Consider the following 57,671-nt stretch of genomic DNA (forward strand, 5'->3'; position numbering starts at 1 on the left):
GAAGAAGAACGACGGGTATAGGGTTTGGTCATGGGTTGGACTCCGTTATCGGTGATGAGATGAAAACGGAGTCCAGTTTAGAGTGCGAAAAGATGGGATGAAATAACGGCGTAGAATGAACGCTTACATTGAAAAGGCGTTAGCGGTATTAATCCTAGGAAAAGGAATAGCGATAGGTTCTATATTAAAGGAGAGAGGTAATTCAAATGCTAGGCAAATGGGATGGACTCGTTGGTATGTACTGCAGCTTCATTGACTGTAAGGCTTGTTGTCCAGAATCCAGTAGAGATTAAACCATAGCGCAAATTTTTCCGTTGAGCCTTGCCCTTGACTGCTTTTAGCGAGGGCTCTTACATTTGGAATTAGCTTTTGGTGTCATCTTTTTAATTGATGACCTGTATGTTTTTCTTTGAAATGAACGTTTTCTTGATCTGTATTAATCGCGCGAATTGGGTAAGGAATAACGATTCCTTCTACTTTAAAGCGTTTATGCAGTGCTTTGATAAATGCTGAACGAATAAAAAACTGATGAAAATATTCGTGGGCTCTGAGCATCACAGTAAAATTGATGCTAGAGCTGTCGAAGGTGTGGAATACTACAAAGGTGTTGTAATTGTTTACTCCGTATTCATGAGATTTTAGTATTTCTCTGGCCACCTCTAGGGTAATTTCTTCTACTTTTTCTAGGTCAGAGTCATAGTGTACATTGACTTCTACCGGAACGGACAACTCTCTTTGCGGATAGAAATAGTTAATAACTTTAGATTCAGACAATAAACTATTGGGCATAATAATGGTGTTATTGGGTAACATTTTGATCCAAGTTGAGCGCCAGCCAATTTTTTCTACAAAACCTTGTTCCCCAGAATCCAGCTCAATGAAGTCTCCCACTCGAATCGGTCTGTCCATGAGCAACTGTACACCAGAGAAGAAATTTTCTAATGTTGGTTGAAGTGCGAGAGCCACTGCCAATGAACCAATGCCTAAAGAGGCAATAAGGGGGGTGATGGAAACACCTAGAGTACTCAGTAGTATCAATATGCCAATGCCGTAAAGAAAAGAGCGACTAACACCTTTCATAATTGATTGGCTGTTGTGAAGTAGTCTGGACTTTTTACTGTAGTGAGAGATCATTCCAGTGATCATAGAATCAACAAACATGACGATGGCGAGAACCAATAAAGTTGGCAATATGTAAGTAGTCATCTTTTCTAGGCGAGAACTCATCGCAGAATTCGCGTTGAGTAATTCTTCCAATAGTAAAATGCCAAACAATAGGGCAATCAAGCTTAAAGGCCATTTAATGGCGCGTAATAATAAGCTATCGAAATAGTAGCGGGTTTTATCACTTAGGCGAATAAGGCGAGAGAGAATAAGGTGCTTAATCGATAGTAATATACCGACAGTGACTAATACGATGAAAACCGATATAGCCCAGTCGGGAAGAGGAAGATCTAAAGAATCAAGCTTAGCCATACAACGCATCCTGCTTAGGAAAGTTAACAGGATGCTCTGCAAGATTTGTTCCTAAGTCCCTTAGAGAGGCTGTAAATGAATTTTGTTAGAAGTACATATTACAAAACGGGGCCAATAAAAAGCGCTTACCTTTCGATAAGCGGTTTTTTCATTTCTGTACCAACTAATTCTATTAGATAGAATTACGCGTCGATACGTTTGTATTTAATACGTGTTGGTGTTGCGTCTTTACCGGTACGAGACTTGTAGTCGGCTTCGTATTCTTGGTAGTTCCCTTCGAAGAAGACCGCTTTCGAGTCGCCTTCGTAAGCCAAGATATGGGTTGCTACACGGTCTAGGAACCAACGGTCGTGGGAAATCACAATGGCAGAGCCTGGGAAGGCGAGAAGCGCGTCTTCCAGTGCACGTAAGGTTTCGACATCAAGGTCGTTGGTCGGTTCGTCCAATAGCAAAACGTTGCCGCCTTCTTTCAAAAGTTTGGCAAGGTGCAAACGGTTACGCTCACCACCGGATAGGTGTTTGACCAGTTTTTGTTGGTCAGAGCCTTTGAAGTTAAAACGGCCGATATAAGCACGGGAAGGTACTTTCCAGCCATTTACTGTGATCATGTCTTGGCCATCGGAAATTTCTTCGAAAACCGTTTTTTCGCCGTCTAGTTCACGCATTTGATCAACGTAAGCGAGTTGAACGGTTTCACCAATGGTCACGGTACCTGAGTCGGGTTGCTCAAGACCAGCAATCATTTTGAAGAGTGTGGATTTACCCGCACCGTTACCACCGATCACACCGACGATCGCCCCTGGTGGTACAACCATATTAAAGTCTTCCACCAAAACGCGGCCATCGAACCCTTTGGAAACGTTCTCGATTTCGATAACTTTGTTACCTAGGCGTGGGCCAGGTGGAATGTACAATTCGTTGGTTTCGTTGCGTTCTTGGAACTCTTTTGAGTTCATTTCTTCGAAACGGGCCAAACGGGCTTTGGATTTGGACTGACGACCTTTGGCGTTTTGTCGAACCCACTCAAGCTCAGATTTGATGGCTTTTTGGTGAGACGCTTGTTGTTTTGCTTCGGTTTGTAGTCGAGCGTCTTTTTGTTCCAACCAAGAAGAGTAGTTGCCTTCGTATGGAATACCGTGGCCACGGTCAAGCTCAAGAATCCAGCCTGCTGCGTTATCAAGGAAGTAGCGGTCGTGGGTAATGGCGACCACGGTACCTGGGTAATCTTTCAAGAAACGCTCTAGCCAAGCAACGGACTCGGCATCCAAATGGTTGGTCGGCTCGTCGAGCAAGATCATGTCCGGTTTGTCTAGAAGCAGACGACATAGGGCGACACGGCGACGTTCACCCCCGGATAAATGTTCAACGCTGGCATCCCAAGGTGGCAGACGCAGCGCATCGGCAGCGACTTCTAGCGCACGGTCTAGATTGTGGCCATCTTTTGCTGTGATCAGGTTTTCAAGCTCGGCTTGTTCAGCGGCCAGCGCGTCAAAGTCCGCATCCGGATCCGCATACGCCGCGTACACCTCATCGAGACGAACAAGGGCATTTTTCACGTCGGCAACGGATTCTTCCACAATGCCACGTACATCTTTCGATGGGTCCAGTTCAGGTTCTTGTGGCAAGTAGCCCACTTTTAACCCAGGCATTGGACGGGCTTCACCGTTGTATTCCTGATCAACCCCCGCCATGATGCGCAGAAGCGTCGATTTACCCGAGCCGTTAAGCCCTAAAACACCGATTTTCGCGCCGGGGAAGAAAGAGAGGGAAATGTCTTTGAGAATTTCGCGTTTGGGGGGAACAACTTTCCCTACGCGGTTCATGCTGTAAACAAACTGAGCCATAAGCGAGTAGTTTCCTGATAAATGGTTTGATAGCTAGTGTAATAAACTGATTGTCTGAATAAAATGCCCACAGAGCGATTTCGTTACGCTCGGTTTGTGAGGAGTCTCAAGGCAATAAAGTTCGCTAAGAATAACATACTTCCGGTTAGTTCAGAATAACGCCCCGTTCTACCTTATTGGCCGCTGAGCACAATTAAAGCAGCACCAATCACGACCAAAATCGCCCCTATCCAAGCGCCGAACGCTGGACGTTGTTTGGTGGTGATCCAAAGCCCAGGCAAAATCAACACGGGGACAATGGCGGATAATGTTGTGACGATGCCAACATTGGCGTGACCAACGCCCCATACTAAGACGCTCATACCGACGACCATGCCGATGGTTGCCAAGGCGGTAATGCCGATAAAGTCTGAGCGAGTTAATTCGGAAAAAGGTAGGCTACTGGCAGGCCTTCTATGACGATAATAAAGCCCATAAGCGAGTAGTAAAGCGATGGCGCCAGCGCTGACTCGTACCGTCGATACAGCGATTGGGTCGGCACCATCCAGCAAGGCGGGTTTGCTTAATAGAGCCCCACAGGCTTGGCCTAGGGCACCACCGAGAGCGAAGAGGACGCCAGTACTGAGTTTGCCTTTGGTTTGCTCCCATTCGTGCAGTTGTTCACGCCTTTTGCCGAATAGAATCGCGATAATGACGCCGCTGAATACTAGACCACAGGCCAACAGTTGAGTCAGTGAGAGGGCTTCGTTGAGAAAAAGCCAGCTGAGGAAAATCGACATTGGGGCATTGGTGGCAAATAATACACCCGTTCGACGCGGCCCCAGACGGTGAACGGCCGTAAATAGCATGGTATCCCCAAGGAAAATACCCAGCAGCCCAGAGAGAATCACTAATGGTGAGTGTTGCCATAAAGACGCATCAAAACGCTGGCCGAGTAGGCTAATCAGGATCAGAAGACAACTGGCAATGGTAATACGTATTGTGTTGAAACGCATGGTACCGAAACGATGTATGAGTCTTGGAGCCATCAAACTTGAAATGGTCCAGCATAGGGCGGCAACAAGACCAGATAATTCTGCAAAAGGCATGATAATTCCTTATGAGCGACTGGATGTTCGTTATTTAGAACAAAAGCCGATCTTTGTTAATGGCTTACAATAAAACCGACTTCCTGTTAATAAGGCTGACATTATGGCGAACGTTGTCACGGCCTATGCCATGATATAAATCACCGTCTGCTACGATGGCCAAGTGTTGATTGGTAGCTATATTAAGGTGAGATTGGTATGATTCCGAGTATAAAATAGAGCCGTTTAATTGGTTTGTAAACTTCATTTTTTACTCATTTTGGAACCGTCATGCGATGCCCGTTTTGTGGAATGCAAGATACCAAAGTTCTTGACTCCCGCCTAGTATCTGAAGGAGCGCAAGTGCGTCGTCGTCGCACCTGTAGTCATTGTCAGGAGCGTTTCACCACGTTTGAAGTCGCCGAGCTCCAAATGCCTAAACTCATCAAAAGTGATGGCAGTCGTGAGCCTTTTGATGAGGATAAGCTGCGCAGTGGCATTCTTAAAGCAATAGAGAAGCGCCCCGTGAGCAGTGAATCGATTGAAACGGCGATCGCACGGATTAAAGAAAAAATGCAAGCAACGGGTGAGCGTGAATTGCCGTCTCGTTGGACGGGGGAGGCGGTTATGGAAGAACTGCAGCGTCTGGATCAAGTAGCGTATGTGCGGTTTGCTTCTGTCTATCGGAGCTTTAAAGACATTAGTGAGTTTCGTGATGCCATTGATCATCTTGAAAATCGTCGAGACAGTGGGTCACTGTCTGACGTCAAACAAGAAGGGAAATAAGTTATGATTCAGAATCATGAATACTGGATGGCGAAAGCCATTAAACAGGCTCAAAAAGGTCTTTATTCTACCCATCCTAACCCTCGTGTTGGCTGTGTAATAGTGAAAGACGGGGAGTTACTCGGTCAGGGCTATCATGTTCGTGCGGGAGAAGGTCATGCTGAGGTGAATGCCTTAGCCGATGCGAAGAGCCGAGGGAATCAAGATATCACGGGTGCCACCGCCTATGTGACACTTGAGCCTTGCAGTCATCACGGAAAAACACCACCTTGTGCCGACGCACTAATTAAAGCGGGCATCTCCTGTTTGGTTTATGGGATGCAGGACCCAAACCCAGAAGTGTCGGGCAATGGTTTGAAGCGTATCGCCAAAGCCGGTATTGAAGTGGTTGGCCCAATTTTAAAAGCACAATGTGAAGCCTTGAATCCTGGTTTTATCAAGCGGATGCGCGAAGGGTTGCCTTTTATTCGGGTGAAGCTTGCCATGAGTGTGGATGGTCGGACTGCGATGGAGTCCGGTGAAAGTCAATGGATTACGGGACCAAATGCGCGTCAAGATGTACAGCGTTTACGGGCTCAAAGCGATGCGGTTGTGACTGGGATAGGCTCTGTTTTGGCGGATAATCCAAGTATGACAGTGCGCATTGACCATAACGATCAACCTGTAGACGCTAAAACGGTGCGTCAACCATTGCGTGTGGTAATGGATACGGCTTTATCTATTTTACCGGACGCCAAGATTCTTTTTCCCACACAGCAAGCCTGTGTATTTTGCGTGGAAGAAGAAGTGGAATCCGAGCACTTGGATCTCTTACAAGAGCGGGGCGTGAGGGTACGCTTTGCGAATCGTGGCGAGGATGGTCGATTGGATTTGTTGACCACCATGGAACAATTGGCTGATGATGGCATTAACGAAGTACTCGTTGAAACCGGAGCGGAACTTGCTGGGGGCTTTTTACAGGCAGGCTTGGTGGATGAAATTGTCGTGTATATGGCTCCTAAGTTACTCGGTTCAAGCGCACGTCCAATGTTCCAATTGCCTTTGGATACCATGGCGGAAGCTTTGGATCTGGAACTTAAATCGGTACGCCAAGTTGGCCAAGATGTGCGCTTGGTCTATGTGCCACAATACCTTGAATACGATGATGGGCTGTTGGACATTGATGAATGGGGCGTGGCGCAAGACGCTTAACCTGCGAACAAACGATAGCTTGTCCTAACAATAAGAAGTGAGATTACGATGGCGTTAAACAGTGTAGAAGAAATTTTAGCCGATATCCGTCAAGGTAAAATGGTCATCTTGATGGATGACGAGGATCGAGAAAACGAAGGGGACATAATCGTCGCTGCCGAGTGCATTACGCCAGAGATTATCAACTTTATGGCAGTCCATGCCCGTGGCTTGATTTGCCTAACGTTAACGCCTGAGCGTTGTAAGCAATTAAATCTCCCTTTGATGGTCAACGACAATGGTACGGTGTATTCCACCAATTTCACGCTGTCTATCGAAGCGGCTGAAGGGGTAACCACTGGTATTTCGGCAGCCGATCGTGCACTGACGGTAAAACGTGCCGTAATGGCGAATGCCAAACCTTCCGATATCGTTCAGCCAGGTCATGTTTTCCCATTGATGGCTCGTGCGGGCGGGGTATTAAGTCGAGCGGGTCATACAGAAGCCGGATGTGATTTAGCGCGTATGGCAGGCTACGAAGGGGCCTCTGTGATCGTGGAAATCATTAATGACGATGGCACTATGGCAAGAAGACCAGATTTAGAGAAGTTTGCCGAGAAACATGGCTTAAAAATTGGTACAATCGCTGACCTGATCCATTATCGCACGTTAAATGAGACCACCGTAGAACGTGAAAGCGAGAGCGTGGTACAAACGGAAGCGGGCGAGTTCAACTTAATTACTTATCGCGATACCGTTCAAGGGCTTTCTCACCTTGCGTTTGTGAAGGGTGAGATTGCTGCGGATGAACCGACGTTAGTGCGTGTGCATGTGGCGGATCCAGCACGTGATTTTGCTGGCATTATTGGTGAATCGGATGAGCCGCGTTGGTCCATGAGTAAGGCATTGGATTATATCGGGCACGCTGGCAAAGGTGTGGTTGTCTTAGTGGACACCCATGACAAACCGATGGATTTAGCGAGTAGCTTTGCCACATCGATTCATCCACCCGCGGGTAAAGGACCGGATCAAAGTGGTTCCGGTACGTATTTGACGGTTGGGACTGGATCACAAATTTTGCGCGACCTTGGTATTCGTAAAATGCGCTTACTAAGCTCGCCTAAAAAGTTCTCCGTGACAGGGTTTGACCTTGAAGCAGTAGAGTTTATTCCTTACGCGGGGGCGCCTGACGCAACCGTTAAGCAAGATTAGAAGAGAGGTTGTCATGAAGGATATTACGACTTACGAAGGGCATTTTTCAGCGCCTGGTGCGAAATTTGCGCTCGTAGTTGGCCGTTTTAACAGCTATGTTGTTGAAAGCTTGTTAGATGGTGCGGTTGATACTTTGATTCGTCATGGTATTCGAAAAGAAGATTTGACGATTGTTCGTGCCCCTGGTGCCTTTGAAATTCCGGTGATCGTTAAGAAAGTAGCGGATCAAGGTAAGTATGATGGCATCATTGCATTAGGTGCGGTCATTCGAGGTGGTACGCCGCATTTTGAGTATGTGGCAGGTGAATGTGTGAGTGGCCTTAGCCACGTTGCATTACAATATGGTATTCCGGTGTCGTTTGGCGTGTTAACCGTCGACACCATTGAGCAGGCGATTGAGCGTGCGGGCACGAAAGCGGGCAACAAGGGGGCAGAGGCGGCAATCTCTGCTCTTGAGACCGTGGCTGTCCTACGCAGTCTGGATAACTGAGGCAAAAAATGAGCGAAGTGGAAACAACCAACGACCAAAACCCAGCACCGAAACGTAAGGATAAAAAACCTTCACGTTCTCAGATGCGCAGTGCGTCTCGTGGTTTGGCATTACAAGCGGTCTACCAATGGCAGATGAATCAATCCTCTGTTAGTGAGATCGAAACGCAATTCACCTTGGATCAAGACATGAGTGCTTGTGACAAATTGTATTTTCGTGAATTGCTGCAGGGCGTCACCAGCCGTGCAAAAAAACTGGATGGCTTGTTCGAAGAGTTACTGGATCGTCCTTTGAGCGAACTTGATCCCATTGAATTGGCCGTGTTACGCCTTGGTGCGTTTGAATTGTCTGAGCGTTTGGATGTTCCCTATCGCGTCGCGATCAACGAAGGCGTGGAATTGGCAAAAGGTTTTGGCGCAACTGAGAGCCACAAATACGTCAATGGCATTCTGGATAAGCTGGCACAGCGTCTCCGCCGTGAAGAAATCGCTGCTCGTCGACAAGCCAATAAGTAGTTGCTAAACAATGATCTAACGCTCACCGAAAGCGTTATTAACGGATCGCTAAAAAACCATTATTCGTTAACGAATAATGGTTTTTTTATGTCAGCTGTTCGTCCTTTCTCTAACCCAGTCAAGTTAAACAAAATATTACGTATCAACACCAAAACCCCATAAGCATTCCGCCAGCTTTTGACTAACCTGAAAGAAAGTAGGTAACCACAGTGAGAAAGCGTATGAGAGGAAGTGTTTTTACCAACTTCCAAGAAATGGTGGAAGCGCAATTTGGAATGGCATGCTGGGAAACCTTGCTGGCAAATTGTGACTTGCCCAGCGGCGGTATTTATACCGCATCTGAAAACTATGATGACCAAGAGATTCTGTCTCTGGTGGTGGCTTTGTCCGATGAAACCAATATTCCGGTGAATCAACTCGTCGAAGCATTTGGTCGTTATTTGTATAAAGGTTTAATGCACAGCTTGCCACCTTCAATGAGAGATTATCCGGATCTTTGGACGCTGTTAGAGGCGGTGGATTCTGTGATTCACGTGGAAGTACATAAGCTCTACCCTGATGCGGTGACACCTAAATTAATTGTTCAAGAGAAGTTTGATACAGGCGTGAAGCTATATTATCAGTCGCCTCGTAAAATGTGTTTATTAGCCATTGGCTTGGTGCATCAGGCGGCGGAAAGTTTTGGAATGTCTGTTTCCATAACACATGAATGTTGTATGCATGAAGGGGCAGATCACTGTCTATTGCTGGTCGAGCAAGAACAGGTCAAGCAAGACTAAATTTTCAGGGGGGCGATCATGGATTATGAAGCGGCTTTTTTACGTGAACGCACCGCTCGCAAAAGAGCTGAGAGTATCCTCGAGGACAAAAGTCGAGAACTCCATTTGGCCAATCAATCTTTGAATGACAATGTGGAATCCCTGGAACTGGCTCTGCGAGAAAATAAGTTTCTTATTCACATTGGCCGTTATGGCCTTGAAAAACCGCGATTACGGGACTTTTTGCCAACGATAGTGAAGGATATGTTGCGCTTGAGTGAAGTGACATTTGCTGTGTACTTTCATTTTCCCTTTGATCCTAGTCAAGCGGATTTTCGTTCTGATTTACTGCGTAATGAAGAAAATTTAAGTATGGGAAATGCTTCTATTGCTCGCTCCGACTTAGATTTGTTGGCCTGTGAGATTGAGGAGAAGGTTAGAGAGTCAAGAAGAACGCATTTTCAAACGGTAGCGGTGACGATTGATAACGTCGCCATCGATACGGCAGTGGCTCTGCCCATTATCAGCTTGGACTATCTTAGTGGCATCATCATTTTGTTTAGCCAAGGGTTAACATCAAGACAGCAAAAAGAAATCGAAATGTTCCGCGTTGGTATAAAGCAGCTGGCGATTATGATGGAACACCGTTATCAAGAAGATAAATTGTTGGCGAGCTATGAAAACGTCAAAGTTGCCAATGAAGCGCTGAAAGAGACCCAAAAAAAGTTAGTGCAATCGGAAAAAATGGCTACCGTTGGTCAGTTATCAGCAGGTATTGCACACGAAATTAATAATCCGATGGGATTTATTAAAAGCAATATGGGGGCCTTGAGTGGGTATGTTGATGATTTTGTTGAGTATGTGACAGCGGTAAAGTCATTGGTGGATCAGGCCTTGTTAAGAGGTGACTCGCTAAGTGAATCGGCTAAAGTGTTGGATACCCTGTGGCGGGATATTGATATGGAGTTTTTGTTGGAGGATAGTAAGAGCTTACTCGAAGAGTCCCAACACGGTGTGAAAAGAATTCTGGATATTGTGGGTGGGTTAAAGCGTTTTTCGCGGCAATCGGATCATCAAAAAGAGCAGTGCGATATTGTTAGCATCATTGATGAAGCCTTAAACATGGCCCATAACGAGCTTAAATATAAGGGAAAAGTCATCAAAAAAATGGAAACTGTTCAACCTGTGATGGGGAAAAGTGGCGAATTGTTACAGGTATTTTTAAACCTGTTCGTGAACGCTTCTCATGCGATGGATGAACAGGGTAAGTTGACGGTGAGTGTTGAGGATAAGGAGAACGGTGTACAGATCAACGTCGCCGATAATGGCAGTGGCATTGACCCCAAACACTTGGACTCTATTTTTAACCCTTTCTTTACAACGAAAGAAGTGGGGGTAGGGACAGGGTTGGGCTTGTCTATTTCTTATGGAATTGTTGAAGCGCATAACGGCACAATCGATGTGACGAGCGAACTAGGTGTGGGGACAGTGTTTAGTATTTGGCTGCCTTACCTGAATAGCGGCGCAGCGACCTCTGAAGAGGGAGAGTGAAGATGACAAATACAATGATTGATCAGACTCATGTGGTAGAGGCTCCTGGTATATTACTTGTCGATGACGAGGCAAATGTGTTGTCATCCTTGCGTCGCCTCTTTCGTAAATTGAATTGCACCATATACATTGCCAATAGTGGTCAAGAAGGGCTGGATATTCTCAAAGAGAGCGCTATTGATGTGATCATTAGTGACGCACGTATGCCTGATATGGCTGGTCCTGAATTTCTGGCGATTGCCGCCGAAACTTACCCAGAAACAACTCGTATTCTTCTTACCGGTTATGCTGATATGGATGCGATTGTGGATGCGGTGAATCGAGGAAAAGTATCCCACTATGTTGAAAAGCCTTGGGATGACGAGCGCTTAATTGCTTTGGTAGAAAGTGCGCTGACAAACACCCAACTAAAGAAACAAAATGCACAATTACAATGTGTCGTGCAAGAGCAAAATAAAAAACTTAAAGCGCTGAATGACTCTTTAGAAGCGACCGTGAAGGAACGCTCCTCCAAAATTATTCAAATTAATGAAAACTTAAAAGAAAACTACCGTAATGTCATTGATTTGTTCGCTGGGTTGCTGGACATGCGTCAGCCTAAATCTGAGATACATGTGCCTGATATTGTATCATTGGTAAGAGATATGGGCACTCGTTTGCAGATGACTGAGAAAGAAGTGGATGTTCTACAAGGCGCGGCCAAAATGCGCTATATCGGTCAAGTGTGTTTGTCTGATGAGATTCTGAAAATTCCATACGAGGAATTAACACCCGAGCAAAAGGAAGAATACGAACAGTATCCTATGATGGGCAGTACCTTATTAACCTGTGTTCGGCAACTATGGCCGATGGCTGAAGTTATTCTTCAGCATAAAGAATACTTAAATGGTAAAGGCTTTCCTAATGGGGACTGGGAAAAGTTTATATCGAGGAGTGCGCAAATATTAACAGTAGCGAACGACTACATAGAATTGATGAATGGTCGGATGCTAGCAGAGCCTTTAACTCATGTTGAAGCATTGCGTTATTTAAGTGCTCGAGTGGGTGAAAATTACGCAACAGATATTGTCGAAACCCTGAAAGTAGTGTTGTCGACTTATCAATTAGAAGAACCCATCAATGACCAGCGAATCTGGTCGCAACAGTTGGTTCCTGGCATGGTGTTATCGAGAAACCTAGAAAACCATAAAGGGGCTTTTTTGCTGTCTAAAGGACATGTGCTGACTGCACACATCATTGAAAAACTGGTTGAATTGGAGCAACAATCTAAGGCTGAATTTAAGTTTTTTGTGATTGTTCCAGAGGGAGTGACCATTCCAGAAAAGTAGGGGCTGCGCCCCTTCTTTCTTTCGGACAGCCACATGGATAGTTATCAAGTATATTAGGTTTTATTCCATTACCCTTCTAGTAGTAGGCACCATTAAAAATATTTTTGTAGCCAAATAAAGTGTTTAATTTTATCTGCTAATCTTTTTTCTATCTTATTGATTCCTCTATAAAAAATATCAAAACAATTTTTTATATAACCTATTTCGCTTTTTAACTTCTCTTTTTAATTATGGTGTAATTTTTTTGTCGTTTTTTTGTCATTATAAAAAACTAGTATGACCAAGCAGTCAGGATTGATAAGTGTTTTTTATTTTTTTGCAGTCTAAATTTTTAGTGCTGTATAGATTTTTATTGTCATTTTAATGGTGTTTTAAATTATGCGAAGTTGGAACGAGCCCACTAAGAAGCGTCTTCATATTGAAATTATTCCAATGATTGATGTGATGATGTTTTTATTGGTTTTTTTTATTTTGATTAGCTTGAACGTTATACCTGCATTGGGAATTAAAACATCTCTTCCTGAATCAGGCCACGCTCAAGTATTAAAGCCTCAAAATAACGCTATTATCACCTTAGGCAAAAATGACAGATTGCAGTTAGATGGGAAAGATATATCGAAAATCAAAATTCTTGATAGTTTAAAACAGCTAAAAGAGAAAAATAAAAATTTAGTGATTATTATTCGATGCGATAAAGGAATCGACGTCCAGCGCTTAGTGTCGATAATGGATTTGCTAAAAGGCAGTGGCTTTAAATCCATTTCTATCGCAACAAAAAATAAAAACTAATAAGAACGACAATATGTTTTTTATATATAAAAATCGTTATTTTCTGGCATGTTTGCCAGTTTTTATAGTGTTAGGTTTTTGTCTATATTTGATACAGCAACCTTCATTAGACATAAAACAAAAATATGACCTATCAACTGTTAATGTCGCCCTTGTGAATGCTGCTTATGCTAATACTTCAAGCTCAGCTCCTAACCCTGTTGAAACTCCTCAGCCAAAGGTAATAGAAACGCCACCACCTCAGCCTGTTGAGCCGCCAGAAAAGAAGATAGAAGAAACGCCAAAGCCGGTTGAGAAGCCAAAACCAAAACCGGTTGAGAAGCCAAAACCAAAACCGGTTGAGAAGCCAAAACCAAAACCGGTTGAGAAGCCAAAACCAAAACCGGTTGAGAAACCAAAGCCAAAGCCGGTTGAGAAACCAAAGCCAAAGCCGGTTGAGAAGCCAAAACCAAAACCGGTTGAGAAACCAAAGCCAAAACCGGTTGAGAAACCAAAGCCAAAACCGGTTGAGAAACTAAAGCCAAAGCCGGTTAAGAAGCCAAAACCAAAACCGGTTAAAGCATCTCCAAAAATTAAAAATATAAAAACAGATAAAAATAAAGTGGCTAATAATGAAAAATCGTTAATGAAAACTCGATCTGATAAAAAAATATCAGGGAAAGTAGGCTCTGAAGTGATTTCTAAAGAAAAAGGCATGCATGCCTCTTCAAATCAATCACCTTCGTTAGAGGCTGAATATATACAAAACATACGTTCAGAATTGGAAAACTATAAGCAATATCCAAGAGGGAGAGCGGCCTCATTACAACGACCACAAGGAAGTGTTGTTGTATGGCTTAAAGTAGATAGAGCGGGAAATATTATAGATCGAGGGATAGAAAAAAAATCTCGTAGTATGTTGCTTAATAGAGCAGCTTATCAAAGTCTAAGACGGATAGAACATGTGGCGCCTTTTCCAAAAGGTAGTTTTGATGGACATAACTATTATCGATTTACAGCGACATTTGTATATACGGTTGGTCAATAAGGTATCAATGAGTTGACGATCCGTTCATAAATTATTAAGAGGAGTTAATTAATGAACAATGGTAGGTTTTTCCTAGGACTAATGGGCGTTGGCTTAATTGGTAGCGTATCCAGCTATGTATTCGCTAGTGACTCAGTCGATGTCGGCACAGTGAGTGTGGAAGGACAAGCGAAGGACAGCGGACAAATGGTCCAGGAAGACGCTGCCAAAGCTCGTTCTACCGTCACAAAGGAAGCATTGAATAAACAGGCGTCGACAGAAAATGGCATTGATAAATTAAAATATACACCTGGTATGTCTGTTATCAGTAATGATGATACGGGTCTTAGTGGTTTTCAATTCACTATGCGAGGCATGGATGCAAGCCAAATAGGAGTGACAATGGATGGTATTCCTATTAATGACTCAGGCAATTATAAGGTATATCCTAACTTGTTAGGTGACCCTGAAAATCTGGAGGAAGTTTTTGTTACTCAAGGTACGTCAGACAGCGATGCTCCCCATATAGGATCTAGTGGTGGCAATATAGGATTGGTTTCTGTAAGACCAACGAAAGATTCAGGGGCTTTTGTTAAACAGATTTTCGGCAGTCATAACTTAAAGAAAACATTTGTACGTTTCAATACTGGTAATATTGGTGGTTTTGAAAACTATTTATCTCTGTCTCACGCCACCTCGGAAAAATGGAAAGGTCCTGGTGATATAAAAGCAGATAAAATAGAGCTTAACTCTCTTTGGAGAGGAGATGATGGAAATAGCGTTAATGCTATTATTAAATGGCATAGGCAAGAAGGTATTGAATATGGAACACCAACATTATCTCAATATCATGCCAACCACAAAGTCGACCTTCCTGATAGAATAGAAACTAAAACTAAAAATGGCTCTCGATATATTTCAGGTAGCTATTATAAGCAAGCTCAGAACCCGTTTGAAAATATCACCTCTTCCGTTACTGGACGGTTTCATATTAGTGACTCTTTGCTTTTTACCGTTTCTCCCTATTTCTATGTGGCAAATGGTGGAGGGGCGTCAGCATTTATTCAGAATCTAAACAGTGGTTCTAATAAAGGTGGCATATATGATCTTAGTAATCTAAAAACTTCAAATCAATATAAAGAAGATGGCGTATTGACATCAGGTAGCTACTATCGCCCCTCTTGGACTGAAACCTGGCGCCCAGGTATTACGACAAAATTCGATTGGGCTTCCAGTATGGTCAATAATATTGAAGTGGGCTACTGGTATGAACGAGCAAGACAACGTCAAAGTAAGCCTTATATTCCTCTGAATAGTGATGGTAGTCCATCAGATATATGGGCTAATTTCGATAACCCTAATCAAGTGAAAGATGCGAATGGTAGAACCGTTCAAGGGCGCCAGTATATTACGATTACGCCAGCGCAAAAGATTTTCTTAAATGATACTTGGAATGCCACCGATAATTTGACTTTATTTGGAGGCGTAAATTATACCCATGTTAAGCGCGAAGGTAATAATAAAGGAAGCTTGTTTGATCAACCTAAAAAAGTGTCGGCCACCTATTCCCATGTGTTACCGAATGCAAGTGTTAAATATCAAGTGAATAATAATAATTCGGTTTTTTATAATGTATCTGAAAATATGCGTACACCACAAAATTATGCTCTTTATAATGCTGGTGATTCTATTAGTACAAAACCAGAGCTAAGTTGGAATAATGAGTTAGGCTGGCGTTATCAATCAGATGCTATCAACTACAGTGCTACACTCTATCATTTAGCCTTTACGAATAGACAACTTTCTACTAAAAACAGTGATAACCAATATGTTATGAAAAATATTGGTAAAGTGGTCAACTCGGGAATAGAACTTGAGCTTAGTGGGCTGCTTCCTCAGAACTTTAATTATTATGCTTCTTATACTTATACAAAGTCTGAGCAAAAAAATGATATATCCTCTAATGGCGTGACTTTGCCAACAAAAGGTAATCAAGTTGCTGGGGTACCAAAGCACATACTTAACCTTATGTTAGGATATGATAATGGTGTCTATTATGGGTCACTAGCTGAGCATATTGTAGGGAAACAATACGGCGATATGACAAACGAACAGTCTATTCCTGGTTACGGTATTCTTGATCTTTCGCTAGGCTATCGTATTCCATATGTATCTACGACAATAAAAAAACCAACAGTGCGTTTATCTGTCAATAACTTGCTCAATAAAGACTACCTTTCTGGTGTTGATTCGAACTCTTTCTCTTCAAAAAAACATACAAGTAATGGTAATACCTATAAAGCAAAAAGTCCTCAGTATTTAGTGGGGGAGGAGCGTTTTTTTGAGGTTTCACTAGAAGCTAGTTTTTAATTTAGTCTAAGAGAAATTGTTTTCAAATCAAATTTTTATTGTTAATAGGGTTTTTCATGAATATAGATATGAATTTTATACATGACGCAACATTTTACATCATGTATTTTGCTTCCATTGTTGGTGTTTTTGTTATTGTTGAGAGAAGTATTTATTTTTCGTTTACCTTGCGTCAGTCTCGTAAGCTTGAAAAAGTATTAAAACAGCGGATTCGCCAATTTGATGATATTCCGGAGACAGTTCGAAGTAAGAATTGTTTACCTCTTGCTCTACTGAAAGAGTTTTTTGAAGGGGTTGGCGAAGTCAGTTCCCATAATGAATTGGAAGATTTAAGCCAAGCAATCTATATCTCAATGAGAGGGCTGCTCGTCAAACGTCTGTGGATTTTAGAAGCTATCGTTGCCGGGGCTCCATTGCTTGGTTTGTTGGGCACTATTTTTGGTATTATTGATACATTCAAAGCGTTGGCGGAGTCTGGAGTATCTGACCCTAGTTTGGTGTCTAAGAGTATTGGTTCGGCTTTATATGCGACGGCGTTAGGTATTGGTATTGCCGTTGTGGGCCTTACTTTTAACCATCGTCTTCAGGATCGCCTTGAGCTGATTAATGATCACTTAAAAATACTGTTACTTCGTGCTGGTTTAGATATTAAGGAGCAAAAATAGCCTCAAAAGGGGTGATAAATTATTCACAATTTATTTTACTATGATTTCTCTGGTTTCTATAAGGTTTTATATTTTTATAAAATATCACTGTCATGGATGACTATTAGACTTTCTATTGCGGGTACAAAACTTATCTACGTTTAGGAGGAACTTAGTTCATGTTATTAAATAATCATTCTCAAATTTTACCTCTCTCAAATGACGAAATAAATGCAGTTTCTGGTGCTGGTGCTGGTGAATCAACTTCTCAGGGTGCTGCTGCGGGTGCTGTTGCGGGCTTTGTCGAAGGTGGGCCAGTTGGAGCTGCAATTGGAGCCGTTGTGGGAGGAGGTATAGGCTATGCGGGTTATGAGATTGGCGAATGGTTGGATTCATAAATAATTAGCCAAGAAAGTGCAGAGCTATTTATGGAAAATATAATGAGGTTTTGTGTGATGTTAAAGTTTTTCGAGAGGTTTTTGGTTTTTCTAGGCGAGAACCGTATAGTTATTTATACAGGGCTTATACTTCCATCTCTATTTTTTATTATCTTTTCAGTGAAAATCCCCGAGTTTTTTTTATTAATATGGTATGTTTTTTTAGGAATGGTTGCAGCTGCTAGGTATCGCAATAAAAAAGATAATATAGGATGGTCAATCTATCCTATTTTTATAATATCAATAATTATATTATACAAAGTAAGTTATTTTTTGGGAGAGTGGGCGGATAAATTAATTCATCATTAAATTTTTTTGTTTTTTTTACCTGAACTAAAACAGGAAAATAATTCGCTATTTTGGAGTTTTCTATAGTAGTGGGGAACTTTATTTTTGCTCATCATAGATCTCTAAAGAAAAGGTAAATTTTTGATTTTTAGGAGAGGGGTTATTGCAAGAAATAATATTTTTCCAATAGAGTATGTTTTTCTATTTGGCTCCTTCGTTAATGCTAGCTTCAAACCTTATTCTGATATTGATGTTGTCAATTAGGTGTCACACGAGTGGTGATTGCTCATAGACAAGAGCCTATTCAGTTAGCAGAAAAAATATTTGATGTGGCTAATGCTAATATCCATCAAGTGGTGACTCAGCCAATAACAATTTAAAAGTACCATTCTTAGAAGTCTGACTCCACTCTGTTTTTTTCTGAAAGCCAACAATATAGATTACTGCTCAATATGTAATCTGGACATAGGGTGAAGAGTAATTGAAAAGGTGTTTCTTATTAGACGATACCTTCTTTATTTTTATAAAAATCCCTGGTCGATGCCCTGTGTTGTTCACTTAAGAAGAGAGTGTTGATATCTACAGCTTAGCGGCTTTTTGAGATTTTAACCGTTTGAGGTGTTGCTGTCTTCTCGAGCGTCTTTCCAAAAAACACCATTCTCTGGGAGTGTACTTTGGTGATAAATTTCTTCAATAAACGTTAACGTCACAAATCAGGGACGATCCGTTATCATGTGATTGGTCCTGTTTTGTCTCTGACATCCATCCCACAATCTAGTATCCTTCTGCTTTCAAATTACACTTGCCAAACATCAGGATGATGATCTGGTCGGTTATGTCAGTAGTAAGGATAGGTTTTTGAAAGAATTCGAGTTGATCAAACATATCTTCCAAGCCTCGATGATGGCGAATACGCGTGGTCGTGAGGATATTTTGCTGGGGATTGGGGACGATTGTGCTCAGGTACAGGTGCCAGCAGGGCAAAGTCTAGTGTTTTCCATGGATACCTTGGTGGAAGGGCGACATTTTCCTTTTGATGCGGATCCTGTGGATATTGGTTATCGAGCGGTGGCAACCTGTGTGAGCGACTTGGCTGCTATGGGGGCAAAGCCCGCTTTTTTTACCTTGGGACTGACGATTCCAGAGTCGGATCCCCAGTGGTTAGCAGGGTTAGCCCAAGGGATGGCGGAGTTGGCCGAACCAATAGGGCTGATTCTAGTGGGCGGAGATACCACTAAAGGGCCGTTAACCCTCACCTTGCAAGTACATGGATACGTGGAGGCTGATCAAGTACCATTACGAGCTAATGCCAAAGTCGGTGACGATATCTACATCACTGGTTTATTGGGCGATGCCGCTGCCGCTGTTCCAATCGTGACTGGAGAGCTGCATGTGACCAGTGAACGATTTGATTATTTTTATGAGCGCTTTTGGCGGCCTCAACCTCGCTTAATTGCTGGTATGGCGCTTAAACGTGTTGTGCATTCCATGATGGATATTTCCGATGGCTTAGCACAAGATATTCAGCATATTTTAACGGCTTCCAACGTGGGAGCGCATTTGGAAGCAAACGCTTTGCCAATTTCGTCAGAGTTAGTGGCGTGGCAACCCGAGTCGGCGTTATCATTAGCCTTAACAGGTGGTGATGATTATGAGTTGTGTTTTACTGCCCCATCAAGCGCTGCCCAAGACATTCAACTGATCATTCAAACGTTGCATCTACCCTGTGTGAAAGTTGGGACTATTGTTGAGTCTGGCTTTACCATTAACGGATACGATGGCGATCTTGGTGGTTGGCAGCATTTTTAATAGGGCATTGGCGCGTGTAAAAGCTGTGCAAAGCTCTCGACGATAATTAACGGACATTATTCATGACACATCCTGTTCCTGCGTCGATTTGGCGTAATCCTATTCATTTTCTTGCCTTTGGCTTAGGATCGGGGGCTGCCCCTAAAGCTCCGGGTACGTTTGGTACTTTAGCGGCGATTATTCCTTTCTTTTTTATCTGGCAGTATTTGTCTGATATTCAGTATTTTTTTATGTTGGTTGCGGCTTCTTTATTGGGTATTTTTCTGTGCCATAAAACGGCCAAAGACCTAGGAGTACACGATCATTCTGGTATTGTATGGGATGAGTTTGTTGGCTTTTGGATTACCATGTGGTTAGCGCCAACGGGCTGGCTGTATATTGCCGTGGGGTTTGTGTTATTCCGCTTATTTGATATTTTGAAACCTTGGCCGATTTCTTGGTTTGATAAAAATGTTCATGGCGGTTTTGGTATTATGATTGACGATATTCTCGCCGGTGTTGCTGCGTTTGCGGTGATGCAGCTATTAGCGCACTTTGTTTGGTAAATGCTCTTTGGTTGTCGGCTGTTTGGCAAAAGTACATAGATGTTTTTATAAGCATGTCGATTTAATAAGAGCATCCTTGTTTTTGTGGTGTGATCATTGTCTTTTTCGTTGAAATAAAGGGTGTTATGACGCAGGAATTGGATCATCAACAGGCTTTTCAGGTGCATTGCTTAGCCCAAATGGGGGTGATGACTTGGCTGCCAGACAATCAGGTGGCACCGGGAACGGTTTTTTATCCCGCTAATCCTTGGCCGATGGATCAAGCGTTTGAGCCGGTTGCTAAGGCTCCGATTCTTGAAGGGCAGACGCAAGGCTTTGGCGTGGTTGAAACGCCGCCGAAGGTAGTGGCACCTGAAGCGAAAGAGCAATCTGTTGCCAATTTGCGTGAGCAGCTTAATGCTGGCCCCGATATTATTGTCGAAGATCTGCAGCCAATCGAAGAATATGCCGTCGACATTGATGTCCCCGTAGAAGACGTTGAGCCGACTAAGCGTAAGATCATGCGTCTTGAACTGCGTGCGTTTGCTCTGGCTAATCAGTTGCTAATTTTGACAGAGGTGCCAACGGCGTTCACTCAGCAGGAAGACATTGAGCGCTTAGCATTGAAAATGGGCCAAGCACTTTTAAAACAGCCGATTGAAGAGTGGTCAAGCAGTGCCTTATCGTGGCCTGGTGGTCTTAGAAATCCATACTTTGTAACGCGTCAAGATTGGTTGCTGGGTGCGTTAGAAGGCTTTGTACAGCGTGTTAGTAAGTCCTTCCTATCACCGCCTAAAATAGTATTGGCTGGTGCTAGTATTAGCGAGCTATTTAATGAACTACCAAGTGAGAGTCCATTAAACGCCTTCCCAGTTGCTCGTATTGTCAGCCTACCTGAGCTATTTCGTATTCCTGAGTTGCGCAAAGAAGCATGGCAAATCATGCAAACAGCCCTTTTCTAATAATTTATCCATGCGCCATGATTTGGAGTGTGTAAATGACCCATCTAGTTAACTTACAGCAGCATCGTATTCGTTCCGCCTCAATAAACGACCTAGAGGCGATTGTGTCCCTTGATATGGATTCTAATCCACATCCTTGGGGGGAGAATCTGATCAAAGACGCCTTGGCGACTCGCCAAAACTGGGTCATTGAAAGTTGTGATGAGCAGGGTAGTATAAACATTTCTGCTTGGCTGACGGCGTCCATGTTATTTGAGCAATCTGAACTTGAGCTCATTGTGGTTGATCGTTTTTTTCGTCGACAAGGCTTAGCAAGAAAATTGATGACACATTGGTTCGACGCTATCAAGCGGCAAAATATGGGCAGAGAACAGCCTGTCAGTGAGTGTTTACTTGAGGTGCGGGAATCGAACTTAGGCGCGATTACCCTATATAAATCGCTTGGCTTTGAATTGATGGGACGGCGTAAAAACTACTATCAAAGTGAGCAGGGTAATGAAGCGGCGCTGTTATTTAATCTAACCATTTCATATCAAGGAGAAAGACCATGAGTAACGTATTAGTTCCCATTGCCAATGGCAGTGAAGATATTGAAGCCATTACCATTATTGATGTACTACGCCGTGGTGGTGTCGAGGTGACAGTAGCCAGTATAGAAGAGGCTAAGCAAGTGACAATGGCGTTTGGGAGTAAGCTAGAAGCGGACGTGCTATTGACCGATGTGGCGGACAAACAATACGATGCTATTGTTCTGCCTGGCGGAATGCCTGGGGCAGAGCATCTACGTGACTGTGAGCTTTTGATCGATATGTTGGAAAAACACGATATTCAGGATGCGCTACTCTGCGCCATTTGTGCCTCACCAGCACTAGTATTTGGTACCCATGGTTTTGTGGTTGATAAACAGGCTACTTGCTACCCTAGTTTTGAAAAAGGGTTAACGGGTGCGGAATATGTTTCTGATCAGCCTGTGGTGATGGATGGCAATATTATTACCAGTCAAGGCCCAGCAACAGCTATGGCGTTTGCCCTTGGCGTATTGGCGAATCTTGAAGGCTACGAAGCCACACAAAAGGTTGCCGATGGGTTGTTGTGCTAGTCGTAGGTCGTACCTGAAATTAATCTTGACCAAAAAGTCAAGAGTGAATTTGCTTTAATCGTGAGTTTTTACCTATTTTTGACGCTATTGAGTGGACGCCATGGGTGTATCAGAGTAGAATTGGGCAGATTTTTTGAACGCGAGTTCTATTGATATTTGATCAATAGATGAACGGCAAAAACGCAATTTCTTAAAAGCGAGATGAGCCGCCGGTTTATCTCGCTTTTTTGCAACCTGATAGGCTCTAAATGGGAGGTTCCTTTGGCAACATCAGCGATTCTGGCTCTGGAAGATGGCACAATTTTTAAAGGGGTGTCGATCGGAGCAGATGGCTCCTCAACCGCCGAAGTAGTATTTAACACTTCGATGACTGGTTATCAAGAAATTCTTACTGATCCTTCCTATGCTCGACAAATGGTCACTCTGACCTATCCCCACATTGGCAACACTGGCGTTAACTCTGAAGATGAAGAATCCAAACAAGTATGGTGTGAGGGGTTAATTATCCGTGACTTACCATTACTGGCAAGCAGTTGGCGTAAAGAGGAAGACTTAGATGTTTACCTAAAACGCAAAGGGGTAGTCGGTATCGCCGACATTGATACACGTAAACTCACGCGTATTTTGCGAGAAAAAGGTGCGCAAGCGGGTTGTATCATGGCAGGAGAAGATCTTGATGAAGAGGCGGCGATTGCTGCTGCGCGAGCTTTCCCTGGCCTAAAAGGTATGGACCTTGCGAAAGAGGTGACCTCAGAAGCCTCTTACCAGTGGACAGAGTCTACTTGGGATCTGGTAAACGGTCACACCATTCCAGCGTCTTTTGACTTCCATGTTGTTGCTTATGATTTTGGCGTGAAGACAAACATTTTGCGCATGTTGGTCGAACGTGGCTGCCGTTTGACGGTCGTGCCAGCGAAAACGCCAGCAAGTGATGTACTTGCGCTTAATCCAGATGGGGTTTTCCTTTCCAATGGTCCGGGTGATCCAGAACCATGTGATTACGCGATCCAAGCTATCAAAGACATCTTGGAGACTGAAATTCCTGTGTTTGGTATCTGTCTTGGACACCAGTTGTTGGCCCTTGCTAGCGGTGCAACTACTAAGAAAATGAAGTTCGGTCACCATGGGGCTAACCACCCAGTTCAAGACATCAAAAAAGGCACTGTGATGATTACCAGCCAAAACCACGGTTTTGCGGTGGACGAAGACACGCTGCCTGCGAATCTTGAAGCGACTCACAAATCCTTGTTCGACGGTTCTTTGCAAGGTATTGCGCGAACAGATAAAAAGGCGTTTAGCTTCCAAGGTCACCCAGAAGCGAGCCCAGGGCCACACGACGTTGCGCCACTGTTCGATCAGTTTATCGAAAACATCAAAGCCACCAAAGCCTGAGCAGGAACGAATACTATGCCAAAGCGTACTGACATAAAAAGCGTCTTAATTTTAGGTGCAGGCCCTATTGTCATCGGTCAAGCCTGTGAATTTGACTACTCCGGTGCTCAAGCGTGTAAAGCACTTCGTGAAGAAGGCTTCCGCGTTATTCTGGTGAACTCTAACCCAGCGACCATTATGACCGACCCTGTCATGGCCGATGCCACTTACATTGAGCCGATTGAGTGGCAAACTGTTGAGAAGATTATTGAGAAAGAGCGCCCAGATGCGGTGTTACCAACTATGGGTGGGCAAACCGCTCTGAACTGTGCGCTGGATCTTGAACGCCACGGTGTATTAGAAAAATACAACTGCGAAATGATCGGTGCCACAGCGGATGCCATCGACAAAGCCGAAGATCGTCACCGTTTTGACGAAGCAATGAAAGCGATTGGTTTGGAATGTCCTCGTGCTGGCATTGCACACAACATGGAAGAAGCTCTGAAAGTGCAAGCGGAAGTGGGCTTCCCTTGTATTATCCGTCCTTCTTTCACCATGGGCGGAAGCGGTGGCGGTATTGCTTACAACATGGAAGAGTTCGACGAAATTTGTACTCGTGGTTTGGATCTATCCCCAACCAATGAACTATTGATCGATGAATCTTTGATCGGTTGGAAAGAGTACGAGATGGAAGTGGTTCGTGATAAGAACGACAACTGTATCATCGTTTGTGCCATCGAAAACTTCGACGCCATGGGGGTACACACAGGTGACTCGATCACCGTCGCCCCAGCGCAAACCCTGACTGACAAAGAATACCAAATCATGCGTAATGCCTCGTTGGCCGTATTGCGTGAAATCGGTGTCGAAACCGGTGGTTCCAACGTTCAGTTTGGTATGGATCCGAAGACAGGCCGCTTGGTGGTCATCGAAATGAACCCTCGTGTGTCGCGTTCTTCTGCATTGGCGTCAAAAGCGACGGGTTTTCCTATTGCAAAAATCGCGGCGAAATTAGCCATCGGCTACACATTGGATGAATTGAAAAACGACATCACAGGTGGGCAAACACCAGCCAGCTTCGAGCCTGCGATTGACTACGTTGTAACGAAAATTCCGCGTTTCACGTTCGAGAAATTTCCGCAAGCGAATGACCGCCTGACGACGCAAATGAAGTCAGTCGGTGAAGTAATGGCGATTGGCCGTAACTTCCAAGAGTCACTACAAAAAGCGTTGCGTGGCCTAGAAACTGGCTCGGATGGCTTTAATCCCCAGTTGGATTTCAGTGAAGAAAACAGTAAAGAAAAACTGGCGTTTGAACTGCAATCTCCCGGCTCTGAGCGTATTTGGTACATTGGCGATGCGTTCCGTTCAGGCATGTCTGTTGATGATGTCTATCAAGTTACGGGTATCGACCCTTGGTTCTTGGTGCAAATTGAAGATTTGATCAAAGAAGAAGCGGCCTTGGCAGACAAAGGTCTGGCTGACATGACCTACGATGTGTTGCGTCGTCTAAAACGCAAAGGCTTCTCTGACGCACGTCTTGCAAGCTTGCTGAGTGTGACAGAAAAATCCATGCGCGAGCGTCGCTATTTGATGAAGGTTCACCCCGTCTACAAGCGTGTGGATACTTGTGCGGCAGAATTTGCGACCAATACCGCGTATATGTACTCCACTTATGAAGACGAGTGTGAAGCGGCCCCGACTGATCGTGAAAAAGTGATTATCCTAGGGGGCGGTCCAAATCGTATCGGCCAAGGTATTGAGTTTGACTACTGCTGTGTTCACGCGGCACTAGGATTACGTGAAGACGGTTACGAAACCATCATGGTGAACTGTAACCCAGAAACAGTATCGACGGATTATGATACCTCTGATCGTTTGTATTTCGAGCCAGTCACGCTAGAAGATGTGCTAGAAATTGTCCGCACGGAAAAACCCACAGGAGTGATTGTGCAGTTTGGTGGACAAACGCCACTGAAAATTGCCCGCGCGCTGCAGAACGAAGGGGTGCCTATCATCGGTACGACACCTGAGTCGATTGACCGTGCCGAAGACCGTGAGCGTTTCCAAAGCATGATTCAGCGCCTAGGTTACAAACAGCCTCATAATGCGACAGTGCGCAGTGTTGAGCAGGCGGCGGCAAAAGCCGCCGACATCGGTTACCCGCTTGTGGTCCGTCCATCTTATGTACTAGGTGGTCGTGCGATGGAAATCGTCTACAACGAAAAAGAATTGATGCGCTATATGACCAGTGCGGTAAAAGTCTCCAACGACAGCCCTGTGTTACTGGATCACTTCCTAAATGCGGCGATTGAGATCGATATTGACTGCATCTGTGATGGTCATCAAGTGGTAATCGGCGGCATCATGCAGCATATTGAGCAAGCTGGCGTCCACTCTGGTGACTCGGCCTGTTCTTTGCCACCTTACTCACTGCCTAGCGATGTTCAAGATCAAATCCGTGAAATGATCAAAAACATGGCCCTTGAGCTGGGTGTGGTTGGTTTGATGAACACGCAGCTTGCGGTTCAAGATGGCGAAATTTATGTGATCGAAGTGAACCCTCGTGCCTCACGTACCGTGCCTTTCGTTTCTAAGTGTATCGGTCGTTCTTTAGCACAAGTGGCCGCCTTGGTTATGGCTGGTAAGACACTAGCAGAGCTTGGTTTTACTGAAGAAATCATTCCTGCCTACTACAGTGTGAAAGAAGCCGTTTTCCCATTCAATAAGTTCCAAGGTGTCGATCCGATTCTTGGACCTGAAATGAAGTCAACGGGTGAAGTGATGGGCGTGGGTGATACCTTCGCCGAAGCCTTCGGCAAAGCGGCATTAGGCGGTGGTACGGTGTTACCGACGTCTGGTCGTGCCTTTATCAGTGTCCGTGATATGGACAAAGATGGGGCCGTGGAGGTGGCGCGTCGTTTGCTTGAGCAAGGCTTTAATTTAGTGGCAACAGAAGGGACGGCGAAACACTTAACGGCCCATGGTGTGCCCGTTGATAAAGTCAACAAGGTCAACGAGGGTCGTCCGCATATTGTTGATATGCTGAAAAACGGTGAAATTGACTACATCATTAATACCACTGCCGGAACGCAAGCCATTGCGGACTCTTCTGTGATTCGCCGTACAGCATTACTGCGCAAGGTTTGTTACACTACGACATTGGCCGGTGCTGAAGCGACAAGTATGGCGATCAGCTTGAAAGGTGAAACCAAAGTTAGAAGATTGCAAGATTTGCACTTGGGGAAATAATGAAAAAAGTACCAATGACGGTGGAAGGAGAGGCTCGTCTCCGCCAAGAGCTTAACCACCTTAAATCCGTAGTTCGTCCTCGCGTGATTGCTGATATTGCAGAAGCACGTGAACATGGCGATTTAAAAGAAAATGCAGAATATCACGCTGCGCGTGAAGAACAAGGCTTTACAGAAGGTCGTATTAAAGAGATCGAAGGGAAATTAGCGGACTCACAAGTGATTGATGTCAAAGCGATGCCAGCGACTGGTAAAGTGGTTTTTGGCACAACGGTGACCTTGTTCAATGTAGATACCGAAGACACTGTTACCTATCAAATTGTGGGTGACGATGAGGCAGACGTGAAATTGAAGAAAATTTCTTATGCGTCTCCGATCGCAAAAGCCATTATTGGGAAAGAAGAGGGTGACGAAGTCACTGTCAAAATCCCAAGTGGTGAAGCAGTGTATGAAATTGAGAAAGTCGAATACATTTAATCTTCGCTATTCTCTAGAAAATCAAAAAAAGAAATCAAAAAACCACGAGGCTTATGCCTCGTGGTTTTTTTGTTTAAAGGACTTAGATCAGGTTATATAGAATTGTGCTTTTCTCTCATGAACCTTTAGATCTTAATTCATAACACTGTTTTTGGATTGTTGCCTACTGCAATGTGATTTTTCTCGATGGGGAAGGAGGGAATGCGTTGTGATCGTGAGGAGAGGCGTTTGTGTCATAACATCAAAAGCAGAGTGCCTTGTGCCGGCTCCGCTTTTGGTGTGTGATTCGTTTTTTTAGCGTTTTTTTAGCGTTTTTTAGGTGTTATCCGTCTCTTGCTCGTTGTCTAAGTGGGCGCCTTTTTCGATGCGTGCAGTGGCCTGCTGAAGACGTTCAACCACCGCTTCAAAGCGAAATAACTCGAATGCACTGGTGGTACCCACAAAGGCGATGCTGCCGATAATGTCATCGTTTTCAAGATTGAGAATGGGAGCGGCAATCCCTGTTAGGCCAAGATTTAGCTCATCGTGAGTCACGCAAAAGCCGTCTTTGCGGATTTTTTTCGTTTCCGAATTAAACTCTTTCCAGGTGAGATTATAGTCGTCACTTGGCTCAATCTGCTCATCATAGATTTTTTTCAAGCGGTTGGTTTTTTGGAAGGCTACCAGCACTTTAGATTGGGCGCCTTTAAAAATCGGCAAAGGACGACCTCGGCCAAAGGTGAAACCATACTTCTTAATATCGGATTCGATATGGGTGTTGATGATGTGACCATCGTAAAACACACTCATGTAGACGGTGAGTCCGGTGTTTTTCGATAGATCAGCCATCACTTCGCGTCCATGGGAGATGAGCGGATCATGCTGGCGCATCATCCAATCTAGTTCGATGATTCTGGGGCCCAGAGTATAGCTTGTATCAATACGGGTTAATAAGCCGGCATCACACAGCTCTCGTACATAGCGATAGGCGGTAGCACGGGAAAGAGACAGTTTTTTCGCAATGTCGTCCACATTGATGATGAGAGAGCCTGGCCCAAAAATATTGAGGACGTTTAACATTTTATTGAGACTGGACACATAAACCCCTTAGTTATCGATAAGTGTGTAGATTATAGGTTCGAAAGCACTATTTAACCAAGTGTTTGAAGAAAACGGCTTAAATACCTTGTTTTCATTTTATTTTTTTATATGGTGAGACTTTTGTATTTTTTTATGTTGTTAGTATGACACTTAATTTGTGATTAAAAAATGCCTCTATTCTCATATGCAGGACAATGAAGGAAAGTGTATTTTGGAGAAGGATCCATTAAAGTGTATTTTCTCTATTTGAGAAAAAAGTGAAAAATATCGTTTACATTGGTGTTTTTATATGTAATAAATCTTACATTGTGTTTTTTGGTGTCGTGTCTTGGCGGAATTACTTAGAGTGGTTTTAATACGCTGATGGCGCTACTGGGGTAATTTATTGTCCATGCCGTGTTTTAGAACTGTACTAAGCATCGCAAGTAGGTGGAGGTAAGCAATGAGTCGTCATTTTAAATTTCTGATCAATGGGGAATGGGTAGAAGGGAATAATGCTCCTTTCAATGTTATCAACCCCGCCACACTGGATGTTGTGGCAACCTGTGCAAATGGGGATAAATCCCAATTAGAGGAAGCTGTCCAAGCGGCACAAGCCGCCTTTAAAAGCTGGTCGGTGTCCAGTCATGAGGAGCGTAAAAGCGCTTTAAACAAAGCGGGTGACGAATTAGAGGAGCGTGCTCGCGAAGTTGCTGAATTGATTGTTGCTGAGCAAGGTAAACCATTACCGCTTGCTATGGGTGAGGTAGAGGCGGGGGTCGCTTGGTTGCGCTATGCCGCTTCTCAAGACATTCCCGTGGAAGTGGCAGAAGAGACCGACACTAAGCGTATTGAGATACACCGTAAACCCCTTGGTGTGGTGGCTTCTATTACACCTTGGAACTGGCCTTTAATGATTGCTATTTGGCACATCATTCCTGCTATAAGGGCAGGTAATACGGTAGTCAACAAGCCGTCTGGCTTAACACCTCTAAGTACCATTAAACTGGTGGAAATTATCAATAATCATTTGCCAAAAGGGGTGATCAATATCATCACGGGTGAGCGTGGTATTGGTAGTGGTATTACCTCTCACCCACAGATTAATAAAATTGTCTTCACAGGGTCCACAGAAACGGGCCAGTCGGTGATGCGCAATGCGGCCGATAATTTGAAGCGTCTGACCCTTGAGTTAGGCGGTAATGATGCGGCCATCGTATTAAAGGGCACGGATGTAGCGAAAGTCGCTCCCGATATTTTTGCGGCCGCTTTCTTGAACATGGGACAAACCTGTGGGGCGATCAAACGTCTTTATGTGCACGAGTCTATTTATGATGATATGTGTGCTGCTCTGGTTGCCATTGCCAATGAGCAAGTAGTTGGTAATGGTATGGACGAAGGTGTGAACTTTGGTCCCGTACAAAATAAAGATCAACTTCAGATTATTGTGGATTATGTGGAAGATGCCCGTAAAGGTGGGGCGACCATATTAACGGGCGGCCAGCCACTTGAGGGTGCTGGTTATTTCTATCCGCCAACACTGGTCGCTGATATTGCTAATGATGCTTTGTTGGTGAAAGAAGAGCAGTTTGGTCCAGCGTTGCCTATCGTCAAGTACTCTGATGTGAATGATGCGATAGATATGGCCAATGGTGTAGATGTGGGTCTGGATGGTTCGGTTTGGGGGCCTGATACAGCAGAGGCGACGGCGCTGGCTTCTCGTTTAGAGTGTGGTACGACGTTCGTCAATACTCACGCTAAAATTCAGCCAAATATTCCCATGGGCGGCTGTAAAATGTCGGGTTTTGGGGTGGAGTTTGGTGAAGAGGGGCTACTGGAGTTCACTTCGCTTCAGGTCGTGCATATTAATAAATAATTGTTTTTTCTTTAGACATATTTGTCTTAGAGATTTCCTTCCATTTTGACAGCGTGAGCGGTTTATCTGCTTACGCTGTTTTTTTTGCTGCATGTATGCTTTTTCGTATTTTGAGAATGATGATAGAAAAATAAAAATGCCGGGCAAAAATATCATAAAAATCTTACATTTGACTGTTTTTATCAAATAAAGCGTATTTTATTTATTGACATGGTGTTATTGTTTCGCATAATGTGAGAATAAGTTAAATAAAGAGGTTCTTCTATGAATGGTGCAGAAGCAATTGTTAAGGCGGCAGTCGACTCAGGTGTAGAGTACTGTTTCGCAAATCCAGGAACCACGGAAATGCCGTTTGTGGCGGCAATGGACAGTGAGCCAAAATTTCGTCCTGTTCTCAGTATGTTCGAAGGCGTATGTACTGGCGCGGCGGATGGCTATGGTCGAGTATCGGGCCGTCCTGCCTTGACGCTGACCCATTTGGGCCCTGGTTTTGCTAATGGCATTGCCAACTTGCATAACGCGCGCCGTGCCAACAGCCCGATTGTTAACTTGGTGGGGGATCACGCATCTTGGCATGTGAATTATGATCCACCGTTGGCGAGCGATATTGAATCTCTAGCACGTCCGGTTTCTGCATTTTTCCGTACCTCTAAATCCGTTGATCGTTTGGTCGAGGATTTTGCGGCGGCTATGCGAGCCGCTTGGCAACCTTCTGGGGCAATTTCAACTCTTGTTCTGCCGATGGATTTACAAGCCAAAGCGTTAACAGAAGGTATGCCTAAGGTTTCTATTCTGCCTCCGAAGCGCCACTTTAAAGCGGATTATGTTGAAGCTGTAGCTGAGCGTATTAAAGCCGGTAAACGTCTGGTTTTTATTGTGGGTGATAATGGTTTGGATGAAAAAGGCCTAACCGCTGCCGGCCGAATTGGTCAGCTGCCAGGCATCAAAATGTTTGCTGAAACCTTTCCACGTATTTCTCACCGTGGGGGTGGTTTGCCAGACCTTGACCGTTTGCCTTACTTCCCTGAAAAAGCCATTGCTGAATTAGAGCAGTACGATGAAGTGGTTTGTGCCGGAGTGGTTGAGCCGATTGCCTATTTTGGTTATGAAGGGATGCCTTCGCGTTTGGCAGAGACGGATCGTTTGGTGACGCTGGCGGATGTGGGTGATGACGTGTCAGGCGCTATGGAAGCCCTCGCGGAATTGCTTAATGCCCCAGCCCATAAAGATTTAGAAGGCACCATTGAATTGCCTGCGGCAAATAAGGCTTTAACCCCACAATCTATCGGAAAAATAGTTTCCAGTGCCTTACCGGACAATTGCATTGTGTCGGTTGAAGGTGGCACCTGTGGTTATCCATTTTTCACCGAATCTGCCTTGGCGGCGCGTCATCGCGTATTAACCAATACGGGTGGTGCCATTGGACAAGGAATTCCAGCGGGCTTCGGCGCCGCCTTGGCTGAACCGGGTAATACCGTTGTCTGTTTGCAATCGGATGGCAGTGCCCAGTACACCATTCAAGCCTTGTGGAGCATCGCGCGGGAGAATCTGCCTGTGGTGATTCTGATTGCCGCGAATCATAAATACAACATTCTCCAAAATGAATTACGTCGCTATGGCGTGACCGAATTTGGTGAAAATTCCTTGGCGTTGACGGAATTGGATAGGCCTCGAGTGGATTGGCAAGCCTTGTCAAAAGCTTATGGTGTGGATTCTGTTTGTGTCACCAATAACGCAGAGCTAATGCGTGAATTTAAAGCGGCGTGTGATGCAAAAGCCCCACGCTTAATTGAAATGTCTTTGTGAGGTTGATCATGACTACCATGGAACTGTTTCCAGAAGTACAAGGCTTTCTTGCCGAACAAAAACGTTTGTTTATTGGCGGCGAGTGGGTTGAGCCTGCTGCAGGTGAATATTTTAATGTTGAGAATCCAGCGACGACACTCAATATCGCCAGTGTCTCCAAAGCCACTGCTGCGGATGTGGATCACGCGGTTCAAGCGGCTCGCCAAGCGTTAGAGGGAGAGTGGCAGCATGTGTCTCCGGCTCAGCGCACCAAATTGATGTTGCGGTTAGCGGATTTAATCGAAGAAGACGCGGAAAACCTCGGGCAAATTATCTCGCTAGAAAATGGCAAGCCCTATAGCAACGCGAAAAATGGCGAAGTGGTGGTCACGGCAAACGTTATTCGTTACTTTGCTGGCTGGCCTTCGAAAATTGAAGGCAGCACCATTCCTGTGTCGCCGCGTACAGGCGAACGCATGCTCAACTACACAGTGAAAGAACCTGTGGGTGTGTGCGCACTGATTGTACCATGGAATTTTCCTCTTTCTATGTGTGCTTGGAAACTAGGGCCAGCGTTAGCAACTGGCTGTACCTCTATTTTGAAACCAGCGGAACAAACCCCTTTATCAGCCTTACGTTTGGCGTATCTGATCGAAAAAGCCGGTATTCCCCGTGGTGTGGTGAACGTATTAACGGGCTTTGGTGAGGGGGCTGGTGCGCCATTAGCGGCTCACCCTGGCGTCGATAAAATTGCCTTTACTGGTTCGACCGGTGTAGGGCGTCTGATTGCGCAAAGTGCGGTCAGTAATATGAAAAAAGTTTCTCTCGAGTTGGGTGGCAAATCTCCCAATATCATCTTACCTGATGCTGACATTATCAAAGCGGCAAAGGGGGCCGCCGACGGTATTTTTTATAACCAAGGCCAAGTGTGTACCGCTGCTTCTCGTCTGTATGTCCATGAAAGTGTGCTTGATCAAACGCTGGAAGAATTACGCAAACACGCGGCGGCTCATGTGGTTGGGCCAGGTTTGAATGAGCAAACTACCATGGGCCCCTTAGTTTCCTCCGCACAGTTCGATGTCGTCAAAGGTTACGTGGACAGTGCCGTGTCAGAAGGGGCTGAGCTGATTTGTGGTGGTGGTAAACCAAGCGAGCTAGGTGATGGCTATTTTATGTCGCCAACAGTCTTTTTGGATAAACAAGAGCAAGCTCGTGTGGCGCGAGAAGAAATTTTTGGCCCTGTGGTCACGGTCATGAGTTGGTCGGATGTGGATGAGTTGGTGCATCGCGCCAATGATACGCCTTTTGGTTTGGCGGCAGGTCTTTGGACTAATGATCTGACTCAGGCGCACACCATTGCCAGTCGCATTAAAGCCGGCTCTGTATGGATTAACTGTTGGAATGTGGTGGATCCTGCGTCGCCATTTGGTGGTTATAAACAATCAGGCTGGGGACGTGAAATGGGCAAAAATGTCATTGATGCCTATACCGAAACGAAGAGCGTTTTTGTCAATTTAGGTTAATAGAAAGTAGAGGATTCGATTATGGATTTAGAAATTAAAAATAAAGTTGCCATTGTAACCGGTGGTGGTATGGGCATCGGTAAAGATGTTGCCAGATTTTTAGCGGAAGAAGGTTGTGATGTGGTGATTTGTTCGCGCACCATGTCTGTACTGGAAAAAACCGCAGCGGAAATTTCCGAAGCAACGGGTCGTCGTGTTCTGCCTGTTGCCTGTGACACTACGGATATGGATTCCGTCGAAAATATGGTGGCGGTGGCGGCCAAAGAATTTGGCCGCGTAGATATTTTGGTTAATGGTGCGGCAGCGCCTTCTGGGGTGGTTCGTAACTCTATTGAGTTTGCGAATGATCACGAATTGTTGGGGGATTTAGATACTAAAGTCATTGGCTATTTCCGCTGTGCCAAAGCTGTCACCCCTTATATGAAGAAGCAAGGCTTTGGTCGCATTATCAACATTGGTGGCTTAACGGGCCGCAGTAGTAAAGTCATGTCTGGTATGCGTAACCTTGCCATCGTTCATATGACAAAAAACTTGTCGGATCAGCTGGGCCCTCATGGTATTACGTGCAACATTATTCATCCCGGCGTGGTAGATACCCCTCATATTCAAGAGTTGTATGAGCGTGAAGGTAAGATCCAAAACAAAACACCACAAGAAGTGGAACAAGGTTACATTGATGTAACGCCAATCCGCCGTACCTTAGCACCCGTTGAAATCGCGTATTTGATTGCTTTTTTAGCGTCACCAAAAGCGGCTGCCGTCACTGGCGAGTCGATTGGTATTGATGGTGGACTAACTCGCGGCATTTTCCTTTAGGAGGTAGTATGAGTGGCACAATTTTAGTATCAACCGTTGGCCAAGGTGTGGTGAAAAGTGCCGACAATGGCCAAACATGGCATCGTCTTGGTTTAGGCCAGGACATTGAGTTTGACGCGATTACCCGTTCTCTGGATGTAGATCCCGCGAATCCAAGTACCTTATACATTGGTACGGACACTGGCCTATGTGTCAGTAAAGATGCGGGCACTAAATGGACGCGCATTGATTCCCCTTTTAATGGTGAAACCGTGTGGAAAGTGGCGGTCGATCCGAATGACTCAAAACGTATTTTTGTCGGTACTGGTGCGCCGTCCCGCGCGGTGCTATGGCGTACCAAAGACGCAGGGGAAACATGGGACCGAGCTCCGGTGGAGATTCCAGAGTTTTGCGCTGGTGTGAGCAAGCCTCGTTTATTGGCGTTTGCTTTTGACCCAACCGATTCGAATAAAGTTTGGTTTGGTTTAGAAGAAGGCGGCTTGTTCAAGAGTGAAGATGGTGGTGATTCTTGGGAGCGTATTGATGATCGCTTGCTTTGGGATTTCAACTCCGATATTCACACCATTCAAGTGCTTCCCAACAAAGGTAAAAAGGTAGTGGTAGCGGTGTGTGTGAATGCCGTGTATCGCAGCTTTGATGATGGTGAAACATGGGAAGGTGTTATCGCGAAGGAAGCCTTTGGTTTGTACTACGCCCGTGCGACGGCTGTGCCGATGGGGACAGAAAGTACGATTTATTTAAGTGTATCAGATGGCACGCCTGGTACGACCAGCCAAATTTATGTTTCCCATGATGCCGCTGCAACATGGCAGCTACTCCCTCTTCCATCACAGCCTAACTCATGTGTTTGGGGGATTCATGTGAACCCTGAAAATCCTGATCAAGTGGTGGCTGGCACCAAGTACGGTCATTTATTTACCAGCGAGAAAGCGGGATTGTCTTGGAAAAAAGAATGGCGTGAATTCAGTGAAATTTCCGATGTGCTTTGGACGCCAGTTGAAGCCGTTATTAAGGCCGCTCATACCTCTGTAATCAATAAATAGTGGTGTGATCGCATCAAAATAGGTGATGAATATGAAGGTGAAAATCAATCGTACCCATATCTCTTTATTTGTTTCCGATCCCAATGCCTCCGCTGACTGGTATGCGGATGTGTTGTCGATGGAGAAAAACGCTCGTAATGGTGACGAGTGGGTGATGATGAGCTTTGGTGATAAGCATCATGATATTGCTTTGATTAAAGCGCCAGAAGGGGCAAGCAAAGGCATCATTGGTCTTCAGCATTATGGCATGGAGATCGATGGTGACTTGACCACCTTACGCCGCTTGTATGGCATGTTATTGACAAAAAAGGTTCCGATTGTCAAAACCACGGATCATGAAGTGGGGATTGGGCTGTATTTTGAAGACCCAGATGGCAACCGCTTAGAGTTTTTCTTGGAAACAGAACACGATGATGAGCTTGGTAAATACCGTTTTAAGCATGCTCATGCACCGAGTCGTCCGATCACACTCGAACCTATTTTTGACTGATGACTTTTGATCAATGTGCTGTTTACCAATGTACTAAGGATTCAAACCATGAAAGAAGCAAACTTTAGCTCATACCATATTCGTAAATGGTTTTACCATTACGAAGAAACACTGGCCAATGAAACTGGCAAATTGGCCGATGGTGAGCCAGTGAAAAAATACGTCATTGCGGCCGCCATTCATAACCCACTGGCGAATACTTATTCTGAAGACTTATCTGTGCTGGTGGAAAACTCTCCTGAATTAGGGAAAGAGTTTGGTCGCCGTATCAATGAGATTGCCGGCGATAATGAGATCATTAGTTACGGTAAAGCGGTATTTGTTGGTGCCTTTGGCGAATACGAACACGGTAATGCCTTTTTGACCAACCCTGCGGCCGATCCGGTTCGTGTTGCTGTTGGTGGTGGGAAATCTTGGGTGCCTTCAACCGGTAAAGTGGGTGCGCCAGGTGCGACTATTGATGTGCCTTTGGCTCATAAAGACGCTCTCTACGTGCGTTCTCATTATGACTCTATCGCCGTGTCTTTTAACGATGCACCTCGTAATGATGAAATTTTGATTATTTGGTCTTTTGCGACTCGTGGTCGCTTGCATGCACGTTTAGGTGGTTTACAAGCCAAAGATGTTAAAGGAGAAAATGGCCTCGTTTAGAGGTCATTTTTTATAGCGGCCATTTTATAGAGGTCATAGCCATGACAATGTCGAGTAGCAGCCATTTTTTCACCAGCGATGGGCTTAACCTACATTACCTGCAATGGGGCAGTGGCAAGGTGCCTGTGGTTATGCTGCATGGGCTAAGAGGTTTTGCACAAACATGGCAAGACCTAGTGGATGCAATGGGTAATGAGTTTACTTTTTTCGCTTTGGATCAACGGGGGCGCGGTGACAGTGATTGGGGGCCGACCGAGGATTATAAAGCCGATACTTACGTACAGGATTTAGCGCGTTTTGTGGACCATTTAGGCTTAGAGCATTTTGTTTTGATCGGTCATTCATTAGGTGGCCAAAACGCGGCTGAGTTTGCACGTTTGTATCCAGAGCGTGTCATGGCGATGGTAATAGAAGACATTGGTCCAGGCTCCTCCAAGCAAGGTGAAGGGGCAGAACGTATTCGTCGAGAAATGCGTAATACGCCGTTAAGTTTCGACTCTTGGCAAGCGGCCAAAGATTTTTGGACCCACTCTCGCCCGAATTTAACTGAGCGGGCATTACAGGCACGTTTGACCTACTCGTTCCGTGAAGTGGACGGAAAAGTGACGTGGAAACACGATCAGCAGGGTATTGCTGAGGCGCGTTTGACCATTGAACCGATGGATCTCTGGCCCGCGTTTCGTGCTATTTCTTGTCCTACGTTATTGATTAAAGGCGGTGATTCGGACTTTTTGCCTAGCCAAACCGTGGCAGACATTACAGCGTCCAGTGACTTTGTGCAGGCCATTCAAATTGATCATGCCAGCCATTATGTTCACGATGATCAACCCGAAAAATTTAATGAAGCGGTTGTCCGTTTCATGCAAGCGGTTCTTACAGATTAGAGGTCTTTATTGATGAAAACACAAAAAGCAGATGTCGTAATTGTTGGCGGTGGGCCAAATGGGGTCACTTTAGCTAATTATATGGGCTTATATAATATCAATACGGTGTTGATTGAGGCTTCAGAAGAAATTCTGCCATACCCAAGAGCGGTGGGGATGGATGATGAAGCTTTGCGTGTTTTACAAGGTGTTGGGCTGGCTGATACGGCGGTAAAGGATATGATCAGTAATGTGCCGCTGCGCTACTATAACTCCCGTGGAGTGTGCTTTGCAGAAGTGAAACCCAAATCCGCCCAGTATGGTTGGCCAATGCGTAACATGTTTATGCAGCAGCTACTGGAAGTAACCTTGCGCAATGGCCTAAAGCGCTTTGATACGGTGGACTTGCGCTTAGGTCATGAAATGACTCGCATCCATGAAGATAACGATAAAGTGGTATTACACGTTACTGATTCATCAGGCGAAGAATATTGTCTGGAAGCGGGTTATGTTATCGCTGCTGATGGTGGACGCTCAGAGGTTCGTAAACAGTTGGATGTGGGTTTTACTGGTTTAACTCATCCCGCTAAATGGGTGGTAGTGGATGCGGCGAATGACACACTGGATGCGCCTTTTACCGCTTTGCATGGTGATCCTGTTAGACCCTTTGTGTGTATCTATTTACCTTACCAGTATCGCCGCTGGGAATTCATGTTATTCCCCCATGAGAAAGAAGAAGACATTTGCCAAGAAGACGTGATCCGCGGTCTGATTCGTCGTCATATTGGCGATAAAGTGGATAATTTGGATATCGTCCGTATTCGTGCTTATACCCATAACTCCCGTGTCGCCGATAATTTTGTTAAAGGCCGCGTCCTATTGTGTGGTGATGCTGCCCATATCACGCCTCCTTGGGCTGGTCAGGGTCTTAACTCGGGTATTCGTGATGTAGTGAACATTGGCTGGAAAGTCGCCGCAGTGGTGAAAGGCTTGGCTTCCCCCAGTATTCTACAAACCTACGATGATGAACGTCGTGGACATGCGACTGACTTGGTTGGTTTGGCCGACAACATGGGCGCGGTATTGGGCATGACGAATCCGATTATGGCGGGCATTCGTGACTGGATATTCAAAGCAACGGATTCAGTGGACAGCTTGCGTGAGCACTTGGTCGAGTTCAAATTCAAACCCAAAGCACACATTGTTAAAGGCATCGTGTATCACGAAAGTGACGAAGTCTACGAAGACAGCTTAGTCGGAAAACTCTTTATCCAGCCGAATATCGAAACGGCGGAAGGCAACAAAGAGAAGTTGGATACGGTATTAGGGGATTGGTTTTCCATCGTCGGTTATCGCACGAATCCGACGGACTTTATGTCGGAGGAAAATAAAGCCTTTTGGAACAAGATGCAGACCCAATATGTGCAAGTCAATCCTTCGCGTAGTGGGTTTAGTCATGATGATCGTTTGACGGCATCAGGTTGTACTAGCATTGAAGATTTAGAAAACAGCTTGGCTGATTGGTTTAGTCAAGCACGGGATAAAATCGTGATCATTCGTCCAGACCGTTTTGTAGCGGCCTTAACCTCTCCAAGACGTCTCAATGAAGTGTTAGATGCCTTGCGTGTCCAGCTTACAGGCAAATAATCGCGACCTGTTAACTCGAAGTAGGAGAGTCTTGTGTTAGAAGAACAAGTTGCTAGGGCATTGATGGAAGCGCGTCGTGAATGTACTGCTATCCCTTTGATAGACTCGCTTTCCATGGAAAATGTTGCCTTTGGTTATCAGGTGCAAAAAGCCTTGATTGACCTAAACCAACAAGTGGGCAATAAGTTAATAGGTTGGAAAGTGGCGCTGTCTAGCCAGCCAGCTCTAGACCGTTTTGCCTTACAGGAGCCGATTTATGCCCCCCTATTTGTCGACAATATTCTGTCTGGTGAATTAGTTCAGGGGCAAGTTATTGCTCCTAAAATTGAATCTGAAATTTTATTTGTTTTAGGGGAAAACCTCGTTGGGAGTGATGTGTCTGACGACGAGATATTGGCGGCTATTGCGTGGATGGCGCCCGCTATTGAGGTCGCTGATTGTCGCCTCCAAGGTTGGAAATTCGATATTAGCCATTTTGTGTCTGATAACGCTGCGGCAGGCTTTTATCAAGTTGGTCAACTGGTTCCGTTTGATACTAATACGCTTGAAAAGTCAGATTGTGCTTGTCGGCTAGAGACAGAGAATACAAGTGACGTGGGGTCTGCGGAGAATGTCTTGGGCGGCCCTCTTGGTTCTGTGGTACGCATGATACGCGGTATATTAGCTATTTTTGGTGAAGTAAAAATCGGACAGCAATTTTTGAGTGGTTCCCTGACTAAACCTGTCGATATGATCCCAGGACAGACCTATCGTCTCCAGCTACTTGGTCAGACGGTGACACTTCAATATAAGTAACTTATAGGTAATGTTATGACGGATAAATTTGATAAAGGCCTTGCTACTCGTAAGGCGGTACTGGGGGAAGACTACGTTAATAACTCGATCAATAATGCCACCCATTTTACACGCCCGCTTCAGAAGTTGGTCACGGAATATTGCTGGGGGGATGTTTGGCAACGGGAAGGCTTAGCTAAGCGCGAGCGTAGTCTAATTAACTTGGCGATGATCTCGGCTCTGAATCGTCCCCATGAATTGGCCTTGCATGTGCGTGGTGCGGTGAACAATGGTGTCACCGTCGCAGAGATTCGTGAAATCTTATTGCAGGTAGCAATTTACTGTGGTGTACCAGCATCGATTGACGCTTTTCGAACAGCGGGAGCCGTATTAAAAGAAATGGGCTTAGATTTAGATGCACCAGACCTAGCCTAAGCCTAAGCCACATCTAACGATATGGCTTTCTTCTTTGTGGTTAAAACGATAACCGTCATTAAAACTATAAAAAGAGACCAAGACCATGCTGAAATCCAGTTACCCGTTTTATTTGGCAAACGAAGCTGTGCATGCCAACACGGATTTGTCAGTCCACAATAAGTATTCTAACGAAGTAGCGACGAAAGTAGCGATGGCCAGTGTGGCAGATATTGATAAAGCCATTGCAGCGGCAGATGAGGCAAAAGACGCCATGAAAGCTCTGCCTGCGTATCAACGCCAAGCCATCTTGCAACATTGCATCATGCGTTTTAAAGAGCGTTTTGAAGAATTGGCTTACGCGCTTTGTATTGAAGCCGGTAAACCGATTAAAGACTCTCGCGGAGAAGTCACACGATTGATCGATACGTTCCAAATCGCGGCAGAAGAAGCCACGCGTATTTATGGTGAAGTGATGCCGATGGATATTTCTGCCCGTGCTGCGGATTACCAAGGAATGTGGAAGCGTGTTCCTATTGGCCCATGTTCGTTTATTTCACCGTTCAATTTTCCTTTAAATCTAGCCGCTCATAAAATCGCGCCAGCCATTGCTGCAGGTTGTCCTTTTGTGCTCAAACCAGCCAGTTTAACGCCGGTTAGTGCCTTGATTGTTGGTGAAATTTTAGCTGAAACCGACTTGCCAAAAGGCGCTTTTTCGATTCTTCCTTGCCATCGTCAAGGGGCTGACTTATTTACCACCGACGAACGTTTGAAACTGCTGAGTTTTACTGGTTCGCCCGATGTGGGCTGGGCATTGAAAGCCAAGGCAGGTAAAAAGCCTGTTGTGCTGGAACTGGGGGGAAACGCGGCTTGTATTGTCGATGAAGGTACAGACCTTGATGATGCGGTGCAACGTATTGTATTTGGTGCCTATTATCAATCGGGCCAAAGTTGTATTAGTGTGCAGCGCATTATTGCGCATGAGTCTCTTTATGATGATCTAAAACAGCGCCTAACTTCTGTTGTCAAAGAGTTGGTATCGGGTGATCCATTGGATGAAAATACCTTTATCGGTCCGATGATTAGCGAAAAAGAAGCACAGCGTTTGCATGCTTGGATCGAAGAAGCCGTTGTTGGTGGGGCCAGCGTTCTGGCAGGTGGTCAGCGTAATGGGGCCATGTTGGAGGCTACGTTGATGGAAAACGTTGAGCCTGATATGTCGGTGTCTTGCCAAGAAGTGTTTGGCCCTGTGGCGATATTGTCGTCGTTCCGTGATTTTGATACGGCATTAGCTGAGGTAAATAATTCCGTGTTTGGTTTGCAAGCTGGCATTTTCACAAAGGACATTTATAAAGCCTATAAAGCGTGGGATGTACTTGATGTGGGCGGTGTCGTAATTGGCGATGTGCCTTCATGGCGAGTGGATCATATGCCCTATGGTGGCGTAAAAGACAGTGGCTTGGGCCGTGAGGGAGTTCGCTTTGCGATAGAAGACATGACGGAAATGAAGCTGATGGTTTTGCGTAGTATTTCGTGATGTTGAGGCTTTTTATTAGCTTAAGCACAAAGCTTATCTGAATAATATTCATAATAGAAGCAGAGAGGGTAGGGTAGTATGAATCGGTCATATTGGATTTCGTCATACTATCCATACATATCGAGTCGCTGTTCTAATGTAGAAACTGAAATGATCTTTCGTGAATATTTATAGGATGACTTAATTTGCTTGAGACGAGAAGTGGCTAAACAGTGTTGTCTGCGGCAGGACATGACATCATCATTGCGCCACTTTTTCATTAGGATGGTTTGCCATCAGTTGACGCGTTTGTTCAATAATCCAATCTGTCAGTTTAGAGGTGGGACTTTCGATAAGTGTGACAATGCCGACTTCAATAAAACGATCAGATAATACGTCGTTTTTAGCGATTTTTATTTGCTGAGAAAACCACTGCGCGCTGGCAATGTGCTCAGGTACAATGGACCACCCTTGATTCTGCGTAACCAACTCACAAATTAAATAATAGCTATCTATATCCCAATGATCTGGGCTTAAAGCCTGTTCCCGATTTTCTCCTGAGCGATTACATAACACGAATTGTCGGTATTGTTGTAATTGCGCCAAGCTCAGAGTGTCTTCTTTGGCCAATGGGTGCTGATTGCCAACAATAAGTACTTTTTTTAAATAACCAAGCAGGCGTAGCTGTAACTTAGGAGGTAATACATGATTACTGATCATTAGGCCAATATCGGCATTACGTTGGGCTATGGCGACAGCGATATCATCTTGGGAACCATTGGTTATGACCAAGTGAGTGTTAGGAAAGGTATCGCCGAATTGAGAAAAAATAGTATGAATTGTTTCTAAGGGAAGTGCTTCGTCAATGGCAATACGTAATGAAATCGGTTCCTGACCCGCAGCGGTTAAAGCTCGTGACTCCAAGCGTAGACATTGGTTCATAATGGCTTGAGCCTCGGGCAGCATTTCTTTCCCCAGAGGGGTAAGAACGGGGAATTTGGAGCGTCGATCAAATAGATCGAAGCCTAAATCAAGTTCTAAATTCGAAATCGCACTGCTGATACGTGATTGTGCTTTGTTAAGCCTTCTTGCGGCGGCAGAAAAAGAGCCTAATTCGGCGGCGGTTACAAAAGCGAGAAGCTGATCAAGGGTCCAGTTCATTTGGTTCTCCAAAACTAACTTGTTGAGTCTGTGACCAATCTATCCTATAAGCGGATGGTAGCCAACTTTCTTGTATCTCAATTTGTCATATCATTCTCTCTTTTACACCACCGGAGAGGCATAATGCAAACCGTGACACCCACTCAACCACCTAAATCGGTCGCTCAGGCCTTTTGGCGATTTGCTATTCCTTCTATTGTCGCCATGTTGGTGAGTGGGTTATACCAAATTATTGATGGTTTCTTTGTCGGGCGCTATGTCGGCAGTGAAGGATTAGCAGGAATCAATATGGCGATTCCATTATTGGGTCTAATAATGGGATTTGGCCTTCTTATCGGTATGGGCGGTGGCAGTGTGCTGTCCCTATATCGTGGTGAGCAGAATCTTCCTGGGACACAATCAACGTTGATGACATCCTTATTTTTAGTCGTCGGGGTTGGTGTATTTGCTTCTTTGGTGTTTACGACTTTTGGAAAAAGTGGCCTGCTGTTACAAGGGGCGACAGGGAACACCCTGATGCTAAGCTGGCAGTATGTTGAGATCATGTCCTATGGCGCATTAATTTCCATTGGTGCCAGTGCTATGCCTATGTTAGTACGAAATGATGATAGTCCGAACATGGCGACTCTCTTTATTGTGGTCGGGGCACTGTTGAATATTGTCTTGGATTATATCTTTTTGGGGATGTTAGGAATGGGGTTAAAAGGGGCGGCAGTGGCAACCTTGATCGCTCAGCTTGCTACCTGCATTTTGTGCTTACGATATTTTACTTCGTCTAAAGCAAAAACCGTTTTATCCCTGAATCAGTTTGATAAACTCATCGCTAAAAGGATTATGCAGCTTGGCGCGTCGAACTTGGTAATGTTTATTTATATGAGTTTTATTATCGCTTTGCATAATCGGTTATTTATGACTTATGGTGACACGATGCAATTGGCCGCGTTCGCCATTGTTGGATATTTAGCCAGTTGCTATTACTTTTTTGCCGAAGGCTTGGTTAGTGGCCTGCAGCCACCAGTGAGTTATTACCTTGGTGCGAAGCAGTACCAACGTATTATCGACACCGTTAAGTTAGCATTTTCTGTTACCGTTGGTTCGGGGATTGTTGTAGTTATTGTGCTGAATCTCTTCCCTGAATTCTTCACCCGCTTTTTTGCTAGTGCTAATGAGGCTTTGGTTGAAGCCACCAAGGTGGGTATCCGTTTGCATCTGATTGCGTTATTTTTAGATGGCTTCTTGTTTATGGCGTCTATTTATTTTGTTGCAGTGGGCAAAAGCGGCCAGGCATTGTTTGTATCCATAGGTAACATGGTGGTTCAGATTCCATTTTTGTTTATCTTACCAAGGCTTTTTGGTATTGAGGGAGTGTGGTTGGCGGTACCGTTATCAAATATAGCCTTTACTGCTGTTGTGTTGCCTATGTTATTAATAAACTTAAAAGGATTGATGAAACAGTATCGTATTGAGAGTGTCCAAGTGGTAAATAAAGACTTTGTTAAGCTGTAAGATGATTGGGATGAATATGTTTCATGGAAAAGAGAGAACAATGGCCTGAAAGGGAAAAACAGACCATTGTTTCCAGTTGCTCTTGCAGATAGGAAATTATGTCGTCTTAAAACGGCATAATGGCGATGACTTGAGAATACACATTAGTGTTATCATTGCCTTGTTTGCTGGTGTTGGATTTCGGCTTGTAGAAACCAACCAAAGGAGAAATGATCAGATGATCGTTGACCGCCCATTGCATCCAGAGATCGACCTCTTTTGCATTGTTTTTTCCTGTATCATTTTGGGTTTTTGAAAAGTCAAAATACAAGGCACCGACACTGATTTTGTCTGTTGGGGTCGCTGACAGCTGAACAGATTGAATATCGGAATCGATGGTGTTTCCTGATGGGCCTGCATAGTTAGCAGCCACTTCACCTTGGAACCAAGTGCCATAACCACGGCTGCTGAATCCATAGAAGAGAGGATCATACCCTTCCCCGTATCGAGTAAAGCGGTAGTGAAGGCTTGGAGACCAAGCAATCTGATCAAAGGTCCAGCCAACTTCGGCATACCATGCCTTCGCATTTTTGGAATGATCCCCTTGCGTTTGTTTGACGTATTGCGCAGATAAGAATAATGGTTTTATGCCCGCGTCTCCTTGATAACGTACGCTCATGGTTTTTTGCCCATCGCGTTTGTTTAAACCAAAGAAGTTTGCTTCTTTTTGATCAACACTTAGCCCTTTATTGAATAAAAAGCCGACTACGCCATATTTATTGTGGTTTTCGATATTGATCCCCGCCATCTCAGTGCTGGCCTGTGCTTCATTGTTCGATTTGAGCCAGTAAATATCAGAGCGCCAGCCTTTATCGCCACCTAAGCGCAGGATCGCGGTATTATGAAAGGATTTTCGTGCTGCCAGCCAGAAAGCGCCCCCACGGTTAGGGTGTACTCCAGTTCCAGCTGCTGGACCATTTAGGCCTTTGCCCAAATTTAAAGCATCATTGTTGATGATGAAGCCATTACCAACGACAAATCCCTGTCTACCAGTAGAGAATTCAATATTTTTTGTACGATAACCGATGAATAAATCTTCGAGATTGGTTTTGCGTTCACTGCCTGTTGTTGCGCCAGAAGCATCACCATCGCCCCAAGTGCCAGAAGATATCGCATTAATCGTACTGAAAAAGGTACCATTGGCCGCTTTTTGATCGCCAGACAGACCAAATTTAATAAAACCTTCTTGCCATGAGGGAGACTTATGTGGGTTACCGTATGTCTCTTGACTGTGAAATGCTCCTACATCGGCTTCGCCATTGAAAGATAAATGTTGATTGTCTTTATCTATGAGGGTATAGGCATGGCCTAGTAATGGTGCTCCTAGCAGAACGGTACAGATGCCTAACTTACTTATCTTAAATAGTGGTGTCATGTTTTTGCTCTCATTCTTTTGGTTTTTTCAGAAACATGTAATGCACAGCTAAGAACATAGTAAAAAATGACTACGGATTCAATTTATTATCACATTATGACAATGAAAAGTATGAAATGTGCCATTTTTTGTTATTTTTGATCTGTTTTCCAAGTGGTGAAAATGGAGGGAGTGGTTCATTCGTTCGATGTGGCTAATGGAAAGCTTTCTATAGCAGAGGATGATGAGGAGGGCTTAGGTTGTGTTTCCATATTTCAGAGCATAGGTGTTTACCTGCTACCGCGAGGGCAAAGATTGCTTGGCTTGAAATGATGGCGAGTAACATACCTTCAGGAAACGGTAGAAAAGCTCGATAGGTGATACATAAAAAGCCAATGCACATGACATAGAGACAGCGTTGAAGGAGGCTCAATCTTGATGTAAAGAGGTCTGATGTCATAAAAATCAATCCAAAGATAAAGCCACCCATGAGAATAAATGATAAATAGCTATTTAGTGGTAGACCGATTTCTTGATGGAAGAGCGCATAGCTTATCGCGCTGGCAATCAAACCAACGAGGATGGGGAGTATTTTTATTAATTTTAAAGACCTTAACAGTACACAAGAAAGGCATAGACCTAGCTTAGAGGTCTCTCCGATGCTGCCTTGCCATTGTCCTAAAAAGAGTTGCTTGAGTGACAAAGAGGAATGGGGGGTAAGGTCAAAGTGGTGAGTCAGGGCGAGTTTCAATAATGGGGTCGCAGAGGAGATACCGTCAATATCTGGATGGTATTGGCTGTAATGGATCATTGGCAAGTGGATGATGAATAGAACAAGCCTTGAAGCAATAGCGCCATTTAAATAAAACAAATAGTGTTGATGTTTAATCTTCACGGTAGAAATAAGATTGCCTATCAAAAAACAGACAAAAACATCTAAGTAGGCAATATGATAGGGCACTATACAAAGAAAAATAATGCCACTAAAAATAATGTCTCGGGTGGATTTTATGGTCAACTTAGCTGTAACTTTTTCAATATAAAAGTAATAGATCAGATAAAACAGTCCACCTGCTAGCGCAATGGCGGCACACTTACCAACAAAAAATATGAGTACCCGATCATCCTGGCCTGTTGGTTGGTAAGTAAGCATTTGATTGATAAGACCTAAAACCATCACAGGCACAATTGCGATGATAAATTTCGTTATGATTTTCATAGGGGAAAGAAAGCGCAACAGGTGTTGCGCTATGTATGGCCTGTTATGCGTGTGGGTATTTGAATTTAAAGGTTAGCTCAAACGGTTTGAACCAAGCAGGTACCCCTGTTGCTTTATCAATATGACGCAAAAACCCTTTTTCATCCGGTGCGGTATATTTCAAATGAACCACATAGGTTCCTTTGCCTGGTAATTTCACCGAATGGGCGTAATGAGGGCCATCTGCAGCGGTCATTGGAAGCATTTGGCCAAACTTCATAAAATGGGTGTCACCGACTTTCGTCACCACGTAATCCACACTCACATAAGGAATCCATGCGCCATTCGGAAAGCCCCATTTATTGTCTTGAGTGGCATGCACGTCTGACTCTAAGTGGATAACATTTTTGCCCATTACCATGGATGTCGGGGAGGGCTGTGTCTTGATGTTCAATAAATAAGATGAGGCAATCTCCATTCCATCTTTATGAACTGGGCCTCCGACAGGGTATTCACGTGCACTGGCGTATTGGCTGATTAGGGCTGCGCTACAGCAAATAGCCGTTAAAGATAGGACTTTTTTGATATTGTTACTCGTGACTTGCATATTGTTTTTCCTTATTTGCGTAATAGGTGTGTTTAAGCCGATATGTTGTGAAAGAAATCACCAATAAAACGGCACACCAAGTTACTAGTTGAATCCCCATAGGGGTTGCTGTATAGCCAATAACGGAATGGGCTAATACACCAGCCCAACTATTACTGGATAATAAAAATGAGCTGTTCCAAATTTGCGAGCCCCACTGTGGGAGGAAGCCAATATTGGCAAGAATGCCAACCGCTTGGCTCGAGAGGCCTGCAGCGATGACGGATAAAATAATGTTGCTGGAAGAGAAAATATGACGCAGAGGGATCATAACGATGCCTCGATATAAAGTATAAGTCACCAGTATGCCTAGTAAGACACCGGACAGACCGCCAATGAGCATACTATTCTCCGTTAGACTGGAAGATAAGAAGAGACTGTACAGGAACAGCACTACTTCTGACCCTTCACGTAACACGGCAATGGCGATAACAATGGTGATGGCGAAGCCGCCTTTACCATCGAGCAATAGGCTTTTAACATGTTGGCGGTTTTTTTCCGCCATCTCTCTGCCCTTGACAGACATCCATATCGTTTGCCAAGCCAACATCAAAGTTGCGGTCAATAAAATAACGGCGGTAAATATCTCTTGCCCATAACCAGACAGTGATGATTCGACTAAGCTGGTGAATTTAGCTAGCATGATGGCGCCAATCAGGCCAATAACGATGCCGCTTATCACTTGTGCACGAATAGCTAATCCTTTACAAGCTGCGCTGACGATCGAAATAATCAATCCCGCTTCAAGCACTTCTCTAAAGACAATTAATAAAACAGCAATCATAGCGAAGAATCCTTATGGTTTTTTAACGATTACCGTGCCGGTCACGTGGTCGCTATAGTCGTTGAAGAAGGTATATTTCCCTGCTTTCAATGGACCCGTAAAAACCGAAATATCGCCATTTGGCACTGCGATCTTTTCGAACTTCATGTCATAGCTTTCTAATTCTGCAACCTGTTGTGTTTTATTAACGAGTTTTATTTGAATACGTTTATTAGCTGGGACAGTAAGCTGTTTAGGAGAAAAGCCTGTTGGAGTCAGTGTCAGCTGAAGTACCAAACGTTCCGCATAAGCAGGAAGACAAGCACTTGAAAACAGTATGGCTAAAAGCAAATTACGTAATGGCATGGGGCGTTTCTCTTTAGACGGAAAGTAAAAAATAAAAGCGCAATAAATATTGATAATTGTTATCATTATCATCTTTTTGTTTTTATTCTTATCCTGTCGAAGCTCTATGTCAATTTATTAAAGATAGCTTCCTGCTTTTATTAGTAATATTTACACCAGAGGCTTATAGGTCAAAAAATATGCAGTAAGGATGGCTGTTGCTCTGTAGTTAAAGCATTTGTGCAAAGAGTAGGGAGGAAAGAAGTGAGTAAGTGGTTGGATCACCTCTCGATAAAAGGGGTGATCCAAGAGAGTCAAGAAAACAACCGCTATGCTCTAGCTAATGTAAAACGTTCCATCGTTTGTTTCATGGCCGCGCTTTGACTACTGAGCTCTTCTGCAGCAGCAGCACCTTCCACTGAGCCTGATGCATTTAACTCCACCACATCGCCAATAGACGTCATCGATTGAGTTACTTCATTCACTGCAAGGGCTTGTTCCTCACTTGCGGTTGCGATTTTAGCCACGATAGATGAGGTCTCAGTAATGCCATCAAACACGGCTTGTAAGGACTTGTCCGTGTTTTCAGCGATAGTCACGCCATTTTCTGTTTTGCTGGATGATAATTGTATTAACTTGGCGGTTTCAGCGGCAGCGCTGGTACTTCTAGAAGCTAAGCCTCGAACCTCATCCGCCACAACAGCAAAGCCTCGTCCTTGCTCGCCAGCCCTCGCGGCTTCAATGGCAGCATTTAGGGCCAGCAAGTTCGTTTGTTCTGCTATTTCATCAATCGTTTTAATAAAGCCCGCAATGCTTTCTCCTGCTTCATTAATTTCTTTCATTGCCATGACCATCTCTTTCATATGAGATTGCCCTTGTGTTACGGCTTGCTGAGCTTGCCCTGCCAGTAAATTGGCTTTTTTCGCATACTCTGCATTCTCACTGGTTTGTACCGAGAGTTGTTCCAAAGCAGCCGAAATGGTTTGTAGGTTATCTTTTTGCTGATTGGCACCTTCAGCAAGAGAATGACTAAAGGTAGAAACTTGTGAACTGCCTGCTGCGATTTGATCTCCAGCGTTTTGGATTTCCATCAGGATGGTATTGAGATTTTTCACCATACCTTGTAATGCTTTTCCGAGACTGTCTTTGTCTGAGGCTAACATGACATTAGCCGATAAGTCTCCGTCAGCAATTTTTTGTGCCAAGACCGCTTTTTCTTTCAGACTTTCTACCATGTTACGGATGGCCGCATATAAGCTCGCTTCTTTCTCATTGTTATTTTGTAACTCTAATTCTAAGTCTCCTTCAGCGACACTTCTAACAACTCGTGTGACGAGGGCAGGGTCACCACCTAACTGATTTGTGGTTGCTCGAGTAATAAAAAAGGCGACCGTGATACCTAATATAATCGCCACGGCGACGATGGCCTCGATAAAATAGACCGCCAATGTATTGCTTTCTACTAAATTTGGACCAAGTTGATCTTGGGTGTTTTTGATGGACAAGTTAAGCTCTTGTGTGGCTTTAGTGACAATAGAGCCGACTGGATTTAGCTTGTCGCTAATGATGGTATTACGATCAGAAATGACTGCCACCACACGGTTAAAGGTATCTTTATAGAATGCGATATCTTGAATTATTTTATTGAGTTGTGTTTTATCGCTTGGATTTTTTAGTTCTTTATTAAGAGAAGTTAATTGAGTAATAAGGTCTTTAAATTCGCTATTGACTTTGTCGGCAGAGCTTTGATCGTTGGATTCTAAAAACTTCACCACATATAAACGTGCGAGTAGTAAACTTCTTATTGATAACGCGATATTATAAGCGGCTTGAGTGTCGCCTTCATTTTTTACAGACAAGAGTAAACCTGTTAAGTTTTTTTCAATCTCGGGGCCTTTAATATTTAATGTGTTTTCAACAAGCTCGGTTCTTTGTTTTTTTAAGGTAACAACGTTATCAAATCCACTGATATAACCGTCTAGAGAGGCCTTCAAGTCTCGGATCATTTTTAGATCTTGAGGTGTGGTTACGTCGGAAGTAGCCTCGTCTATGAATTGTTGGGTGCGTTTAAAGTAGTCATCAAATGCTTCTTTATCTTGAGGATTACCTGTTAAAATAAAGTCCTTTTCCTTGGTTCGAGTCATCAGCATATTTGCCTGAATTTCGCCTACCGCGTTAGAAGCTCTTGCTAGAGAGCGGTATTCATTAAAGCCAATTGATGCGTTATTTAAAGCAAAATAGGCGGTACCACCGACCAATGCCAATAATGCAATGACAGTCGAAAATCCTAGATAGAGTTTTTGCGAGAAGCTAAGCATGTCCATACCTTAATATTAAGTGTTATGAAATGTTTATCTTCGCTTAAAAAAATAGACTTGCTAGAATTAATAGGAAATAAATTGTTTTTATTTGTCATGTTATTGTAATTTAGTGATGTTTTCTTTAATTTGTTAGTAGTAGTGTTCTGATTTAATGAGTTTTTGTATTGTTATGTATAGAAAAGAAAAAAACACCAGGCTTGGCTGGTGTTTTTTTAAAAGTTAAAGGGACTTAATGCTTCTAGAAAATTAAGCTTGAGCTTTTTTAAAGGCATCGATCAGAGCTTGAGTTGACGTATCCAATACACTGTTGTCACTGTCACTAACTAGGCGATTGTAGATGTCTGTCCCCAGTACTTTACCCAGTTCAACGCCCCATTGATCGAATGAGTTAATGCCCCAGACAGTCCCTTGCACAAATGTGCGGTGTTCGTATAGGGCGATTAAGGCGCCCACGGTAGCGGGCGTCATTTTATTGGTCAGTAGGGTGTTGCTAGGGCGGTTACCTGGTATGACTTTGTGAGGCGCAACGACATCTACTTGCTCTGGGGTTGCCCCTGTGTCACGCAGCTCTTGCTTGGCTTGCTCAAGGCTCTTACCGACCATCAATGCTTGTGATTGACTTAAGCAGTTAGCAAACAGGTGCGCGTGGTGTTCACCAATGGGGTTGTGGCTGGTCAATGGCGCGATAAAGTCCACAGGTACAAGGCGTGTACCTTGATGCAGTAGCTGGTGGTAAGCGTGCTGGCCGTTTGTTCCTGCGCCACCCCAAATGATGGGGCCTGTGTCGTTTGTTACGCCATCGCCATTCAATAGGGTCGATTTACCGTTACTTTCCATATCAAGCTGTTGGATATGGGCCGGCATGGCACGTAGGTAATGATCGTAAGGAATCAAAGCGTGAGTTTGGGCGTTGTGGAAATTGATGTACCACACGCCAAGTGCACCCATTATTACAGGGAGGTTTTTCTCAAACGGTGCTGTACGAAAATGCTCGTCCATTTGATGAGCGCCATCCAGCAACTCGTAGAAGTTGTCCATGCCAACGGCAATGGCAATGGGCAAACCAATTGCTGACCAGAGTGAGTAACGACCACCCACCCAGTCCCACATTGGGAAGATGTTTTCTTCGGCCATACCGAAATCAACGGCTTTTTTTACATTGGAACTGACCGCAGCAAAGTGCTTACTGACGTTATCTTGTGAGCCGCCATTGCCAAGAAACCAATCGCGCGCTGCGTTGGCGTTAGACAAGGTTTCTAAGGTACCGAAGGTTTTTGATGAAATGACAAAAACCGTCGTCTCAGGATTAAGCCGCTTTAGTTTGCCACTGATGTCTGAGCCATCGATGTTGGCAACGAAGTGAACTGTAATGTCGTCTTTTTTGTAGGGGGTTAACGCTTCAGTTACGACTTTTGGACCAAGGTATGAGCCGCCGATACCGATTGATACGACATCTGTAATACGCTTGCCTGTATAGCCTTTCCATTCGCCACTGTGTAATTGCTTAACAAAGGTTTCCATTTGCTTAAGGGTCGCGCGAACCTCGGCGAGTACATCGACACCATCGACTATGAGGCTCTTTTGTGCCTGACTGGCACGAAGAGCGACGTGTAAAACCGAACGATCTTCAGTGCTGTTGAGGTGCTCGCCGCTGAACATTTTTTGGATGGCGTTTTCTAGGCCAGCCTCTTTTACTAAGTCTATGAGTAGCGATAATGTCTTATCGCTAGCACGATTTTTGGCATAATCCAATGTCCAACCAGCCGCGTCAGTCGTGTACTTTATGGCTCGTTGTGGGTCGTTGGCAAACAGGGATGCTATATTAACAGAAGCCATTTCTTTCTGGTGTTCTGTTAATGCTTTCCAAGCGGTAAATTCTGTGGGTGAACGCATTACAATCTCCCTTGGTCTCAAAGTGAATTAGGCCAGTTCTACACGCAAGTTATCAATCAGGCGTGCTTTGCCTAGGTATGCCGCAGTCAAAATGACTAGGCGCTTCTCTTCTTCTGACGGTGTTTGTAAAGTATCTTGTGCGCAGATTTCAAAATAATCACGACGGAAACCAGCTGCTTCAAGCTTCTGTTGAGCTTGTTCGCAGATGTCCTCGCGACTCGCACGGTTTGCTATTAGCGCATCTTTTGCCCACAACAGGGTTTGATAAATTGTGGGGGCAATGCGTCTTTCTTCTTCTGTGAGGTAGCCGTTACGCGAACTCATGGCAAGGCCATCTTCATTGCGCGCGGTATCGACGCCAATAATGCGCACGTTAGAGCTTAGGTCGCGCACCATGTCCTCAATGACTTTTAATTGTTGAAAGTCTTTGTTACCAAATATGGCACAGTCTGGCTGAACAATATTAAATAATTTCGTTACGACGGTGGAAACACCAATAAAATGTCCTGGGCGGGATGCACCACAAAGAATATCGGAAATGCCGACGACTTCAATTTGAGTTTGGCTGCGTTTGCCATCTGGGTACATCTCTAATGCATCTGGGGCAAACAGATAATGACAGCCATTGGCTTCAAGAACGCGTTTGTCTTCTTCTAAGGTCTTTGGGTAGCGTTCTAAATCGCTTTGATCCGAAAACTGCATAGGATTAACAAAGATGGAAGAGACAATGATGTCCCCTTCTTCTTTTGCCTTGCGAATCAGTGACATGTGACCGTCATGCAGGTTGCCCATGGTTGGGACAAACGCGATACTTTTGTCTTTCAGGCGTTCTATTTTGAGTGCAGCGCGAAGCTCGGCAACCGTATGGAATGTTTTCATGATTTAAATCCGTGCTCAGGTCCTGGAAAAGTAACGTCTTTGACTTCTTGTACGAAGGCTTCAAAGGCTTGTGTCACATTGCGACCGTTGATTAAAAAGTTTTTTACGAATTTTGGTGTATGGCCTAAATTGACGCCAAGCATATCGTGCATGACTAAGACTTGGCCATCAGTATGGTGTCCAGCGCCAATGCCAATAGTAGGCACTGGGACGGTTTCAGTTAGCGCTTTGCCTAGCTCAGTTGGAATACATTCATAAACAAATAGGTCGGCTCCCGCTTCCACTAAAGCCAAAGAATCGGCTAACAAAAGGTCTGCGGCTTCTTGGCCTTTGCCTTGCACTCGGTAACCACCAAACTTATGTACAGACTGAGGGGTGAGGCCTAAATGTGCGCAGACAGGAATGCCCCGTTGGCTCAACAGTTGTATGGTTTCTGCTAACCAGCTGCCGCCTTCTAGTTTGACCATATGCGCGCCCGCTTGCATCAGCTTGGCGGCGTTATCCAAGGCTTGTTTAGGGTCGCTGTAACTCATAAAAGGCATGTCGGTGATAATGAGCGCATTAGTGTTACCGCGCTTAACTGCTGCTGTGTGATAGCACATGTCTTCGATGGTGACGGGTAAGGTGCTATCTTGACCTTGTACAACCATGCCAAGGGAATCCCCTATCAAAATGGTTTCCACGCCAGCAGCGTTCATCACATTGGTAAATGAGGCGTCATAGCATGTTAGGCAGGTGATTTTCTCTTTATCCGCTTTCATTTTTTTAAGCGTCGATAAGGTGACAGGCTTAGTAAGCTTTTTTTGAGAGTTATCTGAGTACATAGTCTATTCTTCTTCATCAATAGACACCAGGTCGCTGGTATCAAGTTGGTGTACATGCTCCTTAACGCTGTGTCCGTTAGCAAGGCGCAATTCTGGGGCAAGATCCATCAGAGGACGGATGACAAACCCTCTTTCTAGCATATAAGGGTGGGGAACCGTAAGGCGAGGGAGTTGAATATGTTCGTCGCCAAATAGCAGTAAATCAAGATCTAGTGTTCTCGGACCCCAGTGGCGTTCTCGAATTCTATGGTGTGCCTGTTCTATGCTTTGTAATACATCTAACAGGGCAATAGGTGAGAGGGCGGTATGAAAAGAGGCAACAGCATTTACATAATCGGGTTGATCTTGTGGTCCAACAGGTTTGCTGGAGTATAGTGATGAGACCCGCAGTTGTTGCAACTCAGAATGTGCTTTTAAATCCGATATGGCACTTTTTATTTGCGCCACAGGGTTTTCAAGATTGCTACCCAGTCCTATATAAGCAAGTGTCACAAAGGCTACCTCTTATTCGTTTGGTGCTTCTCGACGTGGCGCGTTGCTTTTTCTGCGACGGCGAGGGCGACGTTTTTTGGCCGCTTCTTTATCGTTAGAGCGAGCATCGATGCTTCTAACCAAGTCTCTTTGCTCTTGTTCATTGGCAAACTGGAAGGCTTCCCACCAAGTGCCAAGGCCACCTAAATTTGTGCCACTTAATTCACGGATTAATAAGAAATCGAAGGCGGCACGAAAGCGAGGATGTTCAAGTAGGATAAAAGCACGCTTACCATAGCGCTTAGGTAGACGGAATTGCATGTCCCAGATTTCTCGCATGGGTGTAGAGAAGCGTCTTGGAATAGCAGTAGAAGCGACTTGGTTGTCTAAGACCATGCTAGCCGCTTGATGAAGGGCTGGCGTAGCGGGCATGCCCTGCGTTTGAAATTCTTCATGACGCAGTGCCACACTTGGCCACAGCATGATAGCGTATAAGAAATAAGGGGCGGTGGTTTTGCCACTTTGGATACGCTTATCGGTATTTTCTAAGCCTTGCAGAATGAAGGCCATTGGATCGATATCTTCTCGTTTCCATCCACTTTGTAACAGCGCTTCCGTATCAGGAAATAGGTACTTAAACAGGCCGTATTGTCTGAGCAAATGGAAGGTTTTAGCGCCATTACCGCTGCCAAGGAGTTTTAAAACTTCTTCAAACAGACGAGCCGGGGGGATATGGTCTAGTAAATGCGCCATTTCTTTTATGGGGGCGGCAGTCTCTTCTTCTATTTCAAAGTCTAGTTTTCCGGCAAAGCGGATCGCACGCAGCATACGTACGGGGTCTTCTTGATAACGCTGACGGGGATCACCAATGATGCGAATTTGTTGGTTTTCAATATCTGCCAAGCCACCACAGTAATCGTGGATACTGAAATCTTTGACGTTGTAGTACAGCGCATTGAAGGTAAAGTCGCGACGTTCTGCATCTTCTTCGATGCTGCCATAGACATTGTCACGTAGCACAATACCATGGGCTGAGCGGGCTGAATCTTTGCCTTTTAGCGAGTCTTGAGGTTTGTTTTTTTGGAAAGTGTCATCGTCTTGAGCGCTGTTTGCTCTGAAGGTCGATACTTCTATTATCTCGCGGCCAAAGGTCACATGTACCAGTCGAAAGCGTCGTCCGATCAACCGGGAGTTCGAGAATAAAGCATTCACTTCTTCCGGTGTGGCGTTAGTGACCACATCAAAATCTTTTGGGATAACACCGATTAAATGATCGCGGATACAACCGCCAACAAGATAGGCATCAAACCCTGCTTTATTCAAGCGATATAAGACTTTCACGGCATTGGGACTTAAGTTCTGACGAGACAGAGTATGGTCACTACGCGGAATGATAATGGGGTAAGTCTGTTCCTTTTTAGGGGTTAATAGTGAGGTGGCTTTACGTACCAGAGATTTTAATCCTGTAAGCATTGGACAACAAATTTTTAAGTTAACAAAAACCGTATTCTACACGTGCGAGACGAAAGTTACACGGATAATAGAGTATATGGATTAAGCGAATATAGTGTAGATAGAACAGAAAGGGGAGAGACATATCGGGTAAAGCCCGAAAACAAAATAATCGCTTTGGATACATGAAGATACTAGTTCCGAAAACAAAGTGGGTGCTGCTTCAGCAGTTCTACTCAGGTTTTATTTTTATTATTGCAATGTTTTCATTGCCCGAAGGCTTATATATCTAAAAAAATCAATTATCCAAAGCGATTTTCCATCCATAGCCTCACGTTTTTATTTTTGTTTTGAGAGGCTACGGTATTCTTGTTTTTTATTTTTATTATTAAGAACATACGACGACTGATTAACTTATTTTTATTCTTCGTCAATCTTCTTATCGTTGTGTTCTATATAGAGCACGAGTTGTGCCAAAAAATATAATCCATTGAATTTATTAAGTTTTATGTTTTTTCTGTACGCTTTGCTTGCAAAATTTCTATTTTTTTATGTGTAATTTGGTATCAAGTGTTACTTATTTTCTGTTACTTGTCTGGGTATGCCAAGCTTTTGTCTCCTTTCCCACAGGCTTTTTCTAGATATGCCCAAAGAATGTGCAAGTTGAGTCTCGGTCATTTTATGTTGGTGCGAGAGAACAAAGTGTTTAAAGTAATCATCCAATGTTGTGCCCGTTGATGGCGTCATTGATGAACGGGCCTCCTCCTGAGCTTTTTCAATCTGCTGTGCGTGGCTGGCGGCCTGACTGGTATGTCGAGATGAAATTTTCAGGTTAGCTGCTTCGACTTTGTTGGCAGGGCTCAAGATGACAGCGCGCTCAATGGCGTTTTCGAGTTCTCGAACATTACCTGGCCAATGATGATCGCGAATCGCTTTATCAAAGCTTTTGTTGTAAGCCAATAAGGGACGGTTGTGCTTTTTACAGGCCTTTTCCAGTAGGTTTTTGGCGATCATGGAAATGTCATCACCGCGTTCTCTGAGGGGAGGGATGATCAGTTCCATGACGTACAGACGGTAGTATAAATCCTCACGAAATTGTCTCCGCCGAACCATATCCATTAAGTCTCGGTGTGTTGCT

The 57,671-nt window shown here is 44.5% G+C and carries 52 protein-coding genes (1 of these 52 running past the window's edge); 35 read left to right on the forward strand and 17 right to left on the reverse strand.

Translation table 11 applies throughout. The features are described 5' to 3' along the window. Positions 1–375 precede the first annotated feature (375 nt). The 3 genes from MSP8886_RS19995 to MSP8886_RS20005 form a co-directional block, all read right to left on the reverse strand. Complete coding sequence (locus MSP8886_RS19995; protein ID WP_067020223.1) at positions 376–1,476, reverse strand: mechanosensitive ion channel family protein; 1,101 nt, start codon at positions 1,474–1,476, stop codon at positions 376–378. Between the two features lie 182 nt (positions 1,477–1,658). Further along, positions 1,659–3,320, reverse strand: coding sequence for an energy-dependent translational throttle protein EttA (ettA, locus tag MSP8886_RS20000; protein WP_067020226.1), 1,662 nt, complete (start codon positions 3,318–3,320; stop codon positions 1,659–1,661). Positions 3,321–3,493: 173 nt separating this feature from the next. Further along, on the reverse strand, positions 3,494–4,408 hold the full coding sequence (locus MSP8886_RS20005) for a DMT family transporter (RefSeq protein WP_067020228.1): 915 nt from the start codon (positions 4,406–4,408) through the stop codon (positions 3,494–3,496). A gap of 270 nt (positions 4,409–4,678) precedes the next feature. Here MSP8886_RS20005 and nrdR point away from each other — a divergent pair, with 270 nt between their 5' ends. The 22 genes from nrdR (at position 4,679) to greA (ending at position 27,224) form a co-directional block, all read left to right on the forward strand. Next, positions 4,679–5,173 (forward strand): transcriptional regulator NrdR, encoded by a 495-nt coding sequence (gene nrdR, locus MSP8886_RS20015; RefSeq protein WP_067020234.1) that lies wholly within the window; start codon positions 4,679–4,681, stop codon positions 5,171–5,173. A gap of 3 nt (positions 5,174–5,176) precedes the next feature. Next, positions 5,177–6,364 (forward strand): bifunctional diaminohydroxyphosphoribosylaminopyrimidine deaminase/5-amino-6-(5-phosphoribosylamino)uracil reductase RibD, encoded by a 1,188-nt coding sequence (gene ribD, locus MSP8886_RS20020; protein WP_067020236.1) that lies wholly within the window; start codon positions 5,177–5,179, stop codon positions 6,362–6,364. A 48-nt stretch (positions 6,365–6,412) separates the two neighbouring features. After that, positions 6,413–7,555: a bifunctional 3,4-dihydroxy-2-butanone-4-phosphate synthase/GTP cyclohydrolase II gene (gene ribBA, locus MSP8886_RS20025; RefSeq protein WP_067020239.1), complete on the forward strand. Its 1,143-nt coding sequence runs from the start codon at positions 6,413–6,415 to the stop codon at positions 7,553–7,555. Between the two features lie 13 nt (positions 7,556–7,568). Continuing rightward, a complete protein-coding gene (gene ribH, locus MSP8886_RS20030; RefSeq protein ID WP_067020242.1) occupies positions 7,569–8,045 on the forward strand; it encodes a 6,7-dimethyl-8-ribityllumazine synthase in 477 nt (158 codons plus the stop codon). Positions 8,046–8,053: 8 nt separating this feature from the next. Next, positions 8,054–8,560: a transcription antitermination factor NusB gene (nusB, locus tag MSP8886_RS20035; protein WP_067020245.1), complete on the forward strand. Its 507-nt coding sequence runs from the start codon at positions 8,054–8,056 to the stop codon at positions 8,558–8,560. Between the two features lie 209 nt (positions 8,561–8,769). Then, a complete protein-coding gene (locus tag MSP8886_RS20040; RefSeq protein WP_139063185.1) occupies positions 8,770–9,339 on the forward strand; it encodes a heme NO-binding domain-containing protein in 570 nt (189 codons plus the stop codon). Positions 9,340–9,357: 18 nt separating this feature from the next. Then, positions 9,358–10,869 carry a sensor histidine kinase gene (locus MSP8886_RS22720; RefSeq protein WP_067020252.1) on the forward strand — a complete coding sequence of 504 codons (1,512 nt, stop codon included), beginning with the start codon at positions 9,358–9,360 and terminating at the stop codon, positions 10,867–10,869. A gap of 2 nt (positions 10,870–10,871) precedes the next feature. Continuing rightward, positions 10,872–12,197 (forward strand): response regulator c-di-GMP phosphodiesterase, NosR family, encoded by a 1,326-nt coding sequence (nosR, locus tag MSP8886_RS20050; protein WP_067020254.1) that lies wholly within the window; start codon positions 10,872–10,874, stop codon positions 12,195–12,197. 378 nt (positions 12,198–12,575) lie between these two features. After that, the gene (locus MSP8886_RS20055; protein ID WP_067020257.1) at positions 12,576–12,986 is read left to right on the forward strand and encodes an ExbD/TolR family protein; all 411 of its coding nucleotides are present in this window, start codon (positions 12,576–12,578) and stop codon (positions 12,984–12,986) included. Further along, on the forward strand, positions 12,943–14,013 hold the full coding sequence (locus tag MSP8886_RS22375) for an energy transducer TonB family protein (protein ID WP_175365328.1): 1,071 nt from the start codon (positions 12,943–12,945) through the stop codon (positions 14,011–14,013). The genes MSP8886_RS20055 and MSP8886_RS22375 overlap by 44 nt, the downstream gene beginning before the upstream one ends. Before the next feature lie 51 nt (positions 14,014–14,064). Continuing rightward, positions 14,065–16,362 (forward strand): TonB-dependent receptor, encoded by a 2,298-nt coding sequence (locus MSP8886_RS20070; protein WP_067020262.1) that lies wholly within the window; start codon positions 14,065–14,067, stop codon positions 16,360–16,362. A 68-nt stretch (positions 16,363–16,430) separates the two neighbouring features. Then, positions 16,431–17,027 carry a MotA/TolQ/ExbB proton channel family protein gene (locus MSP8886_RS20075; RefSeq protein ID WP_217491189.1) on the forward strand — a complete coding sequence of 199 codons (597 nt, stop codon included), beginning with the start codon at positions 16,431–16,433 and terminating at the stop codon, positions 17,025–17,027. Between the two features lie 158 nt (positions 17,028–17,185). Beyond that, the gene (locus MSP8886_RS20080) at positions 17,186–17,404 is read left to right on the forward strand and encodes a hypothetical protein (RefSeq protein ID WP_067020265.1); all 219 of its coding nucleotides are present in this window, start codon (positions 17,186–17,188) and stop codon (positions 17,402–17,404) included. A gap of 468 nt (positions 17,405–17,872) precedes the next feature. Then, a complete protein-coding gene (locus MSP8886_RS22845) occupies positions 17,873–17,995 on the forward strand; it encodes a nucleotidyltransferase domain-containing protein (RefSeq protein WP_139063186.1) in 123 nt (40 codons plus the stop codon). A gap of 594 nt (positions 17,996–18,589) precedes the next feature. Next, positions 18,590–19,540, forward strand: coding sequence for a thiamine-phosphate kinase (thiL, locus tag MSP8886_RS20090; RefSeq protein WP_083201065.1), 951 nt, complete (start codon positions 18,590–18,592; stop codon positions 19,538–19,540). Between the two features lie 62 nt (positions 19,541–19,602). Continuing rightward, complete coding sequence (locus tag MSP8886_RS20095) at positions 19,603–20,085, forward strand: phosphatidylglycerophosphatase A family protein (RefSeq protein ID WP_067020270.1); 483 nt, start codon at positions 19,603–19,605, stop codon at positions 20,083–20,085. 125 nt (positions 20,086–20,210) lie between these two features. Next, positions 20,211–21,026, forward strand: coding sequence for a hypothetical protein (locus MSP8886_RS20100; protein ID WP_067020273.1), 816 nt, complete (start codon positions 20,211–20,213; stop codon positions 21,024–21,026). A gap of 35 nt (positions 21,027–21,061) precedes the next feature. Further along, on the forward strand, positions 21,062–21,577 hold the full coding sequence (locus MSP8886_RS20105; RefSeq protein WP_067020276.1) for a GNAT family N-acetyltransferase: 516 nt from the start codon (positions 21,062–21,064) through the stop codon (positions 21,575–21,577). Continuing rightward, complete coding sequence (locus MSP8886_RS20110) at positions 21,574–22,125, forward strand: DJ-1 family glyoxalase III (RefSeq protein ID WP_067020279.1); 552 nt, start codon at positions 21,574–21,576, stop codon at positions 22,123–22,125. The genes MSP8886_RS20105 and MSP8886_RS20110 overlap by 4 nt, the downstream gene beginning before the upstream one ends. Before the next feature lie 261 nt (positions 22,126–22,386). Continuing rightward, complete coding sequence (gene carA, locus MSP8886_RS20115) at positions 22,387–23,517, forward strand: glutamine-hydrolyzing carbamoyl-phosphate synthase small subunit (RefSeq protein WP_067020281.1); 1,131 nt, start codon at positions 22,387–22,389, stop codon at positions 23,515–23,517. Between the two features lie 15 nt (positions 23,518–23,532). After that, on the forward strand, positions 23,533–26,748 hold the full coding sequence (gene carB / locus MSP8886_RS20120) for a carbamoyl-phosphate synthase large subunit (protein WP_067020284.1): 3,216 nt from the start codon (positions 23,533–23,535) through the stop codon (positions 26,746–26,748). Continuing rightward, positions 26,748–27,224 (forward strand): transcription elongation factor GreA, encoded by a 477-nt coding sequence (gene greA, locus MSP8886_RS20125; protein WP_175365329.1) that lies wholly within the window; start codon positions 26,748–26,750, stop codon positions 27,222–27,224. Before carB ends, greA begins: the two co-directional genes overlap by 1 nt. A gap of 315 nt (positions 27,225–27,539) precedes the next feature. Here greA and MSP8886_RS20130 read toward each other — a convergent pair whose 3' ends face one another. After that, a complete protein-coding gene (locus tag MSP8886_RS20130; protein WP_067020287.1) occupies positions 27,540–28,301 on the reverse strand; it encodes an IclR family transcriptional regulator in 762 nt (253 codons plus the stop codon). A gap of 445 nt (positions 28,302–28,746) precedes the next feature. On the opposite strand from MSP8886_RS20130, the gene MSP8886_RS20135 reads away from it, so the two are divergent. The 12 genes from MSP8886_RS20135 to MSP8886_RS20190 all read left to right on the forward strand — a co-directional run bounded on the left by MSP8886_RS20135 (position 28,747) and on the right by MSP8886_RS20190 (position 41,702). Next, positions 28,747–30,159: an aldehyde dehydrogenase family protein gene (locus tag MSP8886_RS20135; RefSeq protein ID WP_067020290.1), complete on the forward strand. Its 1,413-nt coding sequence runs from the start codon at positions 28,747–28,749 to the stop codon at positions 30,157–30,159. 264 nt (positions 30,160–30,423) lie between these two features. Next, positions 30,424–31,965: an acetolactate synthase large subunit gene (locus MSP8886_RS20140; protein WP_067020293.1), complete on the forward strand. Its 1,542-nt coding sequence runs from the start codon at positions 30,424–30,426 to the stop codon at positions 31,963–31,965. Between the two features lie 8 nt (positions 31,966–31,973). Next, a complete protein-coding gene (locus MSP8886_RS20145) occupies positions 31,974–33,467 on the forward strand; it encodes an aldehyde dehydrogenase family protein (protein ID WP_067020296.1) in 1,494 nt (497 codons plus the stop codon). A 21-nt stretch (positions 33,468–33,488) separates the two neighbouring features. Then, positions 33,489–34,283: an SDR family NAD(P)-dependent oxidoreductase gene (locus MSP8886_RS20150; RefSeq protein WP_067020299.1), complete on the forward strand. Its 795-nt coding sequence runs from the start codon at positions 33,489–33,491 to the stop codon at positions 34,281–34,283. Between the two features lie 8 nt (positions 34,284–34,291). Continuing rightward, positions 34,292–35,326, forward strand: a complete 1,035-nt coding sequence (locus MSP8886_RS20155) for a VPS10 domain-containing protein (RefSeq protein ID WP_067020301.1) — start codon at positions 34,292–34,294, stop codon at positions 35,324–35,326. A 31-nt stretch (positions 35,327–35,357) separates the two neighbouring features. Further along, positions 35,358–35,816 (forward strand): VOC family protein, encoded by a 459-nt coding sequence (locus MSP8886_RS20160; protein WP_067020304.1) that lies wholly within the window; start codon positions 35,358–35,360, stop codon positions 35,814–35,816. A 48-nt stretch (positions 35,817–35,864) separates the two neighbouring features. After that, positions 35,865–36,467, forward strand: a complete 603-nt coding sequence (locus MSP8886_RS20165) for an amino acid synthesis family protein (RefSeq protein ID WP_067020307.1) — start codon at positions 35,865–35,867, stop codon at positions 36,465–36,467. 41 nt (positions 36,468–36,508) lie between these two features. Further along, on the forward strand, positions 36,509–37,351 hold the full coding sequence (locus tag MSP8886_RS20170; RefSeq protein ID WP_217491375.1) for an alpha/beta fold hydrolase: 843 nt from the start codon (positions 36,509–36,511) through the stop codon (positions 37,349–37,351). A gap of 12 nt (positions 37,352–37,363) precedes the next feature. Next, complete coding sequence (locus MSP8886_RS20175; protein WP_067020310.1) at positions 37,364–38,977, forward strand: bifunctional 3-(3-hydroxy-phenyl)propionate/3-hydroxycinnamic acid hydroxylase; 1,614 nt, start codon at positions 37,364–37,366, stop codon at positions 38,975–38,977. A gap of 33 nt (positions 38,978–39,010) precedes the next feature. Next, positions 39,011–39,772, forward strand: a complete 762-nt coding sequence (locus MSP8886_RS20180; protein WP_067020313.1) for a 2-keto-4-pentenoate hydratase — start codon at positions 39,011–39,013, stop codon at positions 39,770–39,772. A 15-nt stretch (positions 39,773–39,787) separates the two neighbouring features. After that, complete coding sequence (locus MSP8886_RS20185) at positions 39,788–40,186, forward strand: carboxymuconolactone decarboxylase family protein (protein ID WP_067020316.1); 399 nt, start codon at positions 39,788–39,790, stop codon at positions 40,184–40,186. 85 nt (positions 40,187–40,271) lie between these two features. After that, a complete protein-coding gene (locus tag MSP8886_RS20190; RefSeq protein WP_067020319.1) occupies positions 40,272–41,702 on the forward strand; it encodes an aldehyde dehydrogenase family protein in 1,431 nt (476 codons plus the stop codon). Positions 41,703–41,942: 240 nt separating this feature from the next. On the opposite strand, the gene MSP8886_RS20195 is transcribed toward MSP8886_RS20190, so the two are convergent. Next, positions 41,943–42,842 carry a LysR family transcriptional regulator gene (locus tag MSP8886_RS20195; protein WP_067020322.1) on the reverse strand — a complete coding sequence of 300 codons (900 nt, stop codon included), beginning with the start codon at positions 42,840–42,842 and terminating at the stop codon, positions 41,943–41,945. 123 nt (positions 42,843–42,965) lie between these two features. Here MSP8886_RS20195 and MSP8886_RS20200 point away from each other — a divergent pair, with 123 nt between their 5' ends. Beyond that, the gene (locus tag MSP8886_RS20200) at positions 42,966–44,348 is read left to right on the forward strand and encodes an MATE family efflux transporter (protein WP_067020325.1); all 1,383 of its coding nucleotides are present in this window, start codon (positions 42,966–42,968) and stop codon (positions 44,346–44,348) included. A 106-nt stretch (positions 44,349–44,454) separates the two neighbouring features. On the opposite strand, the gene MSP8886_RS20205 is transcribed toward MSP8886_RS20200, so the two are convergent. The 12 genes from MSP8886_RS20205 to MSP8886_RS20260 all read right to left on the reverse strand — a co-directional run. Further along, complete coding sequence (locus MSP8886_RS20205; RefSeq protein WP_067020328.1) at positions 44,455–45,762, reverse strand: alginate export family protein; 1,308 nt, start codon at positions 45,760–45,762, stop codon at positions 44,455–44,457. Positions 45,763–45,970: 208 nt separating this feature from the next. Next, complete coding sequence (locus MSP8886_RS20210; RefSeq protein WP_067020331.1) at positions 45,971–46,960, reverse strand: RnfABCDGE type electron transport complex subunit D; 990 nt, start codon at positions 46,958–46,960, stop codon at positions 45,971–45,973. 43 nt (positions 46,961–47,003) lie between these two features. Beyond that, positions 47,004–47,546, reverse strand: coding sequence for an iron transporter (locus MSP8886_RS20215; protein ID WP_067020334.1), 543 nt, complete (start codon positions 47,544–47,546; stop codon positions 47,004–47,006). Further along, entirely contained in the window at positions 47,530–48,369 is an 840-nt protein-coding gene (locus MSP8886_RS20220; protein WP_067020337.1) for an FTR1 family iron permease, read from the reverse strand. The genes MSP8886_RS20215 and MSP8886_RS20220 overlap by 17 nt, the downstream gene beginning before the upstream one ends. A gap of 12 nt (positions 48,370–48,381) precedes the next feature. Continuing rightward, on the reverse strand, positions 48,382–48,714 hold the full coding sequence (locus MSP8886_RS20225) for a cupredoxin domain-containing protein (RefSeq protein ID WP_067020340.1): 333 nt from the start codon (positions 48,712–48,714) through the stop codon (positions 48,382–48,384). A 308-nt stretch (positions 48,715–49,022) separates the two neighbouring features. Continuing rightward, positions 49,023–51,011 (reverse strand): HAMP domain-containing methyl-accepting chemotaxis protein, encoded by a 1,989-nt coding sequence (locus MSP8886_RS20230; RefSeq protein WP_067020343.1) that lies wholly within the window; start codon positions 51,009–51,011, stop codon positions 49,023–49,025. A gap of 249 nt (positions 51,012–51,260) precedes the next feature. Beyond that, positions 51,261–52,907: a glucose-6-phosphate isomerase gene (pgi, locus tag MSP8886_RS20235; protein WP_067020347.1), complete on the reverse strand. Its 1,647-nt coding sequence runs from the start codon at positions 52,905–52,907 to the stop codon at positions 51,261–51,263. Between the two features lie 27 nt (positions 52,908–52,934). Further along, positions 52,935–53,786: a pantoate--beta-alanine ligase gene (panC, locus tag MSP8886_RS20240; RefSeq protein WP_067020350.1), complete on the reverse strand. Its 852-nt coding sequence runs from the start codon at positions 53,784–53,786 to the stop codon at positions 52,935–52,937. Continuing rightward, a complete protein-coding gene (panB, locus tag MSP8886_RS20245; RefSeq protein ID WP_067020352.1) occupies positions 53,783–54,610 on the reverse strand; it encodes a 3-methyl-2-oxobutanoate hydroxymethyltransferase in 828 nt (275 codons plus the stop codon). The genes panC and panB overlap by 4 nt, the downstream gene beginning before the upstream one ends. A gap of 3 nt (positions 54,611–54,613) precedes the next feature. Then, on the reverse strand, positions 54,614–55,102 hold the full coding sequence (folK, locus tag MSP8886_RS20250; protein WP_067020355.1) for a 2-amino-4-hydroxy-6-hydroxymethyldihydropteridine diphosphokinase: 489 nt from the start codon (positions 55,100–55,102) through the stop codon (positions 54,614–54,616). Between the two features lie 12 nt (positions 55,103–55,114). Beyond that, complete coding sequence (gene pcnB / locus MSP8886_RS20255; RefSeq protein WP_067020359.1) at positions 55,115–56,554, reverse strand: polynucleotide adenylyltransferase PcnB; 1,440 nt, start codon at positions 56,552–56,554, stop codon at positions 55,115–55,117. Positions 56,555–57,106: 552 nt separating this feature from the next. Then, a protein-coding gene (locus tag MSP8886_RS20260) for a sigma-54-dependent transcriptional regulator (protein ID WP_067020362.1) crosses the window boundary here: on the reverse strand, positions 57,107–57,671 show its 3' portion. The gene runs 884 nt beyond the window's last position; 565 of the gene's 1,449 nt are visible here — the last part of the coding sequence; its start codon lies off the right edge, out of view; its stop codon occupies positions 57,107–57,109.

Origin of the sequence: Marinomonas spartinae (genome assembly GCF_900089775.1) — a bacterium.
Lineage (GTDB): Bacteria > Pseudomonadota > Gammaproteobacteria > Pseudomonadales > Marinomonadaceae > Marinomonas > Marinomonas spartinae.

Coding starts and splice junctions, on each gene's coding strand:
- MSP8886_RS20145 (WP_067020296.1), top strand. CDS start 31,974: ATGACTACCATGGAACTGTTTCCAGAAGTACAAGGCTTTCTTGCCGAA.
- MSP8886_RS20095 (WP_067020270.1), top strand. CDS start 19,603: ATGACACATCCTGTTCCTGCGTCGATTTGGCGTAATCCTATTCATTTT.
- greA (WP_175365329.1), top strand. CDS start 26,748: ATGAAAAAAGTACCAATGACGGTGGAAGGAGAGGCTCGTCTCCGCCAA.
- carB (WP_067020284.1), top strand. CDS start 23,533: ATGCCAAAGCGTACTGACATAAAAAGCGTCTTAATTTTAGGTGCAGGC.
- panC (WP_067020350.1), bottom strand. CDS start 53,786: ATGAAAACATTCCATACGGTTGCCGAGCTTCGCGCTGCACTCAAAATA.
- ettA (WP_067020226.1), bottom strand. CDS start 3,320: ATGGCTCAGTTTGTTTACAGCATGAACCGCGTAGGGAAAGTTGTTCCC.
- MSP8886_RS20230 (WP_067020343.1), bottom strand. CDS start 51,011: ATGCTTAGCTTCTCGCAAAAACTCTATCTAGGATTTTCGACTGTCATT.
- ribD (WP_067020236.1), top strand. CDS start 5,177: ATGATTCAGAATCATGAATACTGGATGGCGAAAGCCATTAAACAGGCT.
- MSP8886_RS20175 (WP_067020310.1), top strand. CDS start 37,364: ATGAAAACACAAAAAGCAGATGTCGTAATTGTTGGCGGTGGGCCAAAT.
- MSP8886_RS20225 (WP_067020340.1), bottom strand. CDS start 48,714: ATGCCATTACGTAATTTGCTTTTAGCCATACTGTTTTCAAGTGCTTGT.
- MSP8886_RS20170 (WP_217491375.1), top strand. CDS start 36,509: ATGACAATGTCGAGTAGCAGCCATTTTTTCACCAGCGATGGGCTTAAC.
- MSP8886_RS20155 (WP_067020301.1), top strand. CDS start 34,292: ATGAGTGGCACAATTTTAGTATCAACCGTTGGCCAAGGTGTGGTGAAA.
- panB (WP_067020352.1), bottom strand. CDS start 54,610: ATGTACTCAGATAACTCTCAAAAAAAGCTTACTAAGCCTGTCACCTTA.
- MSP8886_RS22720 (WP_067020252.1), top strand. CDS start 9,358: ATGGATTATGAAGCGGCTTTTTTACGTGAACGCACCGCTCGCAAAAGA.
- MSP8886_RS20075 (WP_217491189.1), top strand. CDS start 16,431: ATGAATTTTATACATGACGCAACATTTTACATCATGTATTTTGCTTCC.
- MSP8886_RS20190 (WP_067020319.1), top strand. CDS start 40,272: ATGCTGAAATCCAGTTACCCGTTTTATTTGGCAAACGAAGCTGTGCAT.
- MSP8886_RS20185 (WP_067020316.1), top strand. CDS start 39,788: ATGACGGATAAATTTGATAAAGGCCTTGCTACTCGTAAGGCGGTACTG.
- MSP8886_RS20200 (WP_067020325.1), top strand. CDS start 42,966: ATGCAAACCGTGACACCCACTCAACCACCTAAATCGGTCGCTCAGGCC.
- MSP8886_RS19995 (WP_067020223.1), bottom strand. CDS start 1,476: ATGGCTAAGCTTGATTCTTTAGATCTTCCTCTTCCCGACTGGGCTATA.
- nosR (WP_067020254.1), top strand. CDS start 10,872: ATGACAAATACAATGATTGATCAGACTCATGTGGTAGAGGCTCCTGGT.
- MSP8886_RS20220 (WP_067020337.1), bottom strand. CDS start 48,369: ATGATTGCTGTTTTATTAATTGTCTTTAGAGAAGTGCTTGAAGCGGGA.
- MSP8886_RS20070 (WP_067020262.1), top strand. CDS start 14,065: ATGAACAATGGTAGGTTTTTCCTAGGACTAATGGGCGTTGGCTTAATT.
- pcnB (WP_067020359.1), bottom strand. CDS start 56,554: ATGCTTACAGGATTAAAATCTCTGGTACGTAAAGCCACCTCACTATTA.
- MSP8886_RS20105 (WP_067020276.1), top strand. CDS start 21,062: ATGACCCATCTAGTTAACTTACAGCAGCATCGTATTCGTTCCGCCTCA.
- MSP8886_RS20135 (WP_067020290.1), top strand. CDS start 28,747: ATGAGTCGTCATTTTAAATTTCTGATCAATGGGGAATGGGTAGAAGGG.
- pgi (WP_067020347.1), bottom strand. CDS start 52,907: ATGCGTTCACCCACAGAATTTACCGCTTGGAAAGCATTAACAGAACAC.
- MSP8886_RS20165 (WP_067020307.1), top strand. CDS start 35,865: ATGAAAGAAGCAAACTTTAGCTCATACCATATTCGTAAATGGTTTTAC.
- MSP8886_RS20005 (WP_067020228.1), bottom strand. CDS start 4,408: ATGCCTTTTGCAGAATTATCTGGTCTTGTTGCCGCCCTATGCTGGACC.
- MSP8886_RS20205 (WP_067020328.1), bottom strand. CDS start 45,762: ATGACACCACTATTTAAGATAAGTAAGTTAGGCATCTGTACCGTTCTG.
- MSP8886_RS20210 (WP_067020331.1), bottom strand. CDS start 46,960: ATGAAAATCATAACGAAATTTATCATCGCAATTGTGCCTGTGATGGTT.
- MSP8886_RS20100 (WP_067020273.1), top strand. CDS start 20,211: ATGACGCAGGAATTGGATCATCAACAGGCTTTTCAGGTGCATTGCTTA.
- ribH (WP_067020242.1), top strand. CDS start 7,569: ATGAAGGATATTACGACTTACGAAGGGCATTTTTCAGCGCCTGGTGCG.
- MSP8886_RS20160 (WP_067020304.1), top strand. CDS start 35,358: ATGAAGGTGAAAATCAATCGTACCCATATCTCTTTATTTGTTTCCGAT.
- MSP8886_RS20140 (WP_067020293.1), top strand. CDS start 30,424: ATGAATGGTGCAGAAGCAATTGTTAAGGCGGCAGTCGACTCAGGTGTA.
- MSP8886_RS20215 (WP_067020334.1), bottom strand. CDS start 47,546: ATGCAAGTCACGAGTAACAATATCAAAAAAGTCCTATCTTTAACGGCT.
- MSP8886_RS20055 (WP_067020257.1), top strand. CDS start 12,576: ATGCGAAGTTGGAACGAGCCCACTAAGAAGCGTCTTCATATTGAAATT.
- nrdR (WP_067020234.1), top strand. CDS start 4,679: ATGCGATGCCCGTTTTGTGGAATGCAAGATACCAAAGTTCTTGACTCC.
- MSP8886_RS20080 (WP_067020265.1), top strand. CDS start 17,186: ATGTTATTAAATAATCATTCTCAAATTTTACCTCTCTCAAATGACGAA.
- nusB (WP_067020245.1), top strand. CDS start 8,054: ATGAGCGAAGTGGAAACAACCAACGACCAAAACCCAGCACCGAAACGT.
- MSP8886_RS20110 (WP_067020279.1), top strand. CDS start 21,574: ATGAGTAACGTATTAGTTCCCATTGCCAATGGCAGTGAAGATATTGAA.
- MSP8886_RS20150 (WP_067020299.1), top strand. CDS start 33,489: ATGGATTTAGAAATTAAAAATAAAGTTGCCATTGTAACCGGTGGTGGT.
- MSP8886_RS20195 (WP_067020322.1), bottom strand. CDS start 42,842: ATGAACTGGACCCTTGATCAGCTTCTCGCTTTTGTAACCGCCGCCGAA.
- ribBA (WP_067020239.1), top strand. CDS start 6,413: ATGGCGTTAAACAGTGTAGAAGAAATTTTAGCCGATATCCGTCAAGGT.